Annotated in this window: 56 protein-coding genes (1 of these 56 running past the window's edge); 33 read left to right on the top strand and 23 right to left on the bottom strand. The window is 54.2% G+C overall.

Annotated elements, in window-relative coordinates; genetic code table 11:
- Positions 1-706: substrate-binding periplasmic protein (locus F7R27_RS07925; RefSeq protein WP_151703719.1), on the top strand; the 706-nt coding region annotated here is incomplete at its 5' end.
- Between the two features lie 51 nt (positions 707-757).
- Here F7R27_RS07925 and rarD read toward each other — a convergent pair.
- Positions 758-1666: an EamA family transporter RarD gene (gene rarD / locus F7R27_RS07930; protein WP_151703720.1), complete on the bottom strand. Its 909-nt coding sequence runs from the start codon at positions 1664-1666 to the stop codon at positions 758-760.
- Positions 1667-1765: 99 nt separating this feature from the next.
- Here rarD and F7R27_RS07935 point away from each other — a divergent pair, with 99 nt between their 5' ends.
- Positions 1766-2245 carry an Lrp/AsnC family transcriptional regulator gene (locus F7R27_RS07935; protein ID WP_206060455.1) on the top strand — a complete coding sequence of 160 codons (480 nt, stop codon included), beginning with the start codon at positions 1766-1768 and terminating at the stop codon, positions 2243-2245.
- Positions 2246-2429: 184 nt separating this feature from the next.
- Here the strand turns inward: F7R27_RS07935 and F7R27_RS07940 are convergent, their stop codons facing one another.
- Both F7R27_RS07940 and grxD read right to left on the bottom strand, forming a co-directional pair.
- Positions 2430-3032: a peroxiredoxin gene (locus tag F7R27_RS07940; protein WP_151703721.1), complete on the bottom strand. Its 603-nt coding sequence runs from the start codon at positions 3030-3032 to the stop codon at positions 2430-2432.
- 95 nt (positions 3033-3127) lie between these two features.
- Positions 3128-3469: a Grx4 family monothiol glutaredoxin gene (gene grxD / locus F7R27_RS07945; RefSeq protein ID WP_151703722.1), complete on the bottom strand. Its 342-nt coding sequence runs from the start codon at positions 3467-3469 to the stop codon at positions 3128-3130.
- A 331-nt stretch (positions 3470-3800) separates the two neighbouring features.
- On the opposite strand from grxD, the gene F7R27_RS07950 reads away from it, so the two are divergent.
- Both F7R27_RS07950 and argF read left to right on the top strand, forming a co-directional pair.
- Positions 3801-4994: an aspartate aminotransferase family protein gene (locus F7R27_RS07950; RefSeq protein WP_151703723.1), complete on the top strand. Its 1194-nt coding sequence runs from the start codon at positions 3801-3803 to the stop codon at positions 4992-4994.
- Positions 4995-5070: 76 nt separating this feature from the next.
- Positions 5071-5976, top strand: a complete 906-nt coding sequence (argF, locus tag F7R27_RS07955) for an ornithine carbamoyltransferase (RefSeq protein ID WP_151703724.1) — start codon at positions 5071-5073, stop codon at positions 5974-5976.
- Positions 5977-6046: 70 nt separating this feature from the next.
- On the opposite strand, the gene gap (F7R27_RS07960) is transcribed toward argF, so the two are convergent.
- Positions 6047-7057, bottom strand: coding sequence for a type I glyceraldehyde-3-phosphate dehydrogenase (gene gap, locus F7R27_RS07960; RefSeq protein WP_151703725.1), 1011 nt, complete (start codon positions 7055-7057; stop codon positions 6047-6049).
- Positions 7058-7336: 279 nt separating this feature from the next.
- Between gap (F7R27_RS07960) and F7R27_RS07965 the strand changes: the two genes are divergently transcribed.
- The 3 genes from F7R27_RS07965 (at position 7337) to F7R27_RS07975 (ending at position 10895) form a co-directional block, all read left to right on the top strand.
- Complete coding sequence (locus F7R27_RS07965) at positions 7337-8251, top strand: LysR family transcriptional regulator (RefSeq protein WP_151703726.1); 915 nt, start codon at positions 7337-7339, stop codon at positions 8249-8251.
- A gap of 107 nt (positions 8252-8358) precedes the next feature.
- Positions 8359-9708, top strand: coding sequence for a class II 3-deoxy-7-phosphoheptulonate synthase (locus F7R27_RS07970; protein ID WP_151703727.1), 1350 nt, complete (start codon positions 8359-8361; stop codon positions 9706-9708).
- A gap of 113 nt (positions 9709-9821) precedes the next feature.
- Positions 9822-10895, top strand: a complete 1074-nt coding sequence (locus F7R27_RS07975; protein ID WP_151703728.1) for a DUF3549 family protein — start codon at positions 9822-9824, stop codon at positions 10893-10895.
- On the opposite strand, the gene F7R27_RS07980 is transcribed toward F7R27_RS07975, so the two are convergent.
- From F7R27_RS07980 to F7R27_RS08000, 5 genes are all read right to left on the bottom strand, one after another.
- Positions 10878-11693, bottom strand: coding sequence for a replication protein P (locus F7R27_RS07980; RefSeq protein ID WP_240776303.1), 816 nt, complete (start codon positions 11691-11693; stop codon positions 10878-10880). The two genes, F7R27_RS07975 and F7R27_RS07980, sit on opposite strands and share 18 nt — an antisense overlap.
- Positions 11611-12573 (bottom strand): DnaT-like ssDNA-binding domain-containing protein, encoded by a 963-nt coding sequence (locus F7R27_RS07985; protein WP_151703729.1) that lies wholly within the window; start codon positions 12571-12573, stop codon positions 11611-11613. Before F7R27_RS07985 ends, F7R27_RS07980 begins: the two co-directional genes overlap by 83 nt.
- Before the next feature lie 47 nt (positions 12574-12620).
- Positions 12621-13034, bottom strand: coding sequence for a CBS domain-containing protein (locus F7R27_RS07990; protein WP_151703730.1), 414 nt, complete (start codon positions 13032-13034; stop codon positions 12621-12623).
- Positions 13035-13140: 106 nt separating this feature from the next.
- A complete protein-coding gene (gene purU / locus F7R27_RS07995) occupies positions 13141-13995 on the bottom strand; it encodes a formyltetrahydrofolate deformylase (RefSeq protein ID WP_151703731.1) in 855 nt (284 codons plus the stop codon).
- A gap of 60 nt (positions 13996-14055) precedes the next feature.
- Positions 14056-14406 (bottom strand): 4a-hydroxytetrahydrobiopterin dehydratase, encoded by a 351-nt coding sequence (locus F7R27_RS08000; RefSeq protein WP_151703732.1) that lies wholly within the window; start codon positions 14404-14406, stop codon positions 14056-14058.
- Positions 14407-14583: 177 nt separating this feature from the next.
- Between F7R27_RS08000 and napE the strand changes: the two genes are divergently transcribed.
- The 10 genes from napE (at position 14584) to nfsA (ending at position 23191) form a co-directional block, all read left to right on the top strand.
- Positions 14584-14757, top strand: a complete 174-nt coding sequence (napE, locus tag F7R27_RS08005; RefSeq protein ID WP_151703733.1) for a periplasmic nitrate reductase, NapE protein — start codon at positions 14584-14586, stop codon at positions 14755-14757.
- 15 nt (positions 14758-14772) lie between these two features.
- The gene (gene napF, locus F7R27_RS08010; protein WP_151703734.1) at positions 14773-15255 is read left to right on the top strand and encodes a ferredoxin-type protein NapF; all 483 of its coding nucleotides are present in this window, start codon (positions 14773-14775) and stop codon (positions 15253-15255) included.
- Positions 15245-15520: a chaperone NapD gene (locus F7R27_RS08015; RefSeq protein ID WP_168927456.1), complete on the top strand. Its 276-nt coding sequence runs from the start codon at positions 15245-15247 to the stop codon at positions 15518-15520. Before napF ends, F7R27_RS08015 begins: the two co-directional genes overlap by 11 nt.
- Positions 15517-18021, top strand: a complete 2505-nt coding sequence (gene napA / locus F7R27_RS08020; RefSeq protein ID WP_151703736.1) for a nitrate reductase catalytic subunit NapA — start codon at positions 15517-15519, stop codon at positions 18019-18021. The genes F7R27_RS08015 and napA overlap by 4 nt, the downstream gene beginning before the upstream one ends.
- A gap of 13 nt (positions 18022-18034) precedes the next feature.
- Positions 18035-18523: a nitrate reductase cytochrome c-type subunit gene (locus F7R27_RS08025; protein ID WP_151703737.1), complete on the top strand. Its 489-nt coding sequence runs from the start codon at positions 18035-18037 to the stop codon at positions 18521-18523.
- Positions 18520-19110, top strand: a complete 591-nt coding sequence (locus tag F7R27_RS08030) for a NapC/NirT family cytochrome c (RefSeq protein WP_151703738.1) — start codon at positions 18520-18522, stop codon at positions 19108-19110. The genes F7R27_RS08025 and F7R27_RS08030 overlap by 4 nt, the downstream gene beginning before the upstream one ends.
- Before the next feature lie 129 nt (positions 19111-19239).
- The gene (locus F7R27_RS08035; RefSeq protein WP_151703739.1) at positions 19240-20784 is read left to right on the top strand and encodes a thymidine phosphorylase family protein; all 1545 of its coding nucleotides are present in this window, start codon (positions 19240-19242) and stop codon (positions 20782-20784) included.
- A complete protein-coding gene (locus tag F7R27_RS08040) occupies positions 20781-21671 on the top strand; it encodes a ribose-phosphate pyrophosphokinase (protein ID WP_151703740.1) in 891 nt (296 codons plus the stop codon). The genes F7R27_RS08035 and F7R27_RS08040 overlap by 4 nt, the downstream gene beginning before the upstream one ends.
- A gap of 147 nt (positions 21672-21818) precedes the next feature.
- Positions 21819-22400 carry an alpha-ketoglutarate-dependent dioxygenase AlkB family protein gene (locus F7R27_RS08045; protein WP_151703741.1) on the top strand — a complete coding sequence of 194 codons (582 nt, stop codon included), beginning with the start codon at positions 21819-21821 and terminating at the stop codon, positions 22398-22400.
- A gap of 53 nt (positions 22401-22453) precedes the next feature.
- On the top strand, positions 22454-23191 hold the full coding sequence (gene nfsA / locus F7R27_RS08050; protein WP_151703742.1) for an oxygen-insensitive NADPH nitroreductase: 738 nt from the start codon (positions 22454-22456) through the stop codon (positions 23189-23191).
- A gap of 168 nt (positions 23192-23359) precedes the next feature.
- Here nfsA and F7R27_RS08055 read toward each other — a convergent pair whose 3' ends face one another.
- Positions 23360-23797 carry a flavodoxin gene (locus F7R27_RS08055; protein ID WP_240776304.1) on the bottom strand — a complete coding sequence of 146 codons (438 nt, stop codon included), beginning with the start codon at positions 23795-23797 and terminating at the stop codon, positions 23360-23362.
- A 255-nt stretch (positions 23798-24052) separates the two neighbouring features.
- Between F7R27_RS08055 and F7R27_RS08060 the strand changes: the two genes are divergently transcribed.
- The 3 genes from F7R27_RS08060 to metE all read left to right on the top strand — a co-directional run bounded on the left by F7R27_RS08060 (position 24053) and on the right by metE (position 28160).
- Positions 24053-24400, top strand: coding sequence for a hypothetical protein (locus F7R27_RS08060; protein ID WP_151703744.1), 348 nt, complete (start codon positions 24053-24055; stop codon positions 24398-24400).
- A gap of 110 nt (positions 24401-24510) precedes the next feature.
- Positions 24511-25695 (top strand): CobW family GTP-binding protein, encoded by a 1185-nt coding sequence (locus F7R27_RS18595; protein WP_168927457.1) that lies wholly within the window; start codon positions 24511-24513, stop codon positions 25693-25695.
- A 191-nt stretch (positions 25696-25886) separates the two neighbouring features.
- Entirely contained in the window at positions 25887-28160 is a 2274-nt protein-coding gene (gene metE, locus F7R27_RS08080) for a 5-methyltetrahydropteroyltriglutamate--homocysteine S-methyltransferase (RefSeq protein ID WP_151703745.1), read from the top strand.
- 83 nt (positions 28161-28243) lie between these two features.
- Here the strand turns inward: metE and F7R27_RS08085 are convergent, their stop codons facing one another.
- Together F7R27_RS08085 and F7R27_RS08090 are read right to left on the bottom strand one after the other, a co-directional pair.
- Complete coding sequence (locus F7R27_RS08085) at positions 28244-28453, bottom strand: cold-shock protein (RefSeq protein ID WP_151703746.1); 210 nt, start codon at positions 28451-28453, stop codon at positions 28244-28246.
- Between the two features lie 806 nt (positions 28454-29259).
- Positions 29260-30189 (bottom strand): exopolyphosphatase, encoded by a 930-nt coding sequence (locus tag F7R27_RS08090; RefSeq protein WP_151703747.1) that lies wholly within the window; start codon positions 30187-30189, stop codon positions 29260-29262.
- A gap of 238 nt (positions 30190-30427) precedes the next feature.
- On the opposite strand from F7R27_RS08090, the gene F7R27_RS08095 reads away from it, so the two are divergent.
- From F7R27_RS08095 to F7R27_RS08110, 4 genes are all read left to right on the top strand, one after another.
- Entirely contained in the window at positions 30428-31528 is a 1101-nt protein-coding gene (locus F7R27_RS08095; RefSeq protein ID WP_168927458.1) for an efflux RND transporter periplasmic adaptor subunit, read from the top strand.
- Position 31529: 1 nt separating this feature from the next.
- Positions 31530-34583 carry an efflux RND transporter permease subunit gene (locus F7R27_RS08100; protein WP_151703749.1) on the top strand — a complete coding sequence of 1018 codons (3054 nt, stop codon included), beginning with the start codon at positions 31530-31532 and terminating at the stop codon, positions 34581-34583.
- A 286-nt stretch (positions 34584-34869) separates the two neighbouring features.
- Positions 34870-36549 (top strand): glucose-6-phosphate isomerase, encoded by a 1680-nt coding sequence (gene pgi / locus F7R27_RS08105; protein ID WP_151703750.1) that lies wholly within the window; start codon positions 34870-34872, stop codon positions 36547-36549.
- A gap of 48 nt (positions 36550-36597) precedes the next feature.
- A complete protein-coding gene (locus F7R27_RS08110; protein ID WP_151703751.1) occupies positions 36598-37062 on the top strand; it encodes a methylglyoxal synthase in 465 nt (154 codons plus the stop codon).
- 40 nt (positions 37063-37102) lie between these two features.
- Here the strand turns inward: F7R27_RS08110 and glk are convergent, their stop codons facing one another.
- Together glk and edd are read right to left on the bottom strand one after the other, a co-directional pair.
- Positions 37103-38131, bottom strand: a complete 1029-nt coding sequence (gene glk / locus F7R27_RS08115) for a glucokinase (protein WP_151703752.1) — start codon at positions 38129-38131, stop codon at positions 37103-37105.
- Positions 38128-39957 carry a phosphogluconate dehydratase gene (edd, locus tag F7R27_RS08120; protein WP_151703753.1) on the bottom strand — a complete coding sequence of 610 codons (1830 nt, stop codon included), beginning with the start codon at positions 39955-39957 and terminating at the stop codon, positions 38128-38130. Before edd ends, glk begins: the two co-directional genes overlap by 4 nt.
- Positions 39958-40124: 167 nt before the next feature.
- On the opposite strand from edd, the gene gap (F7R27_RS08125) reads away from it, so the two are divergent.
- A complete protein-coding gene (gene gap / locus F7R27_RS08125) occupies positions 40125-41129 on the top strand; it encodes a type I glyceraldehyde-3-phosphate dehydrogenase (protein ID WP_151703754.1) in 1005 nt (334 codons plus the stop codon).
- A gap of 10 nt (positions 41130-41139) precedes the next feature.
- On the top strand, positions 41140-42588 hold the full coding sequence (pyk, locus tag F7R27_RS08130; protein WP_151703755.1) for a pyruvate kinase: 1449 nt from the start codon (positions 41140-41142) through the stop codon (positions 42586-42588).
- A gap of 19 nt (positions 42589-42607) precedes the next feature.
- On the opposite strand, the gene F7R27_RS08135 is transcribed toward pyk, so the two are convergent.
- A complete protein-coding gene (locus F7R27_RS08135; protein ID WP_151703756.1) occupies positions 42608-43468 on the bottom strand; it encodes a MurR/RpiR family transcriptional regulator in 861 nt (286 codons plus the stop codon).
- A gap of 219 nt (positions 43469-43687) precedes the next feature.
- On the opposite strand from F7R27_RS08135, the gene zwf reads away from it, so the two are divergent.
- The 5 genes from zwf to F7R27_RS08160 all read left to right on the top strand — a co-directional run bounded on the left by zwf (position 43688) and on the right by F7R27_RS08160 (position 49554).
- The gene (gene zwf, locus F7R27_RS08140; RefSeq protein ID WP_151703757.1) at positions 43688-45160 is read left to right on the top strand and encodes a glucose-6-phosphate dehydrogenase; all 1473 of its coding nucleotides are present in this window, start codon (positions 43688-43690) and stop codon (positions 45158-45160) included.
- On the top strand, positions 45147-45884 hold the full coding sequence (pgl, locus tag F7R27_RS08145; RefSeq protein WP_168927459.1) for a 6-phosphogluconolactonase: 738 nt from the start codon (positions 45147-45149) through the stop codon (positions 45882-45884). The genes zwf and pgl overlap by 14 nt, the downstream gene beginning before the upstream one ends.
- A gap of 47 nt (positions 45885-45931) precedes the next feature.
- The gene (locus tag F7R27_RS08150; protein WP_151703759.1) at positions 45932-46603 is read left to right on the top strand and encodes a bifunctional 4-hydroxy-2-oxoglutarate aldolase/2-dehydro-3-deoxy-phosphogluconate aldolase; all 672 of its coding nucleotides are present in this window, start codon (positions 45932-45934) and stop codon (positions 46601-46603) included.
- A gap of 36 nt (positions 46604-46639) precedes the next feature.
- Entirely contained in the window at positions 46640-47926 is a 1287-nt protein-coding gene (gene eno / locus F7R27_RS08155; protein WP_151703760.1) for a phosphopyruvate hydratase, read from the top strand.
- A gap of 182 nt (positions 47927-48108) precedes the next feature.
- Complete coding sequence (locus F7R27_RS08160; protein ID WP_151703761.1) at positions 48109-49554, top strand: ATP-binding protein; 1446 nt, start codon at positions 48109-48111, stop codon at positions 49552-49554.
- A 4-nt stretch (positions 49555-49558) separates the two neighbouring features.
- On the opposite strand, the gene F7R27_RS08165 is transcribed toward F7R27_RS08160, so the two are convergent.
- Together F7R27_RS08165 and F7R27_RS18705 are read right to left on the bottom strand one after the other, a co-directional pair.
- Positions 49559-49774 (bottom strand): CsbD family protein, encoded by a 216-nt coding sequence (locus F7R27_RS08165; RefSeq protein WP_151703762.1) that lies wholly within the window; start codon positions 49772-49774, stop codon positions 49559-49561.
- Entirely contained in the window at positions 49771-50076 is a 306-nt protein-coding gene (locus F7R27_RS18705) for a hypothetical protein (RefSeq protein ID WP_206060456.1), read from the bottom strand. Before F7R27_RS18705 ends, F7R27_RS08165 begins: the two co-directional genes overlap by 4 nt.
- A 229-nt stretch (positions 50077-50305) precedes the next feature.
- Here F7R27_RS18705 and F7R27_RS08175 point away from each other — a divergent pair, with 229 nt between their 5' ends.
- Both F7R27_RS08175 and F7R27_RS08180 read left to right on the top strand, forming a co-directional pair.
- Positions 50306-50464, top strand: a complete 159-nt coding sequence (locus F7R27_RS08175) for a DUF3309 family protein (protein ID WP_151703763.1) — start codon at positions 50306-50308, stop codon at positions 50462-50464.
- Positions 50465-50494: 30 nt separating this feature from the next.
- Entirely contained in the window at positions 50495-50806 is a 312-nt protein-coding gene (locus F7R27_RS08180; protein ID WP_151703764.1) for a BON domain-containing protein, read from the top strand.
- A gap of 99 nt (positions 50807-50905) precedes the next feature.
- Here the strand turns inward: F7R27_RS08180 and F7R27_RS08185 are convergent, their stop codons facing one another.
- The 6 genes from F7R27_RS08185 to F7R27_RS08210 form a co-directional block, all read right to left on the bottom strand.
- Entirely contained in the window at positions 50906-51994 is a 1089-nt protein-coding gene (locus F7R27_RS08185) for a LacI family DNA-binding transcriptional regulator (RefSeq protein WP_151703765.1), read from the bottom strand.
- On the bottom strand, positions 51987-53114 hold the full coding sequence (locus F7R27_RS08190) for an ABC transporter ATP-binding protein (protein WP_151703766.1): 1128 nt from the start codon (positions 53112-53114) through the stop codon (positions 51987-51989). The genes F7R27_RS08185 and F7R27_RS08190 overlap by 8 nt, the downstream gene beginning before the upstream one ends.
- Positions 53115-53153: 39 nt before the next feature.
- Positions 53154-54770 (bottom strand): alpha-glucosidase, encoded by a 1617-nt coding sequence (locus F7R27_RS08195; protein ID WP_151703767.1) that lies wholly within the window; start codon positions 54768-54770, stop codon positions 53154-53156.
- 46 nt (positions 54771-54816) lie between these two features.
- Positions 54817-55668 (bottom strand): carbohydrate ABC transporter permease, encoded by an 852-nt coding sequence (locus F7R27_RS08200; RefSeq protein ID WP_151704134.1) that lies wholly within the window; start codon positions 55666-55668, stop codon positions 54817-54819.
- 20 nt (positions 55669-55688) lie between these two features.
- Positions 55689-56654 carry a carbohydrate ABC transporter permease gene (locus F7R27_RS08205; protein WP_151703768.1) on the bottom strand — a complete coding sequence of 322 codons (966 nt, stop codon included), beginning with the start codon at positions 56652-56654 and terminating at the stop codon, positions 55689-55691.
- Positions 56655-56727: 73 nt separating this feature from the next.
- A protein-coding gene (locus tag F7R27_RS08210) for an ABC transporter substrate-binding protein (protein WP_151703769.1) crosses the window boundary here: on the bottom strand, positions 56728-57671 show its 3' portion. 328 nt of this gene lie beyond the right edge of the window; the window shows 944 of its 1272 coding nt (coding positions 329-1272); the start codon falls outside the window, past its right edge; it ends in the stop codon at positions 56728-56730.

Raw genomic sequence — 57671 nt, forward strand, 5'->3', positions numbered from 1 at the left:
TCCGCAAACCGCAGCGGGATCATCTTGGTTTGGTTGTAATCGTAGTGTTTATACCGCGCCATCCCTTGCCACCTGTGAGGTAAAGTTCTGTTACCTGATTCTAGCCTTTGTCTGTCGCGTCAGCCAAAGGCTGTGGGACTTTTCCGACAGCCTCAACGCCCGGATCAGCTATCTGCTGGAGCAGGGCAATGCGGATATTGCCACCCTGCAGGGAGTGCAGGAAACCTCAAATCAGCTGCTATATTCGCAGCCTTATATCCGCTATCAGAACGCCGTCATCACTTTGCGAGAGAATAACTACTCGATTGATGAACTGGACGACCTTTCCGGATTGAATGTCGTCGCATTTCAGGGTGCCAGCCGGGTGCTGGGAACAGAGTATGAACAATCGATCGAACAGTTTGGACGCTACACAGAAGTTACGAACCAACAATCTCAGGTCGATCTTTTACTACTAAGGCGCATCGACGCAGCCGTCATGGATATCAACATCTTCCAATACTATCGCCGCGTCGCCAATGACCACCAACCAATCAATCTGCACCTTTTATTCCCACCCAGTGACTATCGCTGCGCCTTTCGTGACCCACTACTGCAACAGCAGTTCGATCAGGCACTCAAAACCTATCAGGCCAGCACCGATTATCGGCGGTTGCAGCTTGAGTACTTCGGGGCGATCAACCAGCCTTTTGCAGAGCAGAACTGAGCCGTTAAGCGGATAAGCTAAATGAAGCTAAATGTACCTGGCCCTTTTTTATCAGGATTTACTGAGTTTCTGCTGTTTGCGCAAACTCCGCACCCCTTCAAGCACTAATACCATCACCGCCAACCAGATGGCAATATAAGTGGGCCATTCCGCTGGACTTATGGTTTCACCCAGCAAAAATGCCACCAGCAAGAGCAGCACAGGCTCGACATAGATCAGCAATCCAAACAGACTCAGGTTCAGGTGAGGTGCCGACAGCGCCTGAAAAGCCAGCGCCAGCGCACTGATCAAGCCCAAACCCAACACCAGCCACAGAAGATTCAGACTCGTGTCCAGTGCAGAGATCACCTGACCACCCTGAATAATAAAGAACAGACTCACCGGCAGACTCAACGCCATATCCAACCAGAGGCCACCGATATTGTTGGTGTCTGTTTTACGCCGCAGCCAGAAGTAGCCCGGATAGCCCAGGCACACCGCCAGAGTAGGCCAGGTAAGGGTTTGCGACAGCGCCAGTTGATTCAGAATACCCAGTACGGCAAACACACAGGCCAGTTGCTGAAAGCGTGACATACGATCATTGAAGGCGATGCGCCCGATGATCACCATGGTGATGGGCAGGATGAAATAACCGAGCGAGACCGCCAGGCCATAGCCGTTAACCGGTGCCCACATGAATAGCCACAACTGCACACCCAACAAAAATGAGGATACTAACCGGGTGGCCCAGAAATAACGCTCGCGATACAGGCGTTGATAAATGCTCACCACCTGCGGCCAGTAACCTCTGAGCAGGATAAACAACGTCAGACAGGGAAATGTCAGAAAAATACGCCAGCCATAGATCTCCTCGCCTCCCAGCGCCGTGAGCAGGGCGGTATAGGCAAACATCAACGCGAAGAACACCGAAGCAATCACATTCAATGCGACGCCAAGCGCAGTATTAGGGGCTGAGTACATATTTGATTTCTTGTGAAAGTTATCAGGAAGCCGTATTTTATTACGCAAGACTTGATAAAGGTGCCATATTTACACCACAGATATGAGAAAATTTCTCACATGAAGCCGGCTCTGCCCCTTGATAAGTTGACCCTGGATAAGTTTGATCTCGATCTGCTTGAGCGGTTACAGAAAAATTGCCAGACACCTTTGCGCGAACTGGCCGAAGCCGTGCACCTTTCAACCGCCACCGTGCAGCGCAGGATACAAAGACTCAAGGAAACCGGTTACATTCAAGCCAATGTAGCCGTGCTCGATCCCGATCGCCTTGGTCAGGTGATCACCCTTCTGGTGGAAGTACATGTCGAGAAAACCCATACCACGGAGCTGGAGCAGCTTAAGTCAAGCTTTTCCGGTCCGGAGATTCAGCAGTGCTACTATGTCACGGGTGATGCTGATTTCATGCTGGTAATCCTGGTCCCGAACATGACAGCATTTCAGGAGATCTGCGACCGACTATTCCACAACAACCCGAATGTAAAGTGGTTCAGAACCATCGTAGTGCTGGACCGGGTGAAAGCGACTTTGGATGTTGTGTAAAGCGCCTATGCAGATGCATGCGACACCCCAATGCACATGAATGTACCTGACCCTTTTCCCTTAAATGTAAATGTACCAAATGTAAATGTACCTGACCCCTTTTCTTTTCCATTTTTTCCCTCTTTTTTCAGGCATAAAAAAACCCGCCATTCAGCGTGGCGGGTTTTTTTGATTCCGAGTGCTATTACAGCTTGTCAGCAGACTCAGACAGGTACTTGGCAACACCAACAGGTGAAGCGTCCATGCCCTGGTCGCCTTTGTTCCAGCCAGCTGGGCAGACTTCGCCGTGCTCTTCATGGAACTGCAGTGCGTCAACCAGACGGATCAGTTCGTCGATGTTGCGACCCAGTGGCAGGTCGTTGACGATCTGAGCGCGTACAACGCCTTTGTTGTCGATCAGGAAGGCGCCACGGAACGCAACACCGGCATCCGCTTCAACATCATAGGCCTGGCAGATTTCGTGTTTGACGTCTGCAACCAGAGTATATTTGACTGGTCCGATACCACCCTGGTTAACAGGGGTGTTACGCCATGCGTTGTGAGTGAACTGTGAATCGATAGAGACCCCGATCACTTCCACACCACGCTCTTTGAATGCATCCATACGGTGATCCAGTGCGATCAACTCAGATGGGCAAACGAAAGTGAAATCCAGTGGGTAGAAAAACACCAGAGAATAACGACCTTCTGTTTCCTGCTTCAGGTTGAAGCTGTCAACAATGGAACCATCGCCCAGAACCGCTGCTGCAGTAAAGTCAGGTGCTTGCTTACCAACAAGTACTCCCATTTTTTCTATCTCCATTTGTTTATGAATGTCAGGTTGTAAAAATCAGAACACCCCGCCCGACACAGAGATGCCGGGCGGGGTGTTGCTTTGTCAAATCACTCTGCAGGCTTATCAGTTGCTGCCTGGACGACTGCGGCCTTGATCAGAGTTTCCAGCTCACCGCTTTCGCTCATTTCGCTGATGATGTCGCATCCGCCTACCAGTTCACCGTTTACCCAGAGTTGCGGGAAGGTTGGCCAGTTGGCGTATTTTGGCAACTCGGCACGAATATCCGGATGCTCCAGGATATTCACAAACGCAAAACGCTCGCCGCAAGCCATGATCGCTTCAGTCGCACGAGCAGAAAAACCACACTGCGGGAAGCGAGGCGTACCTTTCATGTAAAGCAGTATCGGGTTTTCGCCAATCTGCTCCTTGATAGTATCAACAACACTCATTTAAGCACCTTTCATCAGTCATGTTAGCCTCGGCTCCCGGCCGGGGAACCTCTGAAGTATACCATATCCGACAGTTTTGCTCAGGTAACTGTTTTATTCAGGCAGCAGTGGAACTCAGAGCCGGCTTATCGGTCTGGCACCGCCCTTTGACAGGCTTACCTCAGAACATCTCGAATTGATCCTGCATCATACTATGGCGGCAGAAATTCACATTTCAACCATGCCCGGTTTAATCTTATGGTTATAATTGATTAAAAACAGTCCAGACAATAGAATGTTCCTCTGTCTGGCAGCCTTGGCTGCCTTTTTGCGTTTGCAGGGAGAGTAAAACATGGCCACACAGCCACTGATGAATACTTATAACCGGCTCTCGGTCGCATTCGATCACGGTAAGGGTGTCTGGATCTATGATACGGACGGGCACAAATATCTGGATGCTCTGAGCGGTATAGCTGTCACGGGGCTAGGTCATGCTCATCCTGCCGTCACACAGGCTATCTGTGACCAGGCTGGCAAGCTGATCCACTGCTCCAACATCTACACTATTCCCCTGCAACAGAAGCTGGCTGAAAAGCTGACGAACATTTCCGGCATGGATAATGTGTTCTTCTGCAACTCCGGCGCCGAAGCCAACGAAGCCGCGATCAAGCTTGCACGCAAGCATGGACATGCCAAAGGGATAGATAAACCTGCAATCATAGTCATGGAGAACTCTTTCCACGGTCGCACTCTGGCTACCTTGAGCGCTACAGGCAACAGAGCCATTCAGGCTGGCTTTGAACCTCTGGTCAGTGGCTTTGTTCGGGCACCCTTCAATGATCTGGACGCCATTGAACAGATAGCACGTCACAACAACGACGTAGCAGCGATTCTGGTTGAGCCGATCCAGGGTGAAGGCGGCATTCACATGGCAGCTCCCGGTTATCTGGAAGCCCTGCGCAAAATCTGTGATGACAAGGGCTGGCTGCTGATGCTGGATGAAGTCCAGACAGGTAATGGTCGTACCGGGCAGTATTTTGCTTATCAGCATACATCGATCATGCCGGATGTTGTCACCACGGCTAAAGGCCTCGGCAACGGCATGCCGATCGGTGCCTGCCTGGCTAAAGGTGCTGCGGCCAGTTTGTTCGGTCCCGGCAACCATGGCTCCACCTATGGTGGCAACCCACTAGCATGTGCTGCGGCACTGGCTGTGATCGATACGATTGAAAAGGATTCGCTGCTGACCCATGCAGCTTCTCTCGGGCAGTATATTCTGGATGGCTTCCATATCGAGCTGGCCAACACCCCATATGTGCGCGAAATTCGCGGCAAAGGGCTGATGATCGGCATAGAACTGACCGAAGCCGGCACTGAGCTTGCCGTATTGGCTAAGGTGAAAGGTGTATTGCTTAACATCACAGGTGGTGGCAAGGTTATCCGTCTTCTGCCACCGCTGATCATGACGCAGGCGGAAGCCGATCTGATGATCCACACGATTTCGCAGCTGATCCGCGTGTATGCCGGCGATGAGCGCGACAGTTGATCAAGACCACCTGAAGCAGAGCAGTATTTCAAAAACCTGACTGTTGGAGTCGACAGCCAAGCTGTCGGCAGAGTTTATGACTATAAGACATTTTCTGACCCTGAAGGATCTGACACCCGATGAGCTGAGCACCCTGATCGCTCGCGCCATTGAACTCAAACAGATGCGCAATCGCGGCGAGCTCTATGAGCCGCTGAAAAACCGTGTCATGGCGATGATTTTCGAAAAAGCGTCCACCCGAACCCGCGTTTCCTTTGAGGCTGGCATGGCTCAGTTCGGTGGCCATGCCATGTTCCTCTCGTCGCGTGATACTCAGCTCGGGCGCGGCGAACCGATTGAAGATACGGCACGCGTGATCTCCAGCATGGTCGACATCGTCATGATTCGAACCTTCAGCCATGAGTCTGTCGAAACCTTTGCCAGCTACTCTCGCGTGCCGGTGATCAATGCGCTCACCGACAGCTTCCACCCCTGTCAGCTGCTGGCCGACATGCAGACCTGGCACGAAAAGCGCGGCAGTATTCAGGGCAAGACAGTTGTCTGGATCGGCGATGGCAATAACATGTGCAACTCCTACATCAATGCAGCCGAACAGTTCGACTTCAAACTGCGTGTTGCCTGCCCGAAAGGTTTTGAGCCGGATGCTGATATCGTCGCTGCCAGCAGTGGCAGGGTCACAGTGCTCGAAAGCCCACAGGAAGCTGTCACCGGCAGTGATCTGGTGGTCACGGATGTCTGGGCATCAATGGGTCAGGAGGAGGAGCAGCGTGAAAGATTACGTGCCTTTACCGGTTATCAGGTAACCCCTGAGCTGATGGACCTGGCCAACCGTGATGCACTGTTCATGCACTGCCTGCCGGCACATCGTGGCGAGGAGGTCAGCGCATCAATGATGGATGACCCTCGCTGTGTGGCGTTTGACGAAGCGGAAAACCGCCTGCATGCACAGAAGGCGCTGATCGAGTTTCTGCTCGTACCCTGATATCGCACAGCGATTCTGGGGCTGAGGGCCGAGGAATGAACCTCAGCCCTCAATCAACCTCTCACTTCACCTATTTCGCTTGCGCCAACGCGACCGCCGTATCCAGCATGCGGTTGGAAAACCCCCACTCATTGTCATACCAGCTGCACACCTTGACCAGCCTACCCATCACCCGGGTCAACGTGGAATCATAAATACTGGATGCACAGGTATGATTGAAATCGATACTCACCAGCGGCAGAGTTGAGTATTCAAGCACCCCTTTCAGCCCCCCTTCGCTGGCCTCTTTCAACAGAGCATTGACCTCTTCGACAGACGTATCCCGACTGGCAACAAAGGAAAGATCCACCATCGAAACATTAATAGTCGGCACTCTGATCGCATAGCCATCAAGCTTGCCATTCAACTCAGGCAGCACCAGCCCTACTGCTGCGGCAGCACCGGTCTTGGTCGGAATCATGCTCATGGTGGCACTGCGCGCCCGCCGGATATCCTTGTGATAAACATCGGTCAGATTCTGATCATTGGTATAGGCATGCACTGTGGTCATCAGACCACTCTCCACCCCTATACCGTCATGCAGAGGTTTGATCAGCGGCGCAAGACAGTTGGTGGTACAGCTTGCATTGGAGATGATGCGGTCACTGGCCTTCAGTATCTGATGATTGATACCGTATACAACCGTTGCATCCATCCCCTTACCACCTGGCGCAGACAGAATCACCTTACTGGCACCTGCTTCAAGATGCCTGGCAGCACCCTCACGGCTGTTGAAGCGTCCTGTGCACTCCAGCACAATATCCACCCCCAGCTCTTTCCAGGGCAGTTTTGCCGGGTCAGACTCTGCCAAAACGCGAATCGGATCACCATTCACCAGCAACCCTGTGTCAGTGGTCTCGACACTGGCCGGAAAACGGCCATGCACAGTATCGTATTGGGTCAGCAGTGCATTGATCTCGATATCCCCGAGATCATTCACCGCCACTATCTGTATATCATGCTGTTTATTGCCTTCGTAGTGAGCCCTGAGAATATTACGCCCGATTCGACCATACCCATTGATTGCCACTCTGATCGCCATGATGTTTTCCTTTTACTGCAGCAGGCAGAAACCTTTCTGCCATTTATTGATACTATTAATGCTTCAGTATAGACAAGATAACGGACCGGATTGTTCGCCCGACTCATGTTACTGATCCAGATCATACTGAATGAGCTTCAGGCTGATTCGGTTTAAATCAAAATTGACACATACTCGCGTTATCCCATTCCCCTCGCTATACTGGATTAACACTGTCACCCGAACCCCGATACACACCTGTAAGGCAACCTGTGACGCAACACATTCACCGGAGTGAGCATGGTAGAACTACGTCATCTGAAAACCTTGACCGCTCTGCGCGATGCCGGGAGTCTGGTAGAAGCCGCTGAGCGGGTTCATCTGACTCAATCAGCTCTGTCTCATCAGATCAAGGATCTGGAGGAGCGCCTGAACTGCTCACTCTTCATCCGTAAAACCAAGCCCATCTCCTTCACCAGCGCCGGACAACGGTTGCTGGCACTGGCCGATGATGTACTGCCGATGATCCGCAGCGCCGAACGGGATATCGCCAGACTTGCCGGTGGCGAAACCGGCCGGCTCAATATCTGTATCGAGTGCCATAGCTGCTTCGACTGGCTGATGCCGACCATAGATTATTTCCGCCAGAACTGGCCTGAGGTTGAGCTGGATCTGTCGACCGGCTTCAGTTTCCAGCCGCTGCCGGCGCTGATCCGGGGTGATCTGGATCTGGTGATCACATCCGATCCGGAACCCCGCTCCGGAATCATCTATGCGCCGCTGTTCAGCTATGAAGCGGTACTGGCGCTGAGCAGACATCACCGCCTGGCCCCTTGCAAATTCATTCAGCCTGAAGATCTGCAACAGGAAATTCTGATCACCTATCCGATTGATCAGTCACGTCTTGATGTCTTTACCCGCTTTCTGGACCCCGCGGGGATAGAGCCTGCTCAGGTGCGCACGGCCGAATTGACCGTCATGATCATGCAGCTGGTGGCAAGCGGTCGTGGCGTGGCGGCTCTGCCCAGCTGGGCTCTGCATGAGTATCTGGAGCGCGACTATATTGCAGCGCGTCCGCTGGGCGAGCGTGGTCTTTGGTGCACCCTTTATGCTGCCATGCGCGAAGAGCATACCAGTGCAGAATTCATGACCGACTTCATCAATACAGCCAAGGAGATCACCTTTCGCAACCTGGCAGGCATCAAATCTGCCTGAGGATGAGGTGATCAGGGAAATCCTGCCTTGTTTCTTTGCCATAAAGCCTTAAACTGTCTGCCTTTGACTATTTTTTTCACACTTTTTAAACAACGCAGACGAGTCTAATGGAACACTGGAGTTCAAGCAGCTGGAGAAGTAAACCTATCGTCCAGCAACCCGCTTATCCTGTACTGGATGAGCTGATTCAGGTTGAGCAAACCCTGAGCCAATTGCCCCCTCTGGTCTTTGCCGGTGAGATACGCTCACTGACGCAGGATCTGGCTTCGGTTGCCGCCGGAAAATCCTTTCTGCTGCAGGGTGGTGATTGCGCCGAGAGCTTTGCCGAATTTAATGCCAACAAAATTCGCAATACCTTTCAGGTGCTGCTGCAGATGGCGGTTGTCTTGACCTTTGCCGGCAGTTGCCCGGTGGTCAAGATCGGTCGTATTGCAGGTCAGTTCGCCAAGCCTCGCTCTGCCGACACCGAGACCATCGACGGCATAGAGCTGCCGAGCTACCGTGGCGATATCATCAACGACATAGCCTTTACGGCTGAATCGCGCACGCCTGATCCGAAACGCCTGCTGTCCGCTTATCATCAGTCGGCATCGACACTGAATCTGTTGCGCGCCTTTGCTACCGGTGGCCTGGCAGATCTGCACAAGGTACATCAGTGGAACCTCGGTTTTGTGCGCAAGAGCCCTCAGGGCGAGAAGTATCAGCATCTGGCACAGCAGATAGATCAGGCACTGGCGTTCATGGAGTCCTGTGGTATCAATTCGGCCAGCGCACCACAGCTGCGTGAAACGGTTCTGTATACCTCGCACGAAGCACTGTTGCTGCATTACGAACAGGCCCTGACCCGTCAGGACAGCCTGACCGGCGACTGGTACGACTGCTCGGCACATATGCTGTGGATCGGTGATCGCACACGCCAGCCGGATCATGCCCATGTCGAATTCCTGCGCGGCGTGCACAACCCGATCGGCATCAAGATCGGCCCCAGCACCAAAATCGACGATCTGCGACGCCTGCTGAGTATCCTGAATCCAGACAACAAACCTGGACGCATCACCCTGATCGCACGCATGGGTTCCGAAAAGATCACCGAGCTGCTGCCGCCGATCGTGCGTGCCGTAAAAGCAGAAGGGCACTCTGTGGTATGGAGTTCTGACCCGATGCACGGCAACATCATCAAAGCCTCCAGCGGTTATAAAACCCGCAGTGTCGATGCCATCCTGAATGAGATGAAAGGCTTCTTCGAGGTTCACCGTGCTGAGGGCACTCACGCTGGCGGCGTGCATTTCGAGATGACCGGTGAAGACGTTACCGAGTGTATCGGTGGTGCGTTCCAGATCACTGAAGATCGTCTGGGCGATCGCTATCATACGCATTGTGATCCACGCCTGAATGCCGACCAGTCTCTGGAGCTGGCATTCCTGATCGCAGACACACTGAAGAAAGCCAGAGGCTGAGTGAAGAGACGCTGAAGCCCTGACCCATCAACCGGGTCAGGTGCTGACGTTTCACCACCGATTAAGCTGATTAACTTAAGTTGATTGGCTTAAGTTTATAAATAAAGGCCAGCATGACAGATTCCTCCCCCTCACTGACCCGTTTATTGCAACACGCTGATAACCGCCTGCGCCTGTTTGATATGGGCCGAAGAGTCAGCAAACTCAGCGTGGACACCTTTGCCCGGATCGAGCAGAACGAGATCCCCTACCCCTCTCCTTTTCTGCACCACGCCTGGATCGGTTTTCTGATCTGGAATCCGGCACAGAAGGAGCAGAGCCTGATCTGGTTTCTGAAGTTTCCGCTGGATGAACAGGGTTTTCTGATTCAGGCGGCGCGTGATGATATGGTCAATCGTCTGCTGCAGAACGTACTGAGTCATCAGGGCGAGCAAGCCACAGGCGATGCGCTGAAGGATAATCCCTTCGCCTTCACCCCGGATCAGGAGAAGATGGCCACGTTTCATGCGCTGGCTACCCTTGCCACCGGCTCACCGGCTTCGCAGTACTATGAAGAGGTGCAGCAGTATATCAGCGGCCAACGGCCTGATGATTACTGGCAGAATCTGGGTTTTCAGGGAATTGCCGACTTCACGACCAGACTGGATAAGGGTGATAACGAAGCCAGCCTGTGCCGCGCGATAAGCCACTTACCGGAACAGCCACTGCAGATCATTGCACGACTGCTGGAACATGCGCAGCCGAGCCATGATCTGGGCCGCGCACTGGCCAGCCGACTTCACAGCCAGCTGACTCAGGAGCAGCCTGTGCCTGAACTGGTCGCAGCGCTGATCAGAGGGCTATCCAACTGTCGCAGCCAGAGTCTGACGCGTGAAGAGATATCGAAGGTGCTGCAACACCCCTGCTCCCGAGAACCGGAAGTGATCGCGGCGATAGGATCACGCTGTATCGAGTGCCTGCAGTATCCGGATATTCTGAAACTGTTTCTGGAACAACTGGCCAGAGGTAAAGCGGGTCAAACGGGGTTCAGCCGAATCATCACAGACCTGATGTTCAGCCCCGTGATGCGGGCACTGATCATGCAGGCGTTTCGTCATCCTGAGCGCAGTGAAGCACTGAGCCAGGCCATCGGTGAGATGTTCGGCTCAACCTTTGTTTCAACATCTGGCTCAGGTACTGCTCACTGACGCCTCATCCGGCAAGGTGATACCCAGACCAAGGCTATCGGCTTTGATCTGGCTCTGTGCGCGCAGGCGATCACGGATGCGGGTGCCGCGGGGTTTGCTCATATAATAAAGCAGACTGCAGGCCAGCTCATCTTCAAGCTCGTGATCCTTTGCAAACTGCTGAATAAAGAGCGCTGTGGTACTGTCTTCCTTGTTTTCGAGTGCAACAGGAGCCGGTGGGCGCAGATCTTCGCCATGCCGCACCCTGCGGCACATGATCTCATAATGGTAGGTGAACAGCGGGAACGTCTGCGACTCCTCCTCGGAGCGCAGCTGAAACCAGCCAGTTTCACGCCCGGCACAATACACGGCTGGATGACTCCAGCGGTGCTGTGCAGGGTGATCGGCATGCAGACAGGCCTCCTGGTAGGCGCGGCGTAAGCCCGGCAGCCCGAAGTCTCCATTCAGATCACGTATGATCGCCAGAAACTCAGAAATGGTCGGCATCCAGGCAAGGGTCTCCTTGCAGCGATTTACCGCCAACACCAGTTCCGACTCACTGAAGCCAGCCAGACTCAACGCCCATTCGCGCTTGGCAATGCGTATCTCGTTTTCGGTTTCAAAACAGCTTTTGAATTTGTGCCCGTAGATCGCCATGAAGCGGGCAAAGATCATGTTCACATGCGCTTTGGTTTCAACTGAGATATTACCCGGCCGCGACTGCTGTTCTGCCGACTCACCAGTCGGTGTCCTTGAGGTCCATGATGGCTGCAGTAACCCGTTTTCGCTTGTCGCGAGTATCTCGCTGGGTGTTTTCATTGTTGATACCTGTTGAATTGCGTTCCTGCTCATAGCGCTGTTCTCTGGCGTCGCGTGTCTGTTTCTTTACCCACTCACGCTTGACCCACGCCAGATATTTCTGATCCCAATTGCTTTCACGACGATCCTTATCCAGCCAGTAGAGAACAAACTCATCCAGACAGTCCGCTGCAAAGGCTGCAGGAATCGCATGCCGTGGCAGCAGTTCATGGAAGGCCTCAGACGGCTGCCAGCCCAGATGCATCGACTGCAGGCGCTGATTGCGCTCTTCGTGCTGTTCAAAAATGTCCTGTAACTCATCCTTCTGCCGACGCCAGCCGAGGCTACCGCCAAAGGTCGGTGCCGGTCCCTTCTGGCGCGCCAGGTTCGTCTGTCCTGAGGCCTGAGGCTGCTGCCTGGGTGGTGGTCGTTCGAATACCGGCAAGGTCTGCAAACCTGGTTCAGCAGCTTTGGCCGGCACAATCGCCTCACGGGTATGCAGTCGCTCATTCATCCGCTCCTGGCGACTCGTTTGCACCGCTTGCGTAACTGGAGCAGGGTGAGATGACTGAGTATCGGATTCGGATACAGCACGTCCAGGTTCAACAACAGGCTTCAAACGGATAGTCACAGTACCGGCCTGACCGATCTGGATCTCCATCACACCCTGCCTGGCAAGACTGTTGGCTGCATCCATCTGACGCTGTGCATCCCAGAAGTCAGCCAGAGAGCGCCACTGTGGCTGAGACAGGGTCATACTGGTCACGGAGGATTTGTCCTGAATGCCACCAATGCTGGCCTGCTCAGTCAACTGGAACAGCAGCAGTGCTTCATCACTTCCCAGTTTTCGCGCCAGCGAAGGATAGAAAAGCAATGGCTTTTCCGGTAACAGGTTAGTCATGACACGCTATATCCAGCATCACAGATAAACAGGAAAAAAAACGCAGTTCAACCATCTTTGGCAAAATCCTCAACCGCGCGCAGCACATCGGATCGACCGATCAACCCTACAAGCTTATCTCCCTTTACAACCGGCAAGCAGCGTCTGCCTCGGTCAATCAGCATTTTCGAGACAGCAATAATATCGGCATCATCCGGAACCGTATCCACATTAACCGTCATATAATCCCCTACATGCCCGCCACTCCCCATCTCCTGTTCGTGATAGGTCTGAGACAGAATCGCACGCAGGCAGTCGACCTCCGACAGCATCCCCACCAGATTGCCACTCTCATCGACAACGGGCGAACCCGAGAGTTTATATTCTCTGAGGCTTCTGATCGCACTGAACAGGTCAGTGTCTGGTTTGAAGGTAACCAATCTGGTAGCCATGTAATCCTGTGCTTTTACAGATCTGAGCATAGCGTGCTCTCCTTCCGGCTGTTTTTTTACAGTAAGTCTCTGTTAATCAGATCTCATCACCGCTGAGTTTAAATATAGACCAAGTGCCACGTCAGGCCAGCAAAGCTCATGCAAAAACAACGGTCTTGTTGCCATGCACCAGCACGCGGTCCTCCAGATGCCAGCGCAACCCTCTGGCCAGCGCGGTTTTCTCGACATCACGACCGAGTCTGACCATCTCTTCAGGTTGATCACGATGACTGACCCGTGTTACATCCTGATCGATGATCGGGCCAGCATCAAGCTCTTCAGTTACATAATGACAGGTTGCACCGATCAGTTTTACCCCCCGCTCATGGGCCTGATGATAAGGTTTGCCACCGGCAAACGATGGCAGGAAGCTGTGGTGTATGTTGATGATGCGGTGTGGATAGTGCTGACACAGATTTTGCGGCAGTATCTGCATGTAACGCGCCAGAACAATGACATCAGCCTGATGCTCGGCGATCAACCGCTCCACCTGATCAAAATGGGGTTGCTTGTCGGCAGGGTCAACCGGCACATGGAAAAAAGGAATGCCGTGCCACTCCACCATACTGCGCAGCTTGTCATGATTGGAGATCACACAGGGGATCTCACAGAAGAGTTCATCACTATGGTAACGATAGAGCAGATCTGCCAGACAATGCGCCTCACGACTGGCCATCAGCACCACCCTTTTGGGTTTGCTGGAGTCGGAAATATCCCATTCCATGCTGAAGGAGCGAGCTATCGGATCAAATGCCTCCCGCAACGCCTCCAGCGAAAAGGGAATGGACGATGCACTTATTTCCACCCGCATGAAAAAGTGGTGTGTTGAAGGGTCCGAGTGTTGATTGGCGTCGGCAATCGAACCGCCATGACTGGAGATGAAGTTACTCACCATTGAGACAATACCCACCCTATCCGGGCAGGAGAGTACTAGCCGATATCTGCGTTCCATGGTTTCAATCTGATCCAGAGGCTGACAAAGACCGGAATTCTACCAGTATGTGGGTCAGGTCTACAGCTCCGATTCAGTCAAACCGGCATAGCGCTTCTCGGTTTCTGCTGCACAGATGAAGTCGCCCTGCTGCAGACCGCCGATCTTGTGCGTATAACAAGTAACCTCTAAGCGCCCCCAGGCGGTCAACAGGTCGGGATGATGGCCAACAGACTCAGCAAAAGTTCCGATACGGTTGGTGAAATCCAGCGCCCGGACAAAATTTTTGAAGCGATAGACTCTGTGCAGCTTCAACACCTCACCCTCCTGCAGCAACTCCCATTCAGGCAACTGCTGCAGCTCATGCTCGGCCTCTTCCCGGCTCAGACGAGGTGCATCATCCCGGCACAGATTACAGGCTTGCTTATTCATAACCACCTCTGATTATCAGACATGACATTGCACATGCAAACGACTCCTCTTAGGTTCATCTTCCATTACTCAGATCAAGCATAGCAGTTGGCAAAGTTTTAACCCATGAACTAGGCTGGTTTTTAACCAATAAGAAAAGTGTGCTTTTATGCACAGAAATAAAGCCCAGGTGGATTTATGGAAGAGCCCGATACCCTCCCACAGGAAGACAGAAAGCGTCATGAGCTGCGACTTTTCCTCTTCTTGATAGTGTTTCTTTTCCCACTGCTGACGTTTGCTGCGGTCGGCGGTTACGGTTTTCTGGTCTGGATGTCGCAACTGATCATGGGCCCTCCGGGACCACCGGTTTAAGAGTGGAACAGACCCATGACGATCTCAATCAGCAGACGCCAGCTTCTCCGGGGCGGACGTATGGCCCGACCGGTCCGGCGGCCGCCCTGGACCTCAAGAGATTTCACCGACCTGTGCACAAGATGCACTGAATGCATCAGCGCCTGTCCGGAGAAGATTCTGTATCGGGGAGATGGTGGTTTTCCCGAAATCAACTTCACTGATCGCGGCTGCACGCTGTGTAACGAGTGTGCTCGCGCCTGCCCTGAATCCGTCTTTGATCTCACGCGGGCCGCGTTCAGTTGGCAGGCCGAGATCAGCGACGCCTGCCTCGCAATGCAGAATGTGCATTGTCAGATCTGTCAGGATCAGTGCGAGGCGCGCGCCATAGGTTTCAAGCCCCGGCTGCGTGCAGCGCCTGTACCGGTGATCGACACCGACGCCTGCACCGGTTGTGGCCACTGCCTGCCCGGCTGTCCGTCAAATGCCATTTCGCTGGAGGTACCGAATGAGCTCTGAGCATCATATTGCCAGCTTTGTAGCCCATGTCAGGCCTGAAACCCTCTCGGCATTTCTGAACTGGGCCCACGCACAACCCGAACTCGACATTCCGGCTCAGAGCGAGCAGGGCAAGGTCGTGCTCGTCACCGAATGCACCAGCCAGCAGGACGTGCTGGCCACAATCGACCATATCGAGCAGCAGCCGGGCGTGCTTGGCTGCACGCTGGTCTATCACGAGGTGATGGATCAGCAGGATGCGGATACAATGGAGACCTCCCTATGAAAATGACCCGCCGTCAATTTGCCAAGGCCAATGCAGGTCTTGCAGCAGCCGCTGCTGCCGGCCTGTCTGCACCGGCCGCCGCCAGCAATCTGATCACCAATATTGAACTGACCTCTCTGAACTGGAACAAGGCCCCCTGTCGCTTCTGCGGGGTGGGGTGCAGTGTGATGGTAGCCACACGTGACAATCAGATAGTTGCCACACACGGGGATGTGAAATCAGAGGTTAACCGTGGCCTGAACTGCGTCAAGGGCTACTTTCTGTCCAAGATACTCTATGGCAGGGATCGTCTGACCAAGCCCCTGCTGCGCAAGCGCAATGGCGTCTACGACAAGCAGGGTGATTTTGAAGAGGTCAGTTGGGACGAGGCGCTGGATATCATGGCTGAGAAATTCATCTCGGCGATCCAGACTCATGGCCCGGAAAGCGTCGCCATGTTCGGCTCCGGCCAGTGGACCATCTGGGAAGGCTATGCCGCCAACAAGCTGTTCAAGGCCGGCTTTCGCAGCAACAATATTGACCCTAATGCGCGCCATTGCATGGCATCGGCGGTCATGGGTTTCATGCGCAGCTTCGGCTCGGATGAGCCGATGGGGGTCTATGACGATATCGAGCATGCCGATGCCTTTGTACTCTGGGGCGCCAACATGGCCGAGATGCACCCGATCCTATGGACACGCGTCACGGATCGCCGCCTCTCCTATCCGCATACCGAAGTCGCGGTACTCTCCACCTTTGAGCACCGTTCCTTCGATCTGGCCGATCTCGGCATGGTGATGAAACCCAATGCCGATATCGTGATTCTCAATTACATCGCCAATCACATCATCCAATCGGGCAATGTGAACCAGACGTTCGTCGAGCGCCATACCAACTTTTTCAGAGGCACGGATGATATCGGCTATGGCCTGCGCCCCGAGCACCCGCTGCAGCAGGCTGCAAAGAATGCCGGCAATGCCAACAGCTGGACCGACATGACGTTTGATGAGTTTGCCGAGTTTGTCAGTGCCTACACGCTGGAACGGGCTGCGGCACAGTCAGGCGTGTCTCAGACCAGCCTGCAACGCCTGGCCGAGATTTATGCCGATCCGAACAAGAAGGTGATGTCCTTCTGGACCATGGGTGTCAATCAGCATACCCGTGGCGTCTGGGTCAACAACCTGATCTATAACCTGCACCTGCTCACCGGCAAGATCTCCACGCCCGGTAACAGCCCCTTCTCACTGACCGGTCAGCCATCGGCCTGCGGCACCGCCCGCGAAGTCGGCACCTTTGCTCACCGGCTGCCTGCCGATATGGTGGTGATGAATCCGGAGCACCGCGCCAAAGCAGAGGAGATCTGGCGCGTGCCGCCGGGTACTATCCAGGAGAAGCCCGGCTACCACACGGTTCTGCAAAGTCGCAAACTGAAGGATGGCGAGATCAAAGTGTACTGGACACAGGTCACCAACAACATCCAGGCAGGCCCCAATGTGATGCAGGAGATATTGCCCGGATGGCGCAATCCTGAAGCCTTTGTCATCGTTTCGGATATCTACCCGACCGTGTCAGCTCAGGCTGCCGATCTGATCCTGCCAGCTGCCAGCTGGGTGGAAAAGGAGGGTGCCTACGGCAATGCCGAGCGCAGAACCCAGTTCTGGCATCAATTGGTTAATGCCCCCGGTGACGCCCGCTCCGATCTCTGGCAGACAGTCGCTTTGTCACAGCGGATTCGCACCGATGATGTCTGGTCGGAAGAGTTTCTTGCCAGCGCACCCGAGTTCAGGGGCAAAACCCTGTTCGAGGTACTGTTCAAAAATGGCAATGTTGATCGTTATCCGCTGGAGGATATGCGTGAAGGCTATCCGAATCAGGAGTCTGTCGATTTCGGCTTTTATATCCAGAAAGGGATGTTCCAGGAGTATCGTGAGTTCGGCAAAGGTAAGGGCAAGGATCTGGCCGACTTCGATGTCTATCACGGTAACCGCGGCCTGCGCTGGCCTGTGGTGGATGGCCAGGAAACCCTGTGGCGCTACAAGGAGGGACTTGATCCCTATGTTGAAGCGGGCACCGATTTTCAATTCTACGGCATACCCGACAAGCGAGCGCGCATCTTCGCCGTACCGGACGAGCCCCCTGCCGAATCACCGGACGCGGAATACCCCTTCTGGCTCTGCACCGGACGCGTGCTGGAGCACTGGCATACTGGCAGCATGACACGCAGGGTCAGCGAGCTGCATAAAGCCGTGCCTGAAGCCCTGGTCTACATGCATCCGGATGATGCCGCAGCCAATGGCTGGCGACGTGGCAGCGAAATCAAGATCATCAGCCGTCGCGGAGAGATACAGGCGCGGGTGGAAACCCGTGGTCGCGTCCGTACCCCACAGGGACTGATCTATGTACCTTTCTTTGATGCCACCAAGCTGATCAACAAGGTCGTACTGGATGCAACCGATCCCATTTCACTGCAGACGGATTTCAAGAAGTGCGCCGTTCGTCTGGAACTGGTCAGCCTGGCATAAAGGAGTACTGACGATGAAACTATCACTACTGCTGACACTGCTGCTTTTCAGCCTGAGCCTGCACGCAGAGGCACCGGATCTCAACGCCAGTGCTCCTGATGGTCTGCGCAAAGGCGGTACCCTGGGCCAGACATTGAGTGCCCCACCCATTCCCGGCGACCCCAGAGATAGCGGCAGAGAGGTGCGAAACTATCCCGAGCAACCGCCAGTGATCCCGCACAGTATCCGCGACTATCAGATCGACAAGCGTTTCAATCGCTGTCTTGATTGTCACAGTACCAGTGCGGCACCGGCTGCCGGTGCGCCGATGATCAGCATTACCCACTTCATGGATCGTGACTATCAGGTGCGTGCTGCTGTCACACCCAACCGGTACTTCTGCACCCAGTGCCATGTACCACAAACCGACGCGCGGCCACTGGTGGAGTCCAATTTTCTGAACATGGATCATGTACTGCAACAGGAGGCAGCCCGGAGGCAACAACAGGGAGGTACACAGTGAAAAAATGGCTGAAGTTCTATTGGACACTACTGCGCCGACCCAGCGTTCACTTCAGTCTCGGTTTTCTGACACTGAGTGGATTTCTGGCCGGGATCATCTTCTGGGGTGGTTTCAATACCGCCATGGAGGTGACCAACACCGAAAAGTTCTGCATCGCCTGTCATGAGATGCGTGACAATGTATTTGAGGAGCTGAAAACAACCGTCCACTACTCCAACCGCTCCGGCGTTCGCGCCACCTGCTCTGACTGTCACGTGCCGCACAACTGGACACACAAGGTCGGACGCAAGATGGAAGCCTCCAAGGAGGTCTGGGGCTGGATCTTCGGCACCATCAACACCCCGGAAAAGTTTGAAGCCAAGCGCCGGGAGCTGGCTGAGCGTGAGTGGCATCGCCTGAAGGCCAATGATTCGCTGGAGTGCCGCAACTGTCACGAATTCGACTCCATGGACTTTACACGCCAGAATCCGCGCGCCAGTCGCGAACACTCAACGGCCCTGGCCAGTGGGGAGAGCACCTGCATCGACTGTCACAAAGGGATCGCGCATCAGTTGCCCGACATGACGGGGGTGGTTTTCAGGCAGTAAGCGAGATCATCGATCTTTGCGCTGGATCAGTCTACCCTTGCACGCTTTACGGCTACACTGTAGCTGTAAAGCGTCTTTTTCCGACTTCGCCAGCTCTGCCAAAAAAGCTCTGCCAAGGATTACTGCTGCATGATCTATTCACCCGAAAAGCTTGCTCCACTGCGTGCCACGCGCCTCGGTATCGACACCCATCACGAACCCACACTCTATCTTCGCGCAGACAGCCCGGTCTGCCGCTCGGAAGGTTTTGAGTCACTGCCCCGGGTCAAGGCCACCAGCGCTAACCGTCGACTCATCATCGCCTCACTGAACATGATCACCAGTGAACTGCTGGATGACGACCAGGTCGGCTTCTCCGAAAGTGCCTGGCAGATGCTTCAGGTTGAGGAAAATGACTCTATCTGGCTGTCGCATCCGCGCCCGGTACACTCCCTGTCGCATGTACGTGCCAAGGTCTATGGGCATCGACTGGATCAGGAGCAGTTGCAGGCGATCATCGATGATATCGTCGGTGGCTACTATGCTGATGTGCAACTGGCGGCCTTCATCACAGCCTGTGGCGATGACAAGCTGGATGATGAGGAGATCACCTCACTGACACGCGCCATGGTCAACGCCGGCAGCCGTATCGACTGGGAACTGCCACTGGTACTAGACAAACATTGTGTCGGAGGCCTGCCGGGAAACCGCACAACACCAATCGTGATCCCGATTCTGACCGCCTGTGGCATCACCATCCCCAAAACATCCTCACGCGCCATCACCTCACCCGCCGGCACCGCCGACACCATGGAAACGCTGACCAACGTCAGCCTCTCGCTGGATGAGATGCGGGAGGTGGTCCGCAAGGTCGGAGGCTGCCTGGCCTGGGGCGGATCAGTCAAGCTCAGCCCGGCTGATGATCTGCTGATCCAGGTGGAGCGTGCATTGGATATCGACAGTGAAGGCCAGTTGATCGCCTCGGTGCTGTCGAAAAAGATCGCAGCAGGTGCCACCCATGTACTGATCGATATTCCTGTCGGCCCAACGGCCAAGGTCAGAACTCTGGAGGCAGCGAATAAGCTGGCCCGCAGCTTCAAGACTGTTGCTGAAAACCTGGGACTGGTGATCAGTGTTCTGTATACCGATGGCACCGAACCGGTCGGCCGTGGAATAGGACCGGCACTGGAGGCACATGATATTCTGGCAGTTCTGCAGAATCTGCCCGGTGCCCCTGCCGATCTCAAGGAGCGCGCCACATTGATCGCCGGTGCGATGCTGGAGATGGTACAACCCCTGGAACCGGGTGAAGGGCAGAAAATCGCCTTGTCGCAACTGGAGTCAGGAGCAGCATGGAACAAGTTCATGGCGATCTGCGCCGCTCAGGGCGGCATGAAAATCCCTCCGATAGCTCCCTATCGGTTCGCTCTGATCACAGAACAACCCTGCACCATCACCGGTATCGATAACCGCCAGTTGGCAAAGGTTGCCAAACTGGCTGGTGCCCCGGCTGACCCCGCGGCAGGTGTTGAGCTGCATGTAAAAGTCGGTGATCGGGTGGAGGCCAATACCGCCCTGATGACCATTCATGCCGAAAGTGTCGGCGAGCTCAACTATGCCGTTGACTATCTGAATGACCACCCACGGGTTATCATTCTCACTGATGCAGATAATGGATTTCAGGACCACTCATGACAACACGACTGCTGTTCAATCTCGACTCCGATCCGGCACTGGGTGCCCTGCTCTGCCAACAACTGGGTGCCAAAGCCGGTGAGCTGGAGCAGCGACGCTTTCCCGATGGTGAGAGCTATCTGCGTGTTCACGATGACTGCGCCGACAAGGATATCGTGGTGTTCTGCAACCTCTTCCATCCGGATGACAAGCTGCTCAGGCTGCTGTTTCTGGCTGATACCCTGCGTGAACTGGGTGCACGACGACTCTGTCTGATCACCCCCTACCTGGCCTATATGCGTCAGGACAAACGCTTTCATGCCGGAGAGTGCGTCAGCTCCCGTCCCTTCGCCGCACTGCTGTCACGCGCGTTCGACTGTCTGGTGACCATGGACCCGCATCTGCATCGCTATCATGATCTGTCTGACCTCTATACACTCTCTGCCAAAGCGATCAGCGCAGCGCCTCTGATCGCCAACTGGATCAAAACCCGTATCCCTCAGCCCCTGCTGATCGGACCGGACAGTGAGAGTGAACAGTGGGTCAGCGAAGTGGCAAGACTGGCGGATGCCCCTTTTCAGATTCTGGAAAAGGAGCGGCGTGGTGATTACGATGTCACGGTGTCCAGTCCTGAGCTGGAGCCCTATCTGAAGTACACGCCTGTTCTGGTCGACGATATCATCTCCAGCGGCAGAACCATGCTGAACACCCTGCAACATCTTCGACAGGCCGGCATGCCCAGAGCAACCGTGATCGGCGTACACGGTATCTTTGCCGGTGACGCCTATCAACAGTTGAGTGCTCAAGCAGATGTGATCACTACCGACTGTATCCCGCATGTCAGCAACGCCATCGATACCGCAACACTACTGGCCGAAGCGGCACTGGAGTTATTGGCACAGTCCTGATTCTGGCTCATGGGTCTGGCTGCATGGGTCTGGCAACATGTTCAAGAAACATGGGTCAAGAAGCATGAGCCAGGCACCTGCGTCAAACTACATAGGCCACACTACATAGGCCACACTACATAGGCCACACTACATAAGTCAAACCACATGAATCATGTTAACCTTCTGGCGAAAGATGCCGAGCTGAGCTATTTTCCCGGTTTTATTCCAGCGGCAGAAGCCAGTCGCCTGCTGCAACATCTGACCCGGCAACTGGCCTGGCGACAGGATAGTATCCAGCTGTTCGGCCAGCAGCGGATGATCCCCAGGCTACAATGTTTTCAGGGTGATGCAGGGCTTGCATACCGTTATTCGCGCCTGACGCTGATGGCCGAACCCTGGGATCCGAGTGTTGAACAGCTGCGTAACCGGCTGATGGATCTTGGCCATGATTTCAACTGCGTACTGATCAACCTGTATCGTGATGGTAATGACAGTATGGGATGGCACAGCGATGATGAACCGGAACTGGGAACCAACCCGGTGATCGCTTCTCTAAGCCTCGGCCAGACACGTCAATTCAAGATGAGACACAAACAGACAGGCGAGAAGCTGGATATCACGCTGGAACATGGGTCCTTGCTGCTGATGAGCGGCCCCACTCAGCACCACTGGCAGCATGCTATCATGCGCAGCAAGCGCCCCATGTCGGAACGCATCAATCTGACTTTTCGCAGTATCCCGGCTTAGCCCTGATAAACACGGGCAAGCCATACCCCCTGATTCGGAGACCTGTTATACAGATGAACGACGTTATCAAACTCCTCAATGCACACCGCTCCATTCGCAAATTTACCGATGAGGCGATCGATCAGGCAACAGTCGAAGCGCTGGTTCAGGCAGGCCAATGTGCTGCTACATCAAGCTTTATTCAGGCCTGCACCGTAATTCAGGTCAGTCAGGGTGAGGTACGCGACCGCTTGGCGATCTGCGCGGGCAATCAGGCTTATGTGGCCAGCGCGCCTGTTTTTCTGGTGTTCTGTGCCGATATGAAACGTCTTAAGCTTGCCTGTGATATGCACGATGCCGAAATGCTCAGCGGCTATACCGAACAGTTCATCACGACCTCATTAGACTGCGCCCTGTTTGCCCAGAACGTTGTGATTGCCGCTGAATCTCTGGGGCTTGGCTGCACCTATATCGGTGGGATTCGCAATCAGATAGCGGAAGTGGCAGATCTGCTGGAGCTGCCGGAGCTGGTCTATCCGGTGTTTGGATTGTGTATCGGCCACCCGGCGCAGAACCCGGAAGCCAAGCCCCGCTTGCCGCTGTCGGTGATTCTGAAGCAGGAGCGTTACAACGACTCTGAGGATCAGGCCAGAATTGCCGAGTATGACCAGCATGTCCGGGAATACTACGCCACCCGTACCGGTGGCCAGAAGTCGATGACCTGGAGTGAGCAGATGTCCGACATGCTGGTGAAGGAGTCGCGCCCGCACATGCTGCCGTTCCTCCAATCACGCGGCTTTATCAAGCATTGAGTGCTGATATCAACCAGAATCCATGACTTCAGGGCGTATCCCGGAGGTCTTTCTTTCGAGGTAAAGGGTGAGTATATGCCGCAGGGATGCATTCACGGCGTCTCACCCAAGGCGTCTGGGATATGCTTTCACATACAAATAGTTGGCAGTGAAAGCACGGATTCAGGATCAAAGCAGTGTTTTCCAGCTCTGCAACCAGGTAATTGCCTCACCCTCAGGATCGGCCGTCTCGCAAGCATCTATAAACAGGGCCTCACCCAGCCTTTCAGCCTGCAACTCCTGCAACAGCTCATCAAACTGCTTGCCGGCATCGGCAAAGGTCTCATAGGAGCTGTCCCCCAGCGCGATCAAACCATAGCGTCGGCCCGGCATTAATGGAAAACGATCCTTCAACTCACTGAACAGCGGTACCAGATTATCCGGAATATCCCCCTGACCGGTGGTCGAGGTGCACACCAGCAGCACCGAATCAGGCTTTGCCATCACCTCGTCGACACTCGGCAGGGTCAGCACCTCAACATCATGGCCCTCACCACGCAGCAACTCGGCGCACTCCTCGGCAACCGATGAACTATTGCCATATACCGAACCCACGAGAATTGTCACCTCAGCCGTCACCGTTGTTCCCCTTTATCTGAATATCTGTCTGTCACAAAAGCGATGATGATAAATGAAAAGACGTTCATATAACACGGACAGTCCTGGCGGTCATTCATCTGCTATCTTAAATTACCCTCCATGTTCTGCAGCCAGGCTGATTATCTTCTATGCTTAACCTGTGCCGGAGATGGCACAATAGATGGCACAATAGATGGCACTACAGGCGTCCAAATTAAGGTCTATCCACACGAGGATTGAGTTATGTCTGACGACTATTTCAGTACACTGCTGCAAAATCTGGAAGACAATGCCAAACATCGATCCGGAAGAGAGTCCTTCACCACACAGATAGATCATGAAGATCTGATCCGCCTCAAAGCCTTGGCTGAGGTTTATGATATTGATATACAGGATCTCTGTGCAGCGCTTTTTCACACCATGCTGCAGGAGCTTGAAGCCCGCATGCCCTACAGACCAGGCACTGAGATCATCCGCATGGAGGATGGCGATCCCGTGTATGAAGACGTCGGCCCCATGCCGCGCTACCTTTCGATCATACGGCGCCTGGAAGCAGAAAGCTCACAGGCGAATGGCGATACAAAGCATTGAATGTCCGGACAGATTCATCGAGTACACAATGAAACCTGGTTTAATGAAGCTTGATTTAAGGCAGCAGACATCTGACAATTGTTACTTTATAACACAAATAAGGCTCTATTGTGTCTGACGCCCAAACCACATCCGAACGCTATCGTCCGGTGCCTGAAAAGGTACCCACCAATATCATCACCGGTTTTCTGGGAACAGGCAAAACCACAGCGATCAATCATCTGCTGCAAACCAAACCGGAGGATGAGCGCTGGGCGATACTGGTTAATGAGTTTGGGCAGGTCGGCCTCGATGAAGCACTGATTCCAGATCAGGATGGGCTGTTTATCAAGGAGTTGGCGGGCGGCTGTGTCTGCTGCGCCCTGGGGCCTGCGCTGACCATCAACCTGGCGATGCTGCTGCGCCGTGCCAAACCGCACCGCCTGCTGATCGAACCGACAGGACTGGGTCATCCCAGCGGGATAGTGGATACCCTGAAAGGGATCTCCTTCTGCGACGTGATAGATCTGCGCAGTATCATCTGCCTGCTGGATCCCGGCGTACTGGAGCATCCGCAGATCATGACTCATGAGACTTTCTCGGATCAGTTGACGCTGGCGGATGTGATAGTGCTGAATAAATGCGATCTACGCCCGGCCGAACTTGTTCAGGAAGCCGAAAGACGCTCACGAGCACTCTTCCCGCCCAAGCAGTCGGTGGTGCGCACTGAATATGGCGTTTTTCCTGCCGCGTTGCTGGATCTGGTCTGTAACGAGCAACTGGAGCAGGTGTTTCCCGGCCAGCAGCCTGTGCAACAGCAAAAACAGGCGCAGCGAAAAGGTCAGCACGAGCCACACGCTCACTCTCATTCGCACAACCCTTCTCATTCACACGATCACGATCACGATCACGATCACGATCACGATCACGATCACGATCACGATCACGATCACGATCACGATCACAGCGATGCTCATGGCCAAACGACTCAGATACAACCCAAACCAGGGCAACCGGTCAATCTGACCGGGCATAGCGATGGTTACTACAGCAGCGGTTGGGTATTCCATGTTGATGACCGGTTTGATCTGACCCGCGTGACACAGTGGATGGATCAGATCTCCGGGGCGGTCCGGGTCAAGGCTGCACTGCAAGGCAGTGAGCGCTGGATCAGCTACAACCGTGTTGGCAGTGACAGTACTACCCAGTCTCTGGCATGGCGTCGTGATTCACGCATCGAGATCATCTCAACCACTGAACCCCAGCTTGATGAGCAACGCCGCGCACTGCTGGCATGTCTTGACTCTGTTTTCTGAACCGGCTTCCTGAACTGTTTCCTGTTCCTGCGCTTATTGAGCACCAGCCCCTGCACTATGTACAGGGGCTGGCCACACAATAGTGAATTTAATGCATCATAATCTGAATTAATATCAATTTTATTCACTTTGAATTCACTTCATACTACTCCTGTGTTTTACATATCCATTATTATCACGAGGAGGACAGGATGACCTGTTTACATACGCTCGGATTTCCGCGCATCGGACCAAAACGTGAGCTCAAACAGGCTCTGGAAGGTTACTGGAATGGCACATTCAGTGCCGAGCAGCTTCACACTCAGGCGGCCAGCCTGCGAGCACAGAACTGGAAGATCCAGCATCAGGCAGGGCTTGATCTGGTAACGGTGAATGACTTTTCACTCTATGATCAGGTACTGGATCACGCGCTGCTGTTCGGTATTGTGCCCTCACGTTTTCAGCACCAGAGCGCCGACAATGAACTGGATAACTACTTCCGCATGGCGCGTGGACGTGCACCGAGCGGAGGTGCCACACGCGCCTGCGAGATGACCAAGTGGTTCGACACCAACTACCACTATCTGGTACCTGAGCTGTCGAGCAGTCAGCAGTTCACCCTCAATCCAGCCAAGCTGCTGGCAGAGATCACCGAAGCACGCGCACTGGGCTATCAACCCAAACCAGTTCTGATCGGTCCGCTGACGCTATTGTGGCTGTCGAAATGCGATCAGGAAGGCTTCGATAAGCTCTCTCTTCTGCCTGCCCTGCTGCAGCAGTACAAGGCACTGCTCAGTCAACTGGCTGATATCGGCGTGGCGTGGGTACAGCTAGATGAACCTGCACTAGTGCTGGAGCTTAATGCAGACTGGCAGGATGCCTACCGCCTCGCCTATGCCGAGATCAACCGTATTCCTCCCCGGATACTGCTGACCAGCTATTTCGGCTCGCTGAAAGAGAACCTGGATCTGGCCCTGTCACTGCCTGTTGCAGGGCTTCATCTGGATGCCGTTCGCGGTGGCGATGAGTTTCTGAAAGCGGCTGCAACCATCAGATCGGACCAGGTACTCTCGGTCGGTGCCGTTGATGGGCGCAACATCTGGATCAGCGATCTGAACCGGATTCTGGAAAAGCTGAAACCTCTGGCGGTAAAACTGGGCAGCAGGCTCTGGATAGCCCCCTCCTGCTCTTTACTGCACAGCCCGGTAGATCTGGAGTCAGAAACCAGACTGGATGCCGAGTTGAAACAGTGGCTGGCTTTTGCCGTTCAACGCCTTGAAGAGGTCAAGGCACTGCGCCTGGGCCTGCAGGGCAAGGGTCAGGATCAACTGCTGCGCAATGCCGAGGCGATCACCGCGCGGCGACAGTCGGAGCGGGTCAATAATCCTGCGGTGCAGCAGCGTGTAGCAAACCTGAGCCATCAAGACAGCGAGCGTGAATCCATATATCCCGAGCGTGCCAGACAGCAACACAAGCGTCTGCAACTGCCACCTCTGCCAACCACCACCATCGGCTCTTTTCCACAGACTCAGGGCATTCGCAGTGTCCGCGCCGGTTTCAAGAGTGGCAAACTGGATGAAGCCAACTACACAGCAGCCATCAAGGATGAGATAAAACTGTGCATAAGGCGTCAGGAGGAACTGGGACTGGATATGCTGGTCCACGGCGAAGCCGAGCGTAACGACATGGTGGAATATTTCGGTGAACAGTTGCAGGGCTATGGCACCACGCAGTTCGGCTGGGTTCAGTCCTATGGCTCCCGTTGCGTCAAACCACCTTTTATCTATGGTGATGTTCAGCGCAACGCACCCATGACCCTTGACTGGACTCGCTATGCCCAGTCACTGACAGAGAAACCGGTGAAAGGGATGCTGACAGGCCCTGTCACAATGCTGCAATGGGCGTTTGTGCGTGATGACCAGCCACGTGAAACCACCTGTCTGCAGATTGCGCTGGCACTGCGTGACGAAGTCTGTGATCTTGAAGCTGCAGGCATCGCCGCAATACAGATTGATGAACCGGCCTTTCGTGAAGGTCTGCCCCTTCGCAGCAGCGAATGGGCAGCCTATCTTGAATACGCCGCACGCGCATTCCGCGTCAGTGCCAGTGGTGTAGGTGATGACACACAGATACATACCCACATGTGCTATTCGGAGTTCAACGATATTATCGGCTCTATAGCTGCCATGGATGCGGATGTGATCACTATCGAAACCAGCCGCTCCAATATGGAGCTGCTGTCAGCCTTTATCGATTTTGAATATCCGAACGAAATCGGGCCGGGCGTATATGATATTCACAGCCCGAATATTCCTGCCATTGAGGAGATGGTGAACCTGATCGAGAAGGCTGCACACTATATTCCAGTTGAGCGCCTCTGGGTAAACCCCGATTGCGGACTGAAAACCAGAAGCTGGGACGAAGTGATACCCTGCCTGGACAACATGATGCAGGCGGTCAGGATTCTGCGCGGGAAGCTGAGTTGATCTGATGGATTGAGCTGACACGGCTCATAAAAGAAAAAAGACAGTGGATGCCTTGCACTCACTGTCTTTTCAGGAAAATTTCTTCAGACTACAGTGACGTTTTCAGCCTGAGGACCTTTCTGACCCTGAACGACTTCAAATGTTACTTGCTGATTTTCCTGCAGTGAGCGGCGGCCATTTCCGTTGATAGCGCGGAAGTGTACGAATACATCCGGACCGTTTTCCTGCTGAATGAAACCAAATCCTTTTTCATCGTTAAACCATTTAACGGTGCCGGTAACGAGCTGTGACATGTTTTGCCTCTTACTTTTACGTCTTTGCCATCGAGTGGCATTTTTCTAAAAGACCGGAAAATCCGATCCCAAATTGAGTTTGATCCTTTTCACTTCACGCCCCAGCAGTATTCACTGACCGAAATACGTTTTGCTCTGGATCATGGTAAGGGTTGAGGGGCAACCTCAGACCACTTACCGTTCCGGCATTCAGGCGTGTCATACACCCCGGAATGCTGAACTCTGTTTTGATTATGCAGCCAACAAATCTCGGTCTGTCATCTTGCAGACAGACGGGCGGGCTACACGATCTGAATCAGCTTCGTTACACTTAAGGCTAAGAAAAAATTGCTTCAGTTCCATGAATACTGCATGACTGTAAAACGATGGTGCATCAGACATGAGTGACCGGATGTTCGATTGAGCGGAGTTCAAACGAAGAGTGCAACATATCGGCAGCAGGTGCCGGTATGGAACTGTAGGGATGAACAGGCTGGCTGTTTCAATTTTGCAAGTGGGCAGATACCCACGATTTTTTTCTAGCATCAAAATCTGTATAACTCTATTCCAGTCATTAAACTGGTTTACCCGGCTACAAACCGATGGCAAACCATCGAATCAAACATCAGATATTGACCGGTATATATCCGATGAATTTCATAATACACCTGTTTTTTCTAAATACAATCCTTGCACTCTTTTTTTGTTGAATCAGCAGCCTGCAGCGTTTTAAACCGAAATTACGCGAGAATCAGCACCGTTTGCAGGCTTTCGCTGGGTTGCCCGGACAGCTCCGATCACACATCAGGGCAACACTGATTCAACTATCAACCATCGGAATTGATACGGGTGATCAACTCCTGCAATACCTTGACTGCCTGGTCATTTTCAACCTGACAGGTACCAGCCGCATGATGGCCTCCACCACCGTAACCCAGCATCAACTCACCGACATTGGTGTTTGAACTGCGGTCGAAAATAGACTTACCGGTGGCAAAAACGGTGTTCTGTTTCTGCAATCCCCAGAGCACATGTATAGAGATATTACACTGCGGATACATCGCATATATCACAAAGCGGTTACCCGCCCAGATGTTCTCTTCGTTACGCAGGTCCAGCACAACCAGATTACCGTGCACGGTTGCACAACGGCTGATCTGTTCCTTGAATTTTTTCTCCTGCTCGAAATAGAGATCCACACGCTCTCGCACATCCGGCAGATCCAGGATCTGCTCAATCGTGTGATTCTTGCAGTAATCGATCAGATCCATCATCAGATTGTAGTTGGAAATACGGAACTCACGAAAACGCCCCAACCCGGTGCGCGCATCCATCAGAAAGTTCAGCAGCGGCCAACCGGTTGGATTCAGCACTTCATCAGGCGTGAACTGAGCAGAGTCACCCTTATCCACGGCCTCCATCATCTCATCCCACTCCACCGGAAAGACGCTGTGCCCACCATAATGCTTCCATACTACTCGGGCAGCCGATGGGGCATCCGGGTCTATGATATGGTTATCGCGCTTTTCATTGCGCAGGGTTTCTGACAGATGATGGTCGAAAGCCAGATAAACACCCTCTACGAACGGCAGGTTAGTGGAGATATCGTTACCTGTGATATCAACACTGCCATCCTGCATATCCTTTGGGTGAACAAATTTGATGTCATCAATCAGATCCAGATGCTTGAGCAGCACCGCACAAACCAGGCCATCAAAATCACTGCGCGTTACCAGTCGATACTTTTGCGCTGCCATAACCGATTTTCATCCTCTGTCTGTCAGTTGATCTCGTTAAACCTGAACATACCCCCAAACCGGCAAAATAAAAAGTCTGCATCTATGACTTTTAGCACTAACAGCGAGAAATCTCATAAGGGTATGATCAGGATCATGCCATATGGACCTCCATATAACCTGCACTGTGCTATTTTAGAACAGCTGTCATATTGATATGTTACATGTCATAAAGCCTTTCATTGAACAGGATGTTTCCATGCAACACCCGGTGTTAAAGCGTTTGCATCGCGCCAGTTCCGTACTGACAGCGCTGATTCTCTTTGTATTGCTTGCGCTCTGGCTCAGCAGCGGTACGATTCAGCAGGCCAATTCAGTGGCACCTGAAGCACCTGAAGTGACAGAAGCCACTTTATTGCGAGTGGAAACACAACTGTTCACTGCTCAACCCTATCACCCCGAACTGGTGGCACAAGGCCAGATACAACCCTCTCGCAGCAGCCTGATCACTTCACAGATCAGTGGCACCCTTGACAGGATAGCCGTGGAACAGGGCAGATCCGTCAGCGCCGGGACACTTCTGATTCAACTGGCTGAAGAGAACCGTCCCGCAGAAGTCGCCAAGGCAGAAGCCAACCTGAAATTACGTGAATCAGAACTGTCATCCGGGCAGCGCCTCAGACGCGATAACCTGCTGTCAGAAACCGAGTTGCTGCGCCTTAATGCAGCTGCAAAGACAGCCAGTGCCGAACTGGCCTTGGCCAGACAGCAGTTAGCGCACACCCGCATAGAAGCACCCTTCAGCGGCATCATTGATGAATTACCTGTCGAGCAGGGAGATCATGTGCAGGCGGGCCAGATGCTGATGCGCATGGTGGATATCGACACAGTCAAGCTGACCGCACAGATTCCACAGCAGCAGGTGGCTGACCTGACACCGGGGCTGGATGTCATGGTCACCCTGCTCAATGGCGAACAGCTGAAGGGGAAGCTGACCTTTATCGCCAGCATGGCGGACAGCAGTACCCGCAGCTTTCGGATTGAAGCCAGTATTGAAAATCCCGATCGCCTCAGAGTAGCCGGTGCCAGCGCCACCGTCAGAATCTCCCTGCCCCGGCAACAGGCGCATCGTATCTCGCCTGCTCTGCTGGCACTCAATCATGATGGGCTGCCCGGCCTGTATGCCGTGGATGAGGAGCAGCGGGTGCGCTTCATGCCATTGCGCCTGCTCAGTATTGATAATACAGGCGCCTGGGCCGGCGGTTTACCGAACGAGTTGGAAGTGATCACCCTCGGAGCAGGTTTTGCCAGCGAAGGTGAGCAGGTGGAAGCGATCAGGCGATCCGGGGAGTCCAGCTGATATGGAACGTCTGATCGGCGCCTTCCTCAACCGGGGGCGTGCAACACTGATGACCTTCCTGTTTCTGCTGGTCGGTGGCCTCACGGCTTATCAGATCATCCCCAAGGAGGCCAACCCGGACGTCACCATTCCGATGATCTATGTCTCAATGAGTCTTGACGGTATCAGCCCGGAAGATGCCGAAAGGCTGCTGGTGCGCCCGATGGAGCAGGAGCTTCGATCACTGGAGGGGATCAAGAAGATGACCTCCACCGCTGGTGAAAGTCACGCCTCGGTGATGCTGGAGTTTGATGCCGGTTTCAACCCGCGTCAGGCGCTGCAGGATGTGCGTGAAAAAGTGGATACGGCACGCAGCAAGCTGCCCGCTGAGGCAGATGAGCCGGTGGTGCATGAGATAAATGTGGCACTCTTCCCTGTGCTTTCAATTGCCATTTCGGGACCTCTGCAGGAGCAGGAGCTGATCTATATCGCCCGCCGCCTGAAGGAGGAGATAGAAGGCATCCCCGAAGTGTTGGAGGTGGATATCGGTGGCGACCGCGAGGATATGCTCGAGATCATCGTCAACCCCCAGGTTCTGGACAGCTACAACATCGACTACAACCAGCTCTTCACGCTGGTCAGTCGCAACAACCGTTTGGTGGCTGCCGGTTCACTGGATACCGGTGCCGGCCGTATGGCAATGAAAGTACCAGGGGTGATTGAAAACCTCGAAGATATCATGTCCATGCCGATCAAGGTGGAAGGAGATACCGTTGTCACCTTCGGCGATGTCGCCGTGATGCGGCGTACCTTCAAGGACCCGACCGGCTTTGCCCGCATCAATGGCCAGCCGGGGGTGGTGCTGGAAATCAGCAAGCGTGCCGGTGCCAACATCATTGCCACCATTGATCAGGTCAAACAGATACTTGAGCAGGCCCGCCCTCTGCTGCCGGAAGGGGTCGAATTCGATACCATCATGGATCAGTCTGTAGAGGTTGAAAACATACTTGAGGATCTGCTGAACAATGTACTGACCGCCGTTGTGATGGTACTCCTGCTGATCATTGCCACCATGGGACCGCGCTCGGCACTGATGGTCGGCATCACTATTCCCGGTGCTTTCCTGACCGGTATACTGATGATCTGGGCGATCGGTTTCACCCTGAATATCATCGTTTTATTCTCACTGATACTGGTGGCCGGCATGCTGGTGGATGGCGCCATCGTTGTCAGTGAGCTGGCAGATCGCAACCTGCGCGATGGGCAATCACCGCATCAGGCCTGGCTCGGTGCAGCCAGCCGCATGAGCTGGCCGATCATCGCCTCCACGGCCACCACACTGTCGGTATTTGTTCCTCTGCTGTTCTGGCCCGGCGTGGTGGGCGAGTTCATGAAATATCTACCGGCAACCGTCATTCTATGTCTGCTCGCGTCTCTGGCCATGGCCCTGATCTTTCTGCCCGCCATGGGTCGCATCACCAGCCGCGCCCTGCCGGCAAAGGAAGCCTACGCACCCAACCTGCTGATGCGTGCTTACAGAAGACTCCTTGGTGCGATGCTGTCTCGCCCACTGCTCAGTTTTTTAGGCATGATGCTGCTGATCGGCCTGATCTATACCGGTTACGCCCGCTTCAACCATGGTGTCGAGTTTTTCCCCAATATCGAACCGGAAACCCTGCAGTTGCAGGTGCGCGCCAGAGGTGATCTTTCAGTTCATGAGAAGGATGAGATCATGCAAAGAGTTGAGCGGCGCCTGCTCAATCTCCCTGAGGTGGATGCACTCTATGCCCGTACCTTTGCCGCCGCGTCCGGCCAGATGGGTACCGATGTGATCGGTATCCTGCAGTTCCAGTTGATCGACTGGCATGAGCGGCGCACCGCCAGCCTGATCATGAATGACATGCGCGAGCTGACTGCCGATATCCATGGCGTGGTGCTGGAGTTTCGTGAACAGGAGCAAGGACCGGGTGGTGGCAAACCGGTGGATCTTCAGGTCAGTGCTGATACGCCCGAGCTGATCAATCAAGGGGTCGAGATACTGCGCAGCGAGATGCAGCGCCTTGGTGGATTTGTCGATATAGAGGATGACCGCACACTGCCGGGTATCGAGTGGCGTTTTCGGGTCAATCGCGAAGCCGCCGCGCGCCTGGGTGCCGATGTCCTGAGTGTCGGTAATGCCGTGCAACTGATCACCAATGGCCTGATGCTGGCCACCTATCGACCGGAAGATGCCGCAGATGAGGTGGATATCCGCGTCCGCCTGCCCGGCAACTGGAGATCGGTGGATCAACTGTCACGCCTGACCCTAAACACTTCCAGAGGCCAGGTGCCGCTCAGCCATTTTGTGGAACTGGAGCCTGCGCCAAAGATAGGTACTCTGCATCGTATCAATGGTGAACGTGCGATCTCGGTCAAGGCCGATATCGCTGACGGCTATCGACTGGATGAACGGTTGCAGGCCCTCTCCGACAGCTATGAACTGCTGCCAGCGGGTGTCAGAATCGGGATCGCCGGGGAGGATGCGGATCAGCGCGAAGCCGCACAGTTCCTGATCAGTGCGTTCATTGTCGCCGTGTTTCTGATGATGCTGATTCTGGTCATCCAGTTCAACAGTCTTTATCAGACAATGCTTGTACTCTCTGCCGTAGTGTTTTCGACCGCAGGCGTGTTGCTGGGACTGCTGCTGAATGGCCAGTCCTTCGGCATTGTCATGGTGGGTATGGGCATTATTGCGCTGGCCGGGATAGTGGTGAATAACAACATCATTCTGATAGACACCTATAATCTGATGAGAAGCGAGGGCATGAACGCCTACGAGGCAGCACTGGAAACCGGCTGTCTGCGTCTGCGGCCAGTACTGCTGACGGCCGTTACCACTATCCTTGGCCTGATACCGATGGTACTGAGTATTAACGTCAACCTGCTGGAACCCAGTCTTGGTCTGGGAGCCCCCTCCACACAGTGGTGGACACAGCTTTCAAGCGCCATTGCCGGTGGCCTGAGCTTTGCCACGCTGCTGACGCTTCTGTTGACCCCCTGCATGCTGGTACTCGGTGCCAGACTTTTCAAGCGTTGAGTCGAAAAGTCTGGCTGCTCAGGCCGACCTTACCTCAGAGCAGGAAACCTCAGCACAAGAAGCAATAGACTACGGCTCAATATGATTAATATTGTATAATTTACGTTAATATCTACATGATTTAAGTTTTATAGTGATTTTAATTGGTAAATTTAGTAAATTAAAACCAATAACTCACAACAGTTACCAATGGCCCGACCACTACCTTATCCGGCCCGATCAATAATGCTTACACCTGATCAATAATACTTACACCTGATCGACAATAAATAGAAAGGATCCAGTTATGAGTCACATCTACGAAACCGACGCCTGGCTTCACCTGCAACAACTGGCTGACAAAGCACGCAGCACCCATCTGCGAGATCTCTTTGCTGCCGACCCGGGTCGCTTTAACAAGATGTCACTCAGCGTGCAGAACATTCTGCTGGATTATTCGAAAAACCTGATTGATGACGAAACCATCAATGCGCTGCAGGCTCTTGCACGTGAAGCCAGGGTCGATGACTGGCGCCAGCGCATGTTTCAGGGTGATCGCATCAATATCACTGAACGCCGCTCAGTACTGCACACAGCACTGCGCAACCGAACCAATACACCGGTTTATGTCGATGGCAAGAATGTCATGCCTGCCGTGAACAACGAACTGGCACGCATGAAAAGCTTCGTCAACAAGGTACGCAAAGGCCAGTGGCGCGGCTACTCAGGCAAACGCATCACCGATGTCGTCAACCTCGGTATCGGCGGATCAGACCTTGGCCCGCGTATGGTCACCCAGGCACTGAAGCCCTATGCCGATGACCGTATCCGTGTGCACTTTGTTTCCAACGTCGATGGTGTCGAGATCGCCAACACACTACGCCCACTGAACCCTGAGCGCGTGCTCTTCGTGGTGGCATCAAAAACCTTCACCACCAGCGAAACCATGACCAATGCCAACACCGCCCGCAACTGGCTGATGTCCTCCGCCTTTGATGAGCGGGCAGTCGGCAAACACTTTGTCGCGGTTTCCAGCAATCACGACGCGATCAAGGCTTTCGGCATCGAACCGGAGAACAGCTTTCAGATGTGGGACTGGGTCGGTGGACGCTTCTCACTCTGGTCCGCCATCGGCCTGCCAATAGCACTCTACCTCGGCTTTCGCCAGTTCGAGGAGCTGCTGACAGGCGCTCACGAGATGGATATCCACTTCCGTGACGAACCGCTGGAGCAAAATGCGCCGGTGATCCTGGCACTGACCAGCATCTGGAACAGCACCTTTCTCGGTTATCAGTCGCAGGCGATTCTGCCTTATAACTGGCCACTGGCACGCTTCTCAGCCTACCTGCAGCAAGCGGAGATGGAAAGTAACGGCAAGTCGATCGATCATAAGGGGGAACCGGTTCCACACAGGACAGGCGCCATCATCTGGGGGCAACTGGGTATTGACGGTCAGCACGCCTTTTACCAGTATCTGCATCAGAGCAACACCATCGTGCCGGCTGACTTTATCGGCACCGTCGAAAGCAGCACACCGGTTCCTGGCCATCATGACAATCTGATGGCCAACTTCTTTGCTCAGACAGAAGCCCTGATGAACGGCATCAGTGCCGAAGAGGTACGCGAGGATCTGCAAAGCAAAGGACTGCCTGAAGATGAGATCCAGCGCCTCGTTCCGCATAAGGTTCATTACGGCAACAGGCCCACCAACACCCTGCTGCTGCAGCGCCTGGACCCACGCACACTGGGGGCTCTGATTGCGCTTTATGAACACAAGATCTTTGTACAGGGTGTGATCTGGAACATCTGCTCTTTCGATCAGTGGGGTGTTGAGCTGGGCAAGACACTGGCCAAGCGGATACTGCCGGAACTGACCGGAGACAAGGAGCTGCTGGCGCACGATGCTTCCACCGGCAATCTGATCCGTCACTTCAAACAGCAACGCAAGCTACTGGCGGAAACCTCGAAAATGATCAATAAAAGCTGATATCGACAGGCTTTTAACTGAGCGGCTTTTAACTGAGCAGGTGAAAAAATGAAGCGCAAAACCATCTCCATGCCAACCAGCAAACGCATCGCTCTGATTGCACACGACAACATGAAAAAAGAGCTGCTGGACTGGGCCAGAACCAATCTGGATCAACTCAACCAGCATAAGTTGTTTGCCACAGGCACTACCGGGCACCTGCTCGAGAAGGGTCTGGGCATTGATATCAACAAGCTGATCAGCGGCCCACTCGGTGGTGATCAGCAGATTGGCTCAATGCTGACGACCATGGAGATGGATATGGTCATCTTCTTCTGGGACCCCTTCGAAGCAATGCCACACGATCCGGATGTCAAGGCACTGCTGCGTATCGCAGCCGTCTGGAACGTGCCGGTAGCGTGCAATCGCAGCTCAGCCGACTTCCTGATCAGCTCACCGCTGATGTCGCAAGCCCATCAGTATCAGGTACCGGATTACGAGGCATACCTGAAAGAGCGTCTGCCCGCTCTCTGAATAGAAGGAAAAGGGGTCAGGTACATTTATCCCTGGTCTCTTAACGCAGTGCGGCGGCGGCGCCAAGCAGCCCCGGATGCTTTGCCGTACACAGCCAGACCGGCACCTCTCGCAGATACCCCTCAAAACGCCCTTTGGCTTCGAACCCTTGACGAAAAGCACTTTGCTGCAGAAAGTCAGCCATCCTCGGCAGAATGCCACCGCACAGATAGACACCACCGCGAGCACCCAACGTCAGTACCGCATCTCCTGCCTGCTCACCGAGGATACGGCAGAAGCGTTGCAACGTTTCGACCGCGAGGCTATTTACCGCAAGACTATTACCTGCGTGGCTATTACCTGCGTGGCTATCACCTGCAAGACTACCACCTACATAACCACCCGCCAGACCCGCAGCCGTGATATCGGCTGGTGTGAGGCGCTCATCGAAAGGTTGCTGATGATACTGCGCCAGCGCTCGGTACAGATTAACCAGCCCCTGACCACAGAGAATACGCTCAACCGAAACACGCCCAAACTGCTGTTTGAGACTGCGCCAGACCTCAACCTCGACCTCATCTGTCGGAGCGAAGCTGACATGCCCACCCTCGGTTGCGAGCGCAATCCATCTATTGTCCTTGCCACCTGACGGTACCAGTGCCGACACACCCAACCCGGTTCCCGGACCGATCACCAATCTGGGAGCGCCCTCCAGCCCCTGCCCTGCTCCGACATCCTGCAGCTCATCCGACCTGACCTCCAGCATGCCCAGCGCCATCGCCGTGAAATCATTCAGCAACTCAAGCTGCTCAAGCCCCAAGCGTGAGCGAAGCATATCGCGGGTAAAGACCCAGTGATTGTTGGTCATGCGGATGGTTTCAACCTGAACCGGACAGGCAAATGCCAGACTCGCTCGGGTGATTCCCGAAACCCCAGCCTGCCGGAAATATTCCAGGCAAGCCGCATCCAGATTTTCATAATCAGCACAGGCGAGTGTCTGCACCTGCTCCAGAGCGCGACTGCCTTCAGCGACCAGCGCAAAACGTGCGTTAGTGCCCCCGACATCCGCTACCAGTGAATAACGACTCATGCATCCACCTCAGGATGAAAGAAAACCGTCGCCCCCTGCTCCGCACAGTTAACACTGTGGCGCATCGGTGCAAACAGCTCACGCCCCATACCCGATTGGTGCTTCACCACCCCAACCGGCAGCACCACCTCACGTTGAGCCAACGTCTGCTCATCGACCTTGAGCTCCAGCACGCCCTTGGTGGCATCCACACGAATCACATCACCATTGCGTACACGTGCCAGCGGGCCACCTTCGCAAGCCTCAGGCCAGACATGTATCGCTGCAGGCACCTTACCGGAGGCTCCCGACATGCGTCCGTCAGTCACCAGCGCGACATGAAAACCGCGATCCTGAAGCGTACCCAGATAGGGCGTCAGCTTGTGCAGCTCGGGCATACCGATCGCTTTAGGCCCTTGGAAGCGCACCACGGCAACAAAATCCTTCTCCAGCTCACCGCGCTTGAAGGCATCAGCCAGCTCATCCTGATCTTCAAAGACAATGGCCGACGCTTCAACCACCTGATGTTCAGGCGCAACGGCAGATACCTTGATCACACCACGTCCGAGGTTGCCATGCAGCACTTTCAACCCGCCATCCTCACTGAAGGGGGCGGCAGCAGTTGCCAGTACCGTAGCGTCCAGCGACTCAACAGGCCCGTCTCGCCACACCAGCTTACCCTCCTCCAGGAAAGGCTCACGCGTGTAGCGTGACAGCCCCTGCCCCATCACGGTCATCACATCCTCGTGCAAAAGCCCGGCACCGAGAAGCTCGCGAATCAGAAACGCCGTACCGCCAGCCGCCTGAAAGTGATTGATATCTGCTGATCCATTCGGATAGATCCGCGCCAATAAAGGCACAACAGCAGAGAGATCAGAGAAATCATCCCAGTTGATGATGATACCGGCCGCTCTGGCAATCGCCACAAAGTGCAGCGTATGGTTGGTGGAGCCACCGCTGGCCAGCAACGCGACCAGACCATTGACGATAGTGCGCTCGTCAATCACTTCATAAAGCGGTGTGAAGCGCCCATTCGAGGGCGTCAGGCGGACCGCCTGCTGTGCAGCTTCGCGCGTCAGCGCATCACGCAGTGGCGTGCCAGGATTGATGAAAGAAGCACCCGGCAAGTGCAGCCCCATCGTCTCTACCACCATCTGATTGGTATTCGCCGTGCCGTAGAAGGTGCAGGTACCGGCACTGTGATAGGAACTGGATTCGCACTCCAGCAGCGCATCACGACCCACTTTGCCTTCGGCATAGAGCTGGCGGATATGCGCTTTCTCCTTGTTGGACAAGCCGGATGTCATGGGGCCAGCCGGTACAAAAATCGTCGGCAGATGGCCGAAACGCAACGCGGCCATCAACAACCCCGGCACGATCTTGTCGCAGATGCCCAGGTAAAGTGCCGCATCAAACATATTGTGTGACATCGCCACAGCAGCCGACATCGCGATCACATCGCGACTGAACAGACTCAGCTCCATGCCAGGGCGCCCCTGAGTGACACCGTCACACATCGCCGGTACGCCACCGGCAACCTGCGCCACGGACCCCATCTCCCGAGCTGCCTCGCGGATCAGTTGCGGATAGGTTTCATAAGGCTGGTGTGCCGACAGCATATCGTTATAAGCAGTAACGATACCGATGTTGACGGCATTCATCATTTTCAGCGCATTCTTATCATCCGCCTGACACGCCGCAAAACCGTGCGCCAGATTCCCACAGGACAGTGCGCCACGATGCACACCTTGCTCCTGCGCATCCTGCATGCTTCTCAGATAATTGGCACGCGTGGTTTTACTGCGCTCGATGATGCGCTCGGTGACGGCCTGGACGTTGCTGTGCATAGGATCTCCCGCTCGGATGAAACCGACTTTATTGTAATAGGTCCATTTTAACTCTTTATTTTGGTAATTTTACATATCTTTTTGCATTTAAGCTGTGTATTTAAGAAAAAATAAAGTAACATTTACCAATAAAAATAGAACAAACTGACCACAGAGGTTTCAGAATTATGACTATCCGGGTTGCCATTAATGGCTTCGGCCGCATCGGCCGCAATGTGCTGCGCGCACTTTACGAAAACAACTACCGTGATCGCATTCAGGTTGTCGCCATCAATGACCTGGGCGATGCCAACATCAACGCCCACCTATTCAAGTATGACACGGTTCACGGACAATTCAGCGGCGATGTCAGCCACGACAATGACTCCATGATCGTCAACGGCGACAAGATCAGCATCAGTGCACTGCGCAACCCAGCCGAACTACCCTGGAAAGAACTGAACATCGATGTTGTGTACGAGTGCACCGGCCTGTTCACCAGCCGCAGTAAAGCCGCGGCACACCTTGAAGCTGGCGCCCGAAAGGTGATCATCTCAGCCCCCGGCACAGATGTCGACGCCACCGTTGTCTTTGGTGTCAATGACCAGGCACTGCGCCAGTCTCACCAGATTATCTCCAACGCCTCCTGCACCACCAACTGCCTCGCTCCCGTGGCTCAGGTGCTGCAGCGCGAGATCGGTATCGAAAGTGGCCTGATGACCACGATTCATGCCTACACCAATGACCAGAATCTGTCGGATGTCTATCACAGCGACCTGTATCGCGCCCGCTCAGCCACTCAATCCATGATTCCAACCAAAACCGGTGCAGCGTCTGCTGTCGGCCTGGTGCTGCCGGAACTGGCAGGCAAGTTTGACGGCATGGCCGTGCGCGTACCTACCATCAATGTATCACTGGTCGATCTGAATTTTATCGCCGAGCGCAAAACCAGTGTGGAAGAGGTCAACCGCCTGCTGGAAACTGCAAGCAAAACGTCACAGGTACTGGGTTACAATGATCTTCCACTGGTATCAGTGGATTTTAACCACAACCCCCTGTCATCGATTTTCGATGCTTCACAAACCAAGGTATCTGGTCGCCTGGTGAAAATCATGGCCTGGTACGATAATGAGTGGGGCTTTTCGAATCGCATGCTCGACAACACACTCGCCCTGATACAGGCACCCGCCTGAGGAGCAGAACATGTTAAGACGTACCAAGATAGTTGCTACACTCGGCCCGGCCACCAGCTCTCCTGAAGCGATTGAGCGCCTGATTCTCGCCGGTGCTGACGTGATGCGACTGAACTTCTCCCATGGCGAAGCCCGTGATCATGCCGAGCGTGCCCGCCTGGTTCGGGAACTGTCTGCCAAGCATGGCCGTCATGTCGCCCTGCTCGGCGATCTGCAGGGCCCAAAGATCCGCATCGCCCGCTTTGCGGACAAAAAAGTAACGCTGAAAAAGGGGCAGATCTTTACCCTGGATTCCGGACTGGATAAAGATGCCGGCACAGTGGAGCGGGTCGGTATCGATTACGAAGCACTGGTCAACGATTCGCGCCCCGGCGATATCCTGCTGCTGGATGATGGCCGCGTGGAGCTGGAAGTACAGTCCGTCGAAGGCGATCAGGTGATCACCCGTGTTGTGATCGGCGGTGAGCTGTCGAACAACAAGGGGATCAACCGCAAAGGCGGTGGCCTGTCGGCCAAAGCACTGACCGATAAGGATAAGGAAGATATCAAGCTCGCGGCCGAGATCGGCGTGGATTATGTCGCCGTCTCCTTCCCGCGTGATGCCTCTGATATGCACGAAGCCCGCGCACTGCTTGAAGCGACCGGCTCCACTGCAGGCCTGGTGGCCAAGATCGAACGCGCCGAAACTGTGGCCGATGACGAAGTCCTGGATGATGTGATCCGCGCCTCGGAAGTGGTCATGGTGGCACGTGGGGATCTGGCCGTCGAGATCGGTGATGCCACGCTGGTCGGGGTGCAGAAGCATATCATTGCGCGCGCCCGTGCTCTGAACAAGATCGTGATCACCGCCACACAGATGATGGAGTCGATGATTCACAGCCCGATGCCGACCCGTGCTGAAGTGTCGGACGTGGCCAATGCGGTGATGGACTACACTGATGCTGTGATGCTGTCGGCCGAAACTGCCGCCGGGGATTACCCGACCGAAGCAGTGGAAGCGATGGCGCGCATCATCATCGGTGCTGAACTGCACCCGATCACGCACAAGTCGAAGCACCGCATCTATGAAGAGTTTCAGCAGATCGATGAAGCGATAGCGCTGTCGGCGATGTATGCCGCCAACCACCTGCAGGGCGTGAAAGCGATCATCTGCATGTCGGAAACCGGCCTGACGCCACGCCTGATGTCACGAATCCGCTCACCACTGCCGATCTATGCGATGTCTCGTCGCGCAGACACCCAGTTTCGCGTGGCGCTGTATCGCGGCGTGCAGACGATCCCCTTCTATGCGGATCAACTGCCACCGGAAGAGATCAATCAGCGCGCCGTGGATGAATTGATTCAGCGCGAGGCCGTGAAAGATGGTGACCGCGTGATCATCACCAAGGGCGACTACCTGAATGCTCAGGGTGGCACCAATACGATGAAGATCATCACGGTAGGTCAGAAAGTCTCCTGATCTGACGGATTAACTGGCGTCACTCGTTAGCAAAACGGGTCGGCGCCAGGCTATCCTTGATCCGCTTCAGATAACGCTGAAAATCCACTCCTCTTCGCAGCGTCACGCCCGTGGCCAGTACATCCAGCATGGTCAGCTGAATCAGGCGTGATGTCATAGGCATATAAATATCCGTATCCTCCTGACTCGGCACCGATAGCAGCAGCGTACACTCTTTCGCCAGCGGCGAATGCTCCGTGGTGATACCGATTACAGTCGCACCGCTTTCACGCCCGATACCCGCTATCTCGACCAGCTCACGGGTACGGCCGGTATAAGAGATGATCACGATCACATCACCGGTATGCGCACCCGCTGCTACCATGCGCTGCATCAGCGCATCTTCATAGGCCATCACCGGAATATTCAGGCGAAAGAACTTGTGCTGCGCATCCAGCGCAACCGGACCCGACGCTCCCATACCAAAGAAAAAGATCTGCTTGGCCTGACTCAGATAGTCCACGGCACGCGTAATCACCGGTGGCCGCAGAGTCTTGCGCGCACTGTCTATGGCCGCAATGGTTGAGGAGAAAATCTTGTCGGTGTACTCTTCGGTGGAGTCATCAAACTCGACATTACGCGTCACATAAGGCATGCCACCGGCAAGACTCTGCGCCAGGCGCAGTTTGAAGTCGGGATACCCGCGTTCATCAAAGCCTCGACAAAAGCGATTGACCGTCGGCTCACTGACACCCGCCTCCTGCGCCAATGCAGTGATTGTCAGACGTATGGCTGAGTTAGGGTCCCGCATGATGACAGTCGCCACCTTGCGCTCAGACTTATTCAGAGTCTCCAATCGCTGACGAATCTCTTCCAGCAGATTTCCGCGGTTATCGTTCATACGCTTATCCAGGTAAATTATCTACATCAACAGGTTATTCAGGACTATAGCGTGAAAAAATAGCCATAACCACCCATACTGACCAGATAAACCCAGTCAAGAAAACGCTTCACACCCTTTTATTTAGGTAAATTTAGCAAATAAATAAGGTTGACTAACCATTTTTGACATTCTATTATCCATAATGTATGTCAAATAACTACAAAAAGGCTATTATGCATGCCTAAGCTACAGACACCCTGTGACATGATCTTTTTTGGCGCTCTCGGCGACCTGACGCAGCGCAAGCTACTGCCCGCCCTCTATCAACTGGAGCGTGCTGAGCTACTCGGTGATGGCACCCGCATCATCTGTCTGGCACGCAATACAGACCACGCCAGCGCCATGATCCAGACCCGGGAAAACCTGCTCAAATATATCCATCAGAGCGAACTCACTGAACCGGTGCTGGAACGTCTCACCCATCGCATTCAGTTTATGAGCCTGACGTTCGATCAACCGGCTGCTTACCAGGGGCTGGCGGATCTTCTGGACAGCAAGCCCGAGCATGAGCGGGTCTTCTACTATGCCACACCAGCCTCCATCTATGGCCAGATCAGCGCCAATCTTCATGATGCAGGCTGCCTGAATGACGCCTGCCGTGTTGTGCTCGAGAAACCGATCGGCAATAGCCTGGCCTCGTCACATCAGGTCAATGCCGATGTTGGACGCTACTTCGGCGAGTCCCAGATCTACCGTATCGACCATTATCTGGGAAAAGAAACCGTACAGAATCTGATTGCGCTGCGTTTTGCCAACAACCTGTTCGGCACCCAGTGGAATCAGAATCATATTTCGCATGTCGAGATTACTGTGGCTGAGAAGGTCGGAATTGAAGGTCGCTGGGGTTATTTCGATCAGGCTGGACAGATGCGTGACATGGTGCAGAACCACCTGTTGCAACTGCTGTGTCTGGTCGCCATGGATCCCCCCGCTGATCTGTCCGCCGATAGCATCCGTGATGAGAAGGTCAAGGTACTCAAGGCGCTGAAACCGATCACGCCTGAACTGATGGGCAGCCATGTTGTGCGTGGTCAGTACACCAGTGGCAGCATCGACGGCAAAGCCGTGCCTGGTTATCTTGATGAACCGGATGCCAATACTGCCAGCTCCACTGAAACCTTCGTCGCCATTCGCGCCGAGGTCGGTAACTGGCGCTGGGCAGGCGTGCCTTTTTACCTGCGCACCGGCAAGCGCTTGCCGGAGAAGCTGTCGCAGATCACCATCCATTTCCGTCAGCAGCCGCACTATATTTTCGATCCGGAGCAGCGTCAGCTCGCCAATAATAAGCTGATCATCAAACTGCAGCCGGACGAAGGGATCGCCCTGCAGATCCTGACCAAGGATCAGGGACTGGACAAGGGGATGCAGCTGCGCAAGGCACCGCTTCAGCTCAGCTTCTCTCAGGCCTTCGGCATAGAGCGCGTACCTGATGCCTATGAACGACTGCTGCTGGAGGTGATGCAGGGCAATCAGTATCTGTTTGTCAGACGCGATGAGATCGAACACGCCTGGAAATGGTGCGACCAACTGCTGAATCAGTGGCAGGAGATGAATGAAGCGCCCCTTCCTTATGACGCCGGCACCTGGGGCCCTGAGGCGATCGATCGTCTGTTGGCAACCGATGGGAGGGTCTGGCATGAGCATCAATGATATGACTGCTCATAATGAGCTGCCGCTGCCCGAGGGGGTCAGGCTACGCTGTTTTAACAGCCGCGAAGAGCAGACAGTCGCCTTGGCCGAAGAGGTCATGGCCATTCTCCAGTCGGGTATCAAAGCTCAGGGACGGGCCGCCGTTGCCTTTTCTGGAGGGCGCACCCCTATCCCTCTGTTTCAACAGTTAAGAACAGAAGATCTGAACTGGGCTGCAACTCAGATCACCCTGGCCGATGATCGCTGTCTGCCACTGGCAAGCCCGGACAGCAATGCCGGACTGATCACTCAGCAGTTACTCCAAGAAAAGGCAGCGGCAGCTGAGTTCATTCCGCTGTGGCTGGATCGTTATGACGCCCTCTCGCATGATGCGATTCTGGCCGATTGTCAGGCCCGTCTTGACGCCCTGCCCGAGCTGTTTGATCTGGTGATACTGGGAATGGGTAATGATGGCCACACGGCCTCACTCTTTCCCTGTTCCGACGAGCTGGATGGAGCACTCACCACCCAGCAGGATTGCGCGCTGCTGCAGCCAACTACCGCCCCCTGGCAACGCCTGACACTGACACCTCATCGCTTGCTACGCAGTCGCCAGCATATCCTGCACCTGTGCGGTGAGGATAAGCTCAACACCCTGACACAAGCGCTGCAGCCGGGTACACAACGCGACATGCCTATCCGGATATTTCTTTCTCAGCCTCTTACCATCTATTGGAACCCCTGATCTGCGGGCAGACAGGGACTTACAAGCCATTTTTTACAGGATCTGATATGAGCCTACAGACACTTTCTCCACAGACCAGCCAGCAGATAGATGAGCTGTGCGCCCTGAGCCCGGTGATTCCGGTATTGACGTTCAACACGCTTGAAGAGGCCCTGCCAATCGCCGAAGCGCTGGTTGAGGGCGGCCTGACGGTACTTGAAGTCACTCTGCGCACGCCAGTCGCTCTGGATGCGATCCATCTGCTGTCGGATAAACTACCCGAAGCCCATGTCGGTGCTGGCACAGTCCTGGACCAAGAGCAGTACAAGACCGCCTGCGATGCTGGCTCCCGTTTTATCGTGACACCCGGTGCTACCGATGAGCTGTTGCAGTACGGGATCGAAAGCGACATTCCGCTGCTGCCCGGTGTTCAGACCATATCAGAGCTGATGATCGCCTATGCTCGTGGCTATCGCCGCTTCAAGTTCTTCCCTGCCGAAGTGGCCGGAGGCACTGCTGCACTCAAGGCCTATGCTGGCCCTCTGCCCGATATCCGCTTCTGCCCCACTGGCGGCATCCGTCTGGAAACCGCGGCTGACTATCTGATTCTCAGCAATGTCATGTGTGTCGGTGGCTCCTGGCTGACACCGGCAGACCGGGTAGCCGACAAGGACTGGGCGGCCATTCGTCAACTGGCTCGCGATACCGTGTTCAAATTGCGTTCACACCAACTGGCCTGACAGCCAGATCACATTCAAATAACAGGAGAAAATCCGATGATCCGCGATATCAGAGCACGTGAAGTGCTCGACTCACGAGGCAACCCGACCGTAGAAGCCGACGTTATTCTGGAATCTGGCGCTATTGGTACAGCCTGCGCGCCATCAGGTGCGTCTACCGGCTCTCGTGAAGCCCTCGAGCTACGCGATGGTGACTCAGCACGTTACCTCGGTAAAGGTGTTCTGAAAGCCGTTGCTGCCGTGAATGGCCCGATTCGCACCGCTCTGATTGGCATGGATGCAAAGGATCAGTTTTCTCTGGATAACCGGATGCTGGATCTGGATGGTACCGAGAATAAAACCAATCTGGGTGCAAATGCGATCCTGGCAGTATCACTGGCAGCCGCCAAAGCCGCAGCTGCCGAGAAAGGAGTTCCACTCTATGCCCATATTGCCGATCTGAATGGCACTCCTGGTCAGTACTCTATGCCGTTGCCGATGATGAATATCCTCAATGGCGGTGAGCATGCCGATAACAATGTCGATATTCAGGAGTTCATGGTCCAGCCGGTCGGCTTCACCTCATTCCGCGAAGGACTGCGCTGTGGCACCGAGATCTTCCACGCGCTTAAAGCGGTATTGAAGGCACGCGGCCTGAGTACGGCCGTAGGTGATGAAGGTGGCTTTGCACCGAATCTGGGCTCCAATGAAGAAGCCCTGGTCGTGATAGAGCAGGCGGTTGCCAATGCCGGTTATCAGCTCGGCAAGGATGTCACGCTGGCACTGGATTGTGCGGCATCCGAGTTCTACCGCGATGGTCAATACGATCTGTCCGGTGAGGGCAAGCAGTTCTCCTCCAACGGCTTCAGTGATTATCTGGCAGAGTTGTGTGAGCGTTATCCGATTCTGTCAGTCGAAGACGGTCTGGACGAGTCCGATTGGGATGGCTGGGAATATCTGACCCGGAAACTGGGCCAGAAAGTACAGCTGGTCGGGGATGACTTGTTCGTCACCAACAGCAAAATTCTCAAGGAAGGGATCAGCAGAGGTGTAGGTAACTCCATTCTGATCAAGTTCAACCAGATCGGGACCCTCAGCGAAACCCTGGATGCGATCAAGATGGCACGCGAAGCAGGCTACACCGCTGTCATCTCGCACCGCTCGGGTGAAACCGAAGACACGACCATCGCTGATCTTGCCGTGGGTACCTGTGCTGGCCAGATCAAAACCGGCTCTCTGTGCCGTTCGGATCGTGTCGCCAAGTACAACCGCCTGCTGCGAATTGAGGAGGCGCTGGGAGATCAGGCCATCTATCGTGGTCGTAATGAAATCAAGGGCCAGTAAACCACACTCAGTCACTTAAGCTCAGAAAATACCCCTTTTTGCGGGTTGTCGGCAACTCTCCCAGCCTTCAGCCCGCCCTTTCCTTTCTGTCACACCATTGATTCAATATTTTGTTCTATCCTGCTCTAATTGCTACACTGAGGTTATAAAATCATAACAATTCTAGTAAGGATCTCTGTCCTATGGCCACCGAGCTGGCACCAGACACTGACCTGATCACGTTTGCAGACGAGCCTGACCTGCAAAAGGAAACACTACATACTTCATCCTCAACTGATGCCGAACCCTGGCAGATACTATTGGTTGATGATGAACCAGACGTGCATGAGGTGACCAGGATCGTCCTCAAGGATGTGATACTCCTGGGGCATCGCGTGGCATTCACCAGCGCCTACTCTGCCGCCGAAGCATTTGAGTTGCTGCAGCAGCGAAGCTTTGCCTGCATTCTGCTGGATGTAGTAATGGAGACCGAAGACGCTGGGCTGCGCCTCGTTAGCCGGATCCGTGATGAGCTGCAGGACAAAACCACCCGTATCATTCTGCGTACCGGTCAGCCAGGCAAGGCGCCTGAAATGAAAGTGGTCGATCAGTATGATATCAATGACTATGCCGCCAAGGCAGACCTCACTCGTAATCGCCTGATAACAAGCATCACCTCCGCACTTCGCACCTACCGCCAGATACACTCACTGGAAGAAAGTCAACTGGCATTAAAAGACGCCAGGCAGAACCTCGAAGCACGGGTGGCAGAGCGTACCGCCGAACTGGTCAAAAACCAGGAAACCCTGAAACGTGCATTGCTTCAGCTTAAAAAAACCCAGTCGCGCATGCTCTACAGTGACAAGATGGCTTCCATTGGACAGCTTGCCGCGGGAGTAGCACATGAGATCAACAACCCGATCGGATTTATCTCCAGTAACTTGTCAACTCTTGGCAAGTATATGATAGAGATAGACAGCATGCTGGAGCAGGGAGAACGACTGGTCAACCAAATACTGGCACAACAGATTTCACCGGCACTGCGCCAGAATACCGAAGAGCTTCAGCAGCAAATGAAGGACAATGAACTGGATTTCATGCTCAGTGATATCAAGGACCTGCTCGAGGAGAGCCATCAGGGCGTTGACCGTGTAAAAAATATCGTATCCACGCTTGAGAGCTTCACCAGTCATGATCAACAGATCATGGAGAAGCATGATATCAATACACTGCTGCGATCAGCAGTCGAAGTGGTGTCGCCTCAGTTCAAGGACAGCAGTCTGCTGACCACCTCACTCAGTCCTTTACCACAGATCAGTTGCATGAAAAGTGAACTGTTGCAAACCTTCATCAATCTTCTGATCAATGCAGCCATGGCAACGCAGAATAATAATGGCAAGGTCAGAGTCAGTACCCGTGACCTGGGCAATGGCTGGATAAGAATCAATATATTTGATACCGGCTGTGGAATAGACAAAGCGTATCTGCAAAAGATCTTCGACCCCTTCTTCACCACTCGCGACGTTGGCCAGGGTACTGGTCTGGGGCTGAGCATTGTCTATAACACGGTGGTGGCTCATCACGGAAAGATCAAAGCCACCAGCCGAGTCGGTAAGGGAACTCTGTTCAGGATTCAATTACCGGTTTAAGCGCTTAGGAAAGCCCGTTTTTATCGAGGAATTCCTTCACCTCTTTTTCCGCCTGATCACGTGAGATCGCATAGCGTTCCTGCACCAGACCGGCCAACTTATCCGATTGTCCTTCAGACTGAAGTATCTCGTCATCAGTTAGTTTGCCCCAGGCAATTTTTACAGACCCAACGCTCTGCTGCCATTTGCCCTTCAACTCGCCCTTCACTGGAAGGGTCATGATGGGCGCTTCGTCTGCTGCTGAGGAGAAGCCTCTGGTTTTACAGGGTTAGAGGGTGATGGATCTGGCTGCTTGGCAGGGGCAGTCTTGCCATTTCCCTGTTTGCCATCCTTCTGGTTGCCTTCTGCAGGGTTGGCTCCCGAACCAGACCCAGCAGGCTGACCCTGCTGTTTCTGCTGGCCCTGCTGACCCTGCTGTTTCTGCTGGCCCTGCTGGCCCTGCTGGCCCTGCTGACCTTGCTGACCTTGCTGACCTTGCTGACCTTGCTGACCTTGCTGATTCTGATTTTCTGGCGTTTTCATATTTAAACCCCTGCGTACATTCGGTGGGAGGCGATATTGCTTCAGACCGTGATTCACTATGGCCCCAGTAAAACAACCTCTCTGTGCGTTGGCACACTTACCGATAAAAGATTTTCAAGAGTAATGTTCGATAGCGCACAGTACCGGCATTTGAAAAGGCGCATTGTTACTTCATTGGCAGTCACACAGAAGCAACATGCATCAAATCATGACCGCCAGGAGAGCTCACATGTCTTTAGGTACTATTTTAATTGTCTTACTGATCTTGATTCTGATTGGTGTCATACCTGGATGGAATCACAGCAGAAGCTGGGGATATGGGCCCAGTGGTCTAGTCGGAGCGATAGTCGTTATATTGGTGGTATTGCTTTTATTGGGACGGATTTAGATGTTCAACAATCAACAAGGAATACACAAAATGAAAAGTTTCAAAATCGTGTCAGCATTCATTCTAATGCTGCTGATAGTATCACTGGCCGCTTGCGGCTCAACCTCCAACCAGTCAAGTACCGGTGAGTATATTGATGACACAGTGATCACAACAAAAGTCAAAGCCGAAATATTGAACGATCCGGAACTCAAGGTCATGGAGATCAATGTTGAAACCTACAAAGGCACTGTTCAACTGAGTGGATTTGTCAGCACTCAGGCACATATCAATCGTGCCACTCAGATCGCTCGCGCTGTCGATGGCGTTGTCGCGGTCAAGAATGATATACGAATGAAGTGAACTGTCAGTGAACTGATATAGCACAATGAATGCAAAAGATCCCCGCATCTTCTGCGGGGGTCAACCTCAGCACTGTACAGGCATAACCCAACAGCCGCTTCAATCCTTACAGCCAACCGCCGGGCAGCTCTCTCTTACAACAAGCCTTGTCGGCAGCACCACATCCCTGTCTGCCTCCTGACCCAGAAAAATCTTCGCAGCCAATTGCCCTTTCAGCTCACTCTGCTGGTGCACCGTGGTCAATGACGGGTGCAGATTACTGCCTTCCGGTATGCCGTCAAAGCCAACAATATGCAGCTCTTCAGGCACTTTTATCTTCAACTGCAGCGCTACCTGCAAGGCAGCCAGCGCCACACGATCACTCATGCACAGCAGCAGAGTCGGACGATTCGGCCCCATGAGTATTTCACTGGCCACCTGATAGGCGATGCGGTGTGAGTTTTCAGGAATATTCCAGATAGGCACCTGCTCGGGATCAAGCCCTGCCTGGCTCAAGGCATCCAGATAACCATCCAGTCGGCGCACGGTGATGGAGTGGCGCGAATTCAACAGTTGCCGGTGGCTTACCAGTGCCACCTGATAATCCGATATCAGACGCAGACCCAGTATCGCCACCTGACGATGGCCATGCTTCAGGGCATGCTCGGCCGAGGCTCTGGCTCCAGAGTAGTTCTCGATATTGACCGAGGTGAACTGATCCATATCGAAGTCGACCGTCACTGTGCGCTTCTGCTGCTGCATCAGGCGTTCAAACTGGCGCCCACTGCGCATGATGCCATAGATGATGAAGCCATCCACCATCGACTCCATCTGGCGACTCTTGTAACTGCTGTCCTCATCCTTGACCTGCAGCAACAGCATATTGCAATGCTGCTTATCCAGCACCTCACCGACACCGGCCAGAAACTGACTGGCAACGGGATCGCTCATACTGTAAGCAAGACTGTCGGTCAACATGACGCCAATGATACCGCTGCGACCGGTACGCAGACTGCGCGCCGCCGCATTCGGACCGTCATAACCCAACTGGCGACAGTCCTCAAGTATACGCTTGCGCAGTTGCTCTGAAAGCTGATCCGGACGGTTGAAGGCATTGGAGATCGTTGCCGTCGAGACATTGAGCTTCTGTGCGATATCCTTGATTGTCAGACGGCGCGACTCCTCCACGACACGGCTATCATCACCCATTGCCGACCTCTCTGCTGCGCTCCTGCAGACTGGTGCGTGGCATTGCCAGGCACTCGTCATCAAACAGATACGTGAGTTCCGGGCTGATATCCAGCAGCACCAGATCACCGACTCTGATCGAGGTATAGGCAGGGGCTCTGGCCACCAGCAACTCTTCTGCACAGGGATGCTGCAGATAGACAAAGGACTCATTGCCGAGATATTCGACATTGATCACCTCCAGCCCATCATCCTGTGCTGTTGCCGGACGCAATGCCAGATGTTCAGGACGGACGCCAAGTGTCACCTTGGCCCCTTTTTGCAGCCTTGAGCTGTTAACGGCAGAGATAACATCCCCTGCTCCAGCAATACTGACCTGCGATTGATTGCTTCCCGGCACAACCAGTGTGCCCTGAATAAAGTTCATCTTGGGCGAACCGATAAAGCCCGCGACAAATATCGATGCCGGATTCTCGTACAGCTCATAGGGTGACCCGACCTGCTCGACTCGACCGGCATTCAGTACCACGATCTTGTCAGCCAGAGTCATCGCCTCCACCTGATCATGGGTGACATAGATCATGGTCGATTGCAGACGCTGATGCAGCTTGGCGATCTCGGTACGCATCTGCACGCGCAGCGAAGCATCCAGGTTGGACAGTGGCTCATCAAACAGCATGATCCGGGGTTCACGCGCCATGGCGCGACCTATCGCCACACGCTGACGCTGACCTCCGGACATCTCCTTGGGCTTGCGCTCCAGCAGTGCCTCAAGCTGCAACACCTCAGCGGTTTTAGACACCCGCTCGTGCACCGTCTGCTGTTTCTCCTTCGCCAGCTTGAGGCCAAAGGCGATGTTTTCATAGACCGTCATATGCGGATAGAGGGCGTAGGACTGAAACACCATCCCGACGCCACGCTCCTTGGGCGACAGATGATTGACCAGATCACCACCGATATGCAGATCACCGGCAGAGATCTCCTCAAGACCTGCAATCAAACGCAACAGCGTTGATTTGCCGCAGCCTGAGGGGCCGACAAAGACAACAAACTCACCATTCTCAATCGTCAGATCTATATCACGCAAGATGTGAACAGGGCCGTAGGCTTTATTTATTTTTGTCAGTGTGACGCTTGCCATCGTGCTCTCCAACCGGGTGCGGGGCACCCGGAGCTTTCATTAAATTTCTGCAAACAGTGCCTGATAAGGCGGCAAAACAATCTGCTCATTGATCAAGGTGCCGTTGAATCCATGCCCATCAAGCAGTTTTACCGGTCCGTTATAGGGCTGAGTCAACTCAACGGATGTCAGGTTGATCGCTACCAGCAGCGTCTGTTCTGGTGTCCTGCGAATCCAGCACAGCATGTCGCCGGTATCCTGCAGCAGCTCCAGATCCCCTTTCAGCAGGGCAGGTTGCTCACGTCGCCAGCAGATAAACCGGCGCATCGCCTGCAGCATCGAACCCTTATCCGCCTCCTGCTGTGCCACCGACAGTGGCAGGTGGCGCTCGTCCACCGGCAACCAGGGCTCAACCTCGGAGAAGCCACCCTGAGGCGCCTGCTGCCACACCATCGGTGTACGACAGCCATCACGCCCCTTGAACTCAGGCCAGAATGGGATGCCATAGGGGTCCTGAATACGCTCAAAGGGTACTTCCGCCTCGGGCAACCCAAGCTCTTCCCCCTGATAAAGGCAGACACTGCCACGCAACGCCATCTGCATCGCCAGGATCACTTTCGGATAATCCGGGCCCTCTTCGACACCTTTTTCAGCACCCCAGCGCGTGGCACTGCGCACCACATCATGGTTCGACAGCGCCCAGCAGGGCCAGGCATCACCGGCGATACGGCGGAAGCGCTCAATCACTTCCCGGATATAGGCCGGTGAGCGTGGCGTGTTGAGCAGGTCGAAGGTATAAGCCATATGCAGCTTGTCGTTACCGGAGGTATATTCCGCCATCCGCTCCAGCGGATGATCATCGCCTATCTCACCCACGCTGGTCGCACCGGGATACTCATCCAGCAGACGGCGCAGATCCTGCAGAAACAGCAGGTTCTCAGGCTGGCTGAGATCATGCACATGCTGCTGCCAGGTGTAAGGGTTGGTTGCCGGCGCGCCGAGTGTCTTTGCACCGCCCTGAGGGACCGGTGGATTGTCGGTCAGTGCGGCGTTGTGAAAGTAGAAGTTCACGGTATCCAGACGGAAGCCATCCACGCCGAGATCCAGCCAGAAGCGCATGTTATCCAACTGCGCCTGACGTACATCCGGATTATGGAAGTTCAGATCCGGCTGGCTGGTCAGGAAGTTGTGCAGATAATACTGCTGACGACGGCTGTCGAAAGTCCAGGCGCTACCACCGAAGATAGACAGCCAGTTGTTCGGCGGTGTGCCATCGGGCTTCGGATCAGCCCAGACATACCAGTCAGCCTTGGCATTATCCCGACTCTGACGGCTTTCACGGAACCAGGGATGCTCTTCAGCAGTATGGCTCAACACCTGATCGATAGTGACGCGAAGGCCAAGATCATGTGCTTTGGCTACCAACGCACGAAAATCATCCAGCGTCCCGAACAGCGGATCGACATCGCGATAATCGGATACGTCGTAGCCGAAGTCCTTCATCGGTGAGGTGAAAAAAGGTGACAACCAGATACCATCCACGCCAAGCGACGCCACATAGTCCAGCTTCTCAGTAATACCCGGCAGATCACCGATACCATCACCGTTACTGTCCATAAAGCTGCGAGGATAGATCTGATAGATCACGCCGCCCTTCCACCAATCATTGTTTTGCATCGCAGTTTTTTCCATCACAGCAGACATGGGGGACATACTCCTCGAATTACCCTTTGACCGCCCCGGCTGTCAGACCGGAGACAATACGACGTTGAAAAATAAGAACCAGAACCACCAGCGGTACTGTCACGATCACCGATGCCGCCATTATGATGCCCCAGGGCAGTTCATAGGCTGAGCCACCACTGATCAGCGCAATCGCCACCGGCACCGTGCGCTGGTCATCAGTCAGTGTGAAGGTGAGCGCAAACAGAAACTCGTTCCACGCAGCGATGAATGCCAGCAGACCGGTCGTGACCATGGCAGGCCAGAGCAGCGGCATGAACACCTTGAACAGCGTCACCACCGGTGAGGCACCATCGACTATGGCGGCCTCTTCCAGCTCTTTCGGCAACTGACGCATGAAGGTGGTCAGCACCCAGACGGTAAAGGGCAGCGTAAAGATGGTGTAAGAGAACACCAGCCCCAGTGGATTGTTGTACAGGTTCAGCGCACGGATCACCTCAAACAACCCGGACAACACCGCCACCTGGGGGAACATCGATACCGCCAACACGATCAGCAGCACCGTGCCACGGCCACGAAACTCAACACGTCCCAACGCATAGGCGGCGGTCAGGCCGAACAGCAATGAGATCGCCACCGTCAGAGTCGACACCAGCAGTGAGTTCCACAGACTTTTCACAAAGGAGGTCTGCGACAACACCGTCTGATAGTTACTGAAGTTCAGACTGGTGATCAGATAATCGATACTGAACAACTGAGCACTGCTCTTGAAGGAGGTCAGGATCGCGTAATAAAAAGGAAAGACCGAAAACAGCATGATCGCCAGAATCAGCAGCCAGAAGGCTGTGCGCAGCAACAGGTGCTTGATCAGCTTGCGGGTTGACGGTTGCATATGCAGGGATTGAATAGTCATCAGTAGCCTCCCATCCGCTTACGGCCAAGATAGAGATAGGCGATAGTGCACAGTGCAATCACCAGGAACAGCAGCGTTGAGGCGGCAGAACCATAGCCGACATCCTGAAACTCAACCAGTTGCTGACGCGCATAGACCGACATCGACATGGTATCGCTGCTATTGGAGGTCAGCACAAAGATCAGATCGAATACCCGCAGTGCATCCAGCACCCGGAAGATCACCGCCACCATCAGGGCCGGTGCTATCAGTGGCAGGGTAACCTTGAAGAAGACTCTGACCGGATGAATACCATCCACCTTGGCCGCCTCATAACAGTCAGAGGGCAACATCTGCAATGCAGCGAGCGTCAGCAACGTCATGAAGGGTGTGGTTTTCCAGACATCCACCATGATCACCGCCCACATCGACAGGCTGGGATCAGCCGTCCAGGCCAGTGGTTCGCTGATAAATCCAAGAGTCATGAATATATCATTGAGGATGCCGAACTGATCATGCAGCATCCAGCCCCACATGCGGGCCGAAACAATCGTTGGAATTGCCCAGGGGATCAGGATCGCAGCACGCACCAGCGCCCGCCCCCGGAATTTGGCATTCAAAGTAAGCGCGACAATGATGCCCAGAAAAGTTTCCGCAGACACGGATACCACTGTAAAAAACAGCGTATTCCAGACGGCGCGCCACCACAGCCGATCTGCCAACACGCCATACCACATTCCATCTTCATACAGCAGGTAGTTTTCAATGCCGATAAAACTGTAATCAGTCAGGTTACCCAGATTGGCGTCGGTAAAGCTGAACCAGATGGTACGCAGCAAAGGCCATCCGGCGACGGCCGCCAGCACAACCAGCATGGGTAACAGGAAAAACCAGGCAGTGCGAGTGCGCTGACGTACCAGGCGAAGCCGGGTGGCACGCGGTCGCAAAACAGGCTCTGCCAGGGATTGAGTGATGGTGTTGGACATAGATGAAAACTCCAGCCAGATTCGGATCAAATCTGCCACCGGCGGCTACCACCGCCAGTGACAGAGGTGCGACTTACCAGCCGCGACGACTCATGCGTATAAGCTGACGTTCCAGATCCTCAACCGCTTCCTGGGCGGATTGCCCGCCCGACAACACGCTGTGAACTGCGTTAAAGGTGGCATTGCTGACACGGCCATAGTTGTTACCTGTGGAGGATGATGGACGCGGAACACCATTGAGGAAGGTTTCATACAGCTCGCCGAAGAAAGGCACTTCAGCCAAAACTTCTTCATCTTCATAAAGGGCCGCTATCGTCGGGTTATAGGAACCCTTGATGGCACGGCGCTTCTGCTCTTCATAGCTGGTCAGGAAGTTAACCAGATCGGCAGCTGCTTCAGGGTTCTTTGAATAGCGTGATACTGCCAGCTGCCAACCGCCCAAGGTTCCGGCATGGCGACCATCCTCACCACCTTTTGGCAGGGCAACCACACCGACCTGGCCACGAATCGGGCTGTCTTCACTCTGTGCCAGAGTCCAGGCATAGGGCCAGTTACGCATGAATACAGCGTTTCCTGACTGGAACACGCCACGCGCTTCCTCTTCAGCGTAATTCAGTACACCCGGAGGTGATATGTTATTGATCCAGCTGCTGGCCATCTCCAGTGCCGAGATCGCCTGCGGATTGTTGATGGTGATATTACCTTCCTGATCAACAATGGTGCCGCCGTTATAGCTGTAGATCCACTCCAGCGCATCACAGGTCAGTCCCTCGTAGGCACGACCCTGCCATACAAAACCCCACATCTGGTTATTACCGGCACTGCGCTCCTGCGCCTGAACATGCTCGGCGACTTCAGTCAATTGTTCCCAGGTTTGCGGCACTGGCTGCTGATATTTTTCAAGCAGATCCTTGCGATAGTAGAGCACACCGGCATCAGTGAACCAGGGCATTGCCACCAGCTTGCCATCAACCGTATTGTTGGTTACCAGAGACTCGAAATGATCGTTTTCTGCGC

This window comes from Nitrincola alkalilacustris, assembly GCF_008973755.1.
GTDB classification, from domain to species: domain Bacteria; phylum Pseudomonadota; class Gammaproteobacteria; order Pseudomonadales; family Balneatricaceae; genus Nitrincola; species Nitrincola alkalilacustris.

Bases quoted from the DNA above. Each gene is read 5' to 3' on its own strand.
- pgi (WP_151703750.1), top strand. From the start codon at position 34,870: ATGAGTCACATCTACGAAACCGACGCCTGGCTTCACCTGCAACAACTG.
- F7R27_RS08060 (WP_151703744.1), top strand. From the start codon at position 24,053: ATGTCTGACGACTATTTCAGTACACTGCTGCAAAATCTGGAAGACAAT.
- gap (WP_151703725.1), bottom strand. From the start codon at position 7,057: ATGGCGATCAGAGTGGCAATCAATGGGTATGGTCGAATCGGGCGTAAT.
- F7R27_RS08135 (WP_151703756.1), bottom strand. From the start codon at position 43,468: ATGAACGATAACCGCGGAAATCTGCTGGAAGAGATTCGTCAGCGATTG.
- F7R27_RS08085 (WP_151703746.1), bottom strand. From the start codon at position 28,453: ATGTCACAGCTCGTTACCGGCACCGTTAAATGGTTTAACGATGAAAAA.
- F7R27_RS07990 (WP_151703730.1), bottom strand. From the start codon at position 13,034: ATGCTCAGATCTGTAAAAGCACAGGATTACATGGCTACCAGATTGGTT.
- nfsA (WP_151703742.1), top strand. From the start codon at position 22,454: ATGAACGACGTTATCAAACTCCTCAATGCACACCGCTCCATTCGCAAA.
- F7R27_RS08015 (WP_168927456.1), top strand. From the start codon at position 15,245: ATGAGCTCTGAGCATCATATTGCCAGCTTTGTAGCCCATGTCAGGCCT.
- rarD (WP_151703720.1), bottom strand. From the start codon at position 1,666: ATGTACTCAGCCCCTAATACTGCGCTTGGCGTCGCATTGAATGTGATT.
- purU (WP_151703731.1), bottom strand. From the start codon at position 13,995: ATGGAACGCAGATATCGGCTAGTACTCTCCTGCCCGGATAGGGTGGGT.
- F7R27_RS07965 (WP_151703726.1), top strand. From the start codon at position 7,337: ATGGTAGAACTACGTCATCTGAAAACCTTGACCGCTCTGCGCGATGCC.
- F7R27_RS08025 (WP_151703737.1), top strand. From the start codon at position 18,035: ATGAAACTATCACTACTGCTGACACTGCTGCTTTTCAGCCTGAGCCTG.
- F7R27_RS07940 (WP_151703721.1), bottom strand. From the start codon at position 3,032: ATGGGAGTACTTGTTGGTAAGCAAGCACCTGACTTTACTGCAGCAGCG.
- argF (WP_151703724.1), top strand. From the start codon at position 5,071: ATGACTATAAGACATTTTCTGACCCTGAAGGATCTGACACCCGATGAG.
- F7R27_RS07950 (WP_151703723.1), top strand. From the start codon at position 3,801: ATGGCCACACAGCCACTGATGAATACTTATAACCGGCTCTCGGTCGCA.
- gap (WP_151703754.1), top strand. From the start codon at position 40,125: ATGACTATCCGGGTTGCCATTAATGGCTTCGGCCGCATCGGCCGCAAT.
- F7R27_RS07980 (WP_240776303.1), bottom strand. From the start codon at position 11,693: ATGAAAACACCCAGCGAGATACTCGCGACAAGCGAAAACGGGTTACTG.
- F7R27_RS08150 (WP_151703759.1), top strand. From the start codon at position 45,932: ATGAGCCTACAGACACTTTCTCCACAGACCAGCCAGCAGATAGATGAG.
- grxD (WP_151703722.1), bottom strand. From the start codon at position 3,469: ATGAGTGTTGTTGATACTATCAAGGAGCAGATTGGCGAAAACCCGATA.
- napF (WP_151703734.1), top strand. From the start codon at position 14,773: ATGACGATCTCAATCAGCAGACGCCAGCTTCTCCGGGGCGGACGTATG.
- F7R27_RS07935 (WP_206060455.1), top strand. From the start codon at position 1,766: ATGAAGCCGGCTCTGCCCCTTGATAAGTTGACCCTGGATAAGTTTGAT.
- F7R27_RS08190 (WP_151703766.1), bottom strand. From the start codon at position 53,114: ATGGCAAGCGTCACACTGACAAAAATAAATAAAGCCTACGGCCCTGTT.
- F7R27_RS08000 (WP_151703732.1), bottom strand. From the start codon at position 14,406: ATGAATAAGCAAGCCTGTAATCTGTGCCGGGATGATGCACCTCGTCTG.
- F7R27_RS08035 (WP_151703739.1), top strand. From the start codon at position 19,240: ATGATCTATTCACCCGAAAAGCTTGCTCCACTGCGTGCCACGCGCCTC.
- F7R27_RS08180 (WP_151703764.1), top strand. From the start codon at position 50,495: ATGAAAAGTTTCAAAATCGTGTCAGCATTCATTCTAATGCTGCTGATA.
- pyk (WP_151703755.1), top strand. From the start codon at position 41,140: ATGTTAAGACGTACCAAGATAGTTGCTACACTCGGCCCGGCCACCAGC.
- metE (WP_151703745.1), top strand. From the start codon at position 25,887: ATGACCTGTTTACATACGCTCGGATTTCCGCGCATCGGACCAAAACGT.
- F7R27_RS08200 (WP_151704134.1), bottom strand. From the start codon at position 55,668: ATGCAACCGTCAACCCGCAAGCTGATCAAGCACCTGTTGCTGCGCACA.
- F7R27_RS07985 (WP_151703729.1), bottom strand. From the start codon at position 12,573: ATGACTAACCTGTTACCGGAAAAGCCATTGCTTTTCTATCCTTCGCTG.
- F7R27_RS08095 (WP_168927458.1), top strand. From the start codon at position 30,428: ATGCAACACCCGGTGTTAAAGCGTTTGCATCGCGCCAGTTCCGTACTG.
- F7R27_RS08100 (WP_151703749.1), top strand. From the start codon at position 31,530: ATGGAACGTCTGATCGGCGCCTTCCTCAACCGGGGGCGTGCAACACTG.
- pgl (WP_168927459.1), top strand. From the start codon at position 45,147: ATGAGCATCAATGATATGACTGCTCATAATGAGCTGCCGCTGCCCGAG.
- F7R27_RS18705 (WP_206060456.1), bottom strand. From the start codon at position 50,076: ATGAAAACGCCAGAAAATCAGAATCAGCAAGGTCAGCAAGGTCAGCAA.
- F7R27_RS08205 (WP_151703768.1), bottom strand. From the start codon at position 56,654: ATGTCCAACACCATCACTCAATCCCTGGCAGAGCCTGTTTTGCGACCG.
- edd (WP_151703753.1), bottom strand. From the start codon at position 39,957: ATGCACAGCAACGTCCAGGCCGTCACCGAGCGCATCATCGAGCGCAGT.
- zwf (WP_151703757.1), top strand. From the start codon at position 43,688: ATGCCTAAGCTACAGACACCCTGTGACATGATCTTTTTTGGCGCTCTC.
- F7R27_RS08175 (WP_151703763.1), top strand. From the start codon at position 50,306: ATGTCTTTAGGTACTATTTTAATTGTCTTACTGATCTTGATTCTGATT.
- napA (WP_151703736.1), top strand. From the start codon at position 15,517: ATGAAAATGACCCGCCGTCAATTTGCCAAGGCCAATGCAGGTCTTGCA.
- F7R27_RS08160 (WP_151703761.1), top strand. From the start codon at position 48,109: ATGGCCACCGAGCTGGCACCAGACACTGACCTGATCACGTTTGCAGAC.
- napE (WP_151703733.1), top strand. From the start codon at position 14,584: ATGGAAGAGCCCGATACCCTCCCACAGGAAGACAGAAAGCGTCATGAG.
- F7R27_RS08090 (WP_151703747.1), bottom strand. From the start codon at position 30,189: ATGGCAGCGCAAAAGTATCGACTGGTAACGCGCAGTGATTTTGATGGC.
- F7R27_RS08045 (WP_151703741.1), top strand. From the start codon at position 21,819: ATGAATCATGTTAACCTTCTGGCGAAAGATGCCGAGCTGAGCTATTTT.
- F7R27_RS08040 (WP_151703740.1), top strand. From the start codon at position 20,781: ATGACAACACGACTGCTGTTCAATCTCGACTCCGATCCGGCACTGGGT.
- F7R27_RS07970 (WP_151703727.1), top strand. From the start codon at position 8,359: ATGGAACACTGGAGTTCAAGCAGCTGGAGAAGTAAACCTATCGTCCAG.
- F7R27_RS08165 (WP_151703762.1), bottom strand. From the start codon at position 49,774: ATGACCCTTCCAGTGAAGGGCGAGTTGAAGGGCAAATGGCAGCAGAGC.
- glk (WP_151703752.1), bottom strand. From the start codon at position 38,131: ATGAGTCGTTATTCACTGGTAGCGGATGTCGGGGGCACTAACGCACGT.
- F7R27_RS08110 (WP_151703751.1), top strand. From the start codon at position 36,598: ATGAAGCGCAAAACCATCTCCATGCCAACCAGCAAACGCATCGCTCTG.
- F7R27_RS08195 (WP_151703767.1), bottom strand. From the start codon at position 54,770: ATGCAAAACAATGATTGGTGGAAGGGCGGCGTGATCTATCAGATCTAT.
- eno (WP_151703760.1), top strand. From the start codon at position 46,640: ATGATCCGCGATATCAGAGCACGTGAAGTGCTCGACTCACGAGGCAAC.
- F7R27_RS08185 (WP_151703765.1), bottom strand. From the start codon at position 51,994: ATGGGTGATGATAGCCGTGTCGTGGAGGAGTCGCGCCGTCTGACAATC.
- F7R27_RS07975 (WP_151703728.1), top strand. From the start codon at position 9,822: ATGACAGATTCCTCCCCCTCACTGACCCGTTTATTGCAACACGCTGAT.